This is a genomic window from Candidatus Chloroploca sp. Khr17 (genome assembly GCF_004138165.1).
Classification (GTDB): domain Bacteria; phylum Chloroflexota; class Chloroflexia; order Chloroflexales; family Chloroflexaceae; genus Chloroploca.
In genome coordinates this window covers 57,034-102,584 of record NZ_RYFF01000018.1, presented here as the reverse complement: position 1 = coordinate 102,584, position 45,551 = coordinate 57,034, and the positions used below count along the sequence as shown (strand labels likewise).

At 57.9% G+C, this 45,551-nt stretch carries 34 protein-coding genes and 1 pseudogene (1 of these 35 running past the window's edge); 13 read left to right on the top strand and 22 right to left on the bottom strand.

Going from position 1 to position 45,551, the window contains the following annotated elements; translation table 11 throughout:
• Nucleotides 1-2,876: Calx-beta domain-containing protein (locus tag EKD05_RS12660; RefSeq protein WP_305038303.1), on the bottom strand; the 2,876-nt coding region annotated here is incomplete at its 3' end.
• 49 nt (nucleotides 2,877-2,925) lie between these two features.
• On the bottom strand, nucleotides 2,926-5,202 hold the full coding sequence (locus tag EKD05_RS12655; RefSeq protein WP_129673224.1) for an ATP-binding protein: 2,277 nt from the start codon (nucleotides 5,200-5,202) through the stop codon (nucleotides 2,926-2,928).
• Nucleotides 5,203-5,510: 308 nt separating this feature from the next.
• Here EKD05_RS12655 and EKD05_RS12650 point away from each other — a divergent pair, with 308 nt between their 5' ends.
• Entirely contained in the window at nucleotides 5,511-5,753 is a 243-nt protein-coding gene (locus EKD05_RS12650) for a cyclic-di-AMP receptor (protein ID WP_129673222.1), read from the top strand.
• 12 nt (nucleotides 5,754-5,765) lie between these two features.
• The gene (locus EKD05_RS12645) at nucleotides 5,766-6,938 is read left to right on the top strand and encodes a glycosyltransferase family 4 protein (protein WP_129673220.1); all 1,173 of its coding nucleotides are present in this window, start codon (nucleotides 5,766-5,768) and stop codon (nucleotides 6,936-6,938) included.
• Nucleotides 6,939-6,967: 29 nt separating this feature from the next.
• On the opposite strand, the gene EKD05_RS12640 is transcribed toward EKD05_RS12645, so the two are convergent.
• The 4 genes from EKD05_RS12640 to EKD05_RS12625 form a co-directional block, all read right to left on the bottom strand.
• Nucleotides 6,968-7,672 (bottom strand): DUF1269 domain-containing protein, encoded by a 705-nt coding sequence (locus EKD05_RS12640; RefSeq protein ID WP_129673218.1) that lies wholly within the window; start codon nucleotides 7,670-7,672, stop codon nucleotides 6,968-6,970.
• Nucleotides 7,673-7,825: 153 nt separating this feature from the next.
• Nucleotides 7,826-9,142, bottom strand: a complete 1,317-nt coding sequence (locus EKD05_RS12635; RefSeq protein ID WP_165360718.1) for an NAD(P)/FAD-dependent oxidoreductase — start codon at nucleotides 9,140-9,142, stop codon at nucleotides 7,826-7,828.
• 17 nt (nucleotides 9,143-9,159) lie between these two features.
• Nucleotides 9,160-10,029 (bottom strand): UbiA family prenyltransferase, encoded by an 870-nt coding sequence (locus tag EKD05_RS12630; RefSeq protein ID WP_129673214.1) that lies wholly within the window; start codon nucleotides 10,027-10,029, stop codon nucleotides 9,160-9,162.
• Between the two features lie 38 nt (nucleotides 10,030-10,067).
• Nucleotides 10,068-11,486 carry a cell wall metabolism sensor histidine kinase WalK gene (locus EKD05_RS12625; RefSeq protein WP_165360717.1) on the bottom strand — a complete coding sequence of 473 codons (1,419 nt, stop codon included), beginning with the start codon at nucleotides 11,484-11,486 and terminating at the stop codon, nucleotides 10,068-10,070.
• A gap of 49 nt (nucleotides 11,487-11,535) precedes the next feature.
• Between EKD05_RS12625 and EKD05_RS27180 the strand changes: the two are divergent.
• Nucleotides 11,536-11,628, top strand: a pseudogene (locus EKD05_RS27180) (phosphonate ABC transporter, permease protein PhnE); the annotation flags it as partial.
• 81 nt (nucleotides 11,629-11,709) lie between these two features.
• On the opposite strand, the gene msrB reads toward EKD05_RS27180, so the two are convergent.
• The gene (gene msrB / locus EKD05_RS12615) at nucleotides 11,710-12,153 is read right to left on the bottom strand and encodes a peptide-methionine (R)-S-oxide reductase MsrB (RefSeq protein ID WP_129673210.1); all 444 of its coding nucleotides are present in this window, start codon (nucleotides 12,151-12,153) and stop codon (nucleotides 11,710-11,712) included.
• 128 nt (nucleotides 12,154-12,281) lie between these two features.
• Here msrB and EKD05_RS12610 point away from each other — a divergent pair, with 128 nt between their 5' ends.
• The 3 genes from EKD05_RS12610 to EKD05_RS12600 are packed head-to-tail and all read left to right on the top strand — an operon-like array spanning nucleotide 12,282 to nucleotide 14,986.
• Nucleotides 12,282-13,190 carry an alpha/beta hydrolase gene (locus EKD05_RS12610; RefSeq protein WP_129673208.1) on the top strand — a complete coding sequence of 303 codons (909 nt, stop codon included), beginning with the start codon at nucleotides 12,282-12,284 and terminating at the stop codon, nucleotides 13,188-13,190.
• Nucleotides 13,187-13,924, top strand: a complete 738-nt coding sequence (gene trmD, locus EKD05_RS12605) for a tRNA (guanosine(37)-N1)-methyltransferase TrmD (RefSeq protein WP_129673206.1) — start codon at nucleotides 13,187-13,189, stop codon at nucleotides 13,922-13,924. The genes EKD05_RS12610 and trmD overlap by 4 nt, the downstream gene beginning before the upstream one ends.
• 21 nt (nucleotides 13,925-13,945) lie before the next feature.
• On the top strand, nucleotides 13,946-14,986 hold the full coding sequence (locus tag EKD05_RS12600; protein ID WP_129673204.1) for a methyltransferase domain-containing protein: 1,041 nt from the start codon (nucleotides 13,946-13,948) through the stop codon (nucleotides 14,984-14,986).
• 73 nt (nucleotides 14,987-15,059) lie between these two features.
• Here EKD05_RS12600 and EKD05_RS12595 read toward each other — a convergent pair whose 3' ends face one another.
• The 5 genes from EKD05_RS12595 to EKD05_RS12575 all read right to left on the bottom strand — a co-directional run bounded on the left by EKD05_RS12595 (nucleotide 15,060) and on the right by EKD05_RS12575 (nucleotide 20,923).
• Nucleotides 15,060-16,160 (bottom strand): hypothetical protein, encoded by a 1,101-nt coding sequence (locus tag EKD05_RS12595; protein WP_129673202.1) that lies wholly within the window; start codon nucleotides 16,158-16,160, stop codon nucleotides 15,060-15,062.
• A 14-nt stretch (nucleotides 16,161-16,174) separates the two neighbouring features.
• Nucleotides 16,175-16,888, bottom strand: coding sequence for a 1-(5-phosphoribosyl)-5-[(5-phosphoribosylamino)methylideneamino]imidazole-4-carboxamide isomerase (hisA, locus tag EKD05_RS12590; RefSeq protein ID WP_129673200.1), 714 nt, complete (start codon nucleotides 16,886-16,888; stop codon nucleotides 16,175-16,177).
• Complete coding sequence (gene hisH, locus EKD05_RS12585) at nucleotides 16,888-17,580, bottom strand: imidazole glycerol phosphate synthase subunit HisH (RefSeq protein ID WP_129673198.1); 693 nt, start codon at nucleotides 17,578-17,580, stop codon at nucleotides 16,888-16,890. Before hisH ends, hisA begins: the two co-directional genes overlap by 1 nt.
• A 4-nt stretch (nucleotides 17,581-17,584) precedes the next feature.
• Complete coding sequence (locus EKD05_RS12580; RefSeq protein ID WP_129673196.1) at nucleotides 17,585-18,628, bottom strand: histone deacetylase; 1,044 nt, start codon at nucleotides 18,626-18,628, stop codon at nucleotides 17,585-17,587.
• Nucleotides 18,629-18,811: 183 nt separating this feature from the next.
• A complete protein-coding gene (locus EKD05_RS12575; RefSeq protein WP_129673194.1) occupies nucleotides 18,812-20,923 on the bottom strand; it encodes an alpha-amylase family glycosyl hydrolase in 2,112 nt (703 codons plus the stop codon).
• 349 nt (nucleotides 20,924-21,272) lie between these two features.
• On the opposite strand from EKD05_RS12575, the gene EKD05_RS12570 reads away from it, so the two are divergent.
• The gene (locus tag EKD05_RS12570; RefSeq protein WP_129673192.1) at nucleotides 21,273-23,237 is read left to right on the top strand and encodes an amidohydrolase; all 1,965 of its coding nucleotides are present in this window, start codon (nucleotides 21,273-21,275) and stop codon (nucleotides 23,235-23,237) included.
• Nucleotides 23,238-23,241: 4 nt separating this feature from the next.
• Nucleotides 23,242-23,871: a dephospho-CoA kinase gene (coaE, locus tag EKD05_RS12565; RefSeq protein ID WP_129673190.1), complete on the top strand. Its 630-nt coding sequence runs from the start codon at nucleotides 23,242-23,244 to the stop codon at nucleotides 23,869-23,871.
• Nucleotides 23,872-24,055: 184 nt separating this feature from the next.
• Here coaE and EKD05_RS12560 read toward each other — a convergent pair whose 3' ends face one another.
• The 7 genes from EKD05_RS12560 to EKD05_RS12530 all read right to left on the bottom strand — a co-directional run bounded on the left by EKD05_RS12560 (nucleotide 24,056) and on the right by EKD05_RS12530 (nucleotide 34,971).
• On the bottom strand, nucleotides 24,056-24,832 hold the full coding sequence (locus EKD05_RS12560; RefSeq protein WP_129673188.1) for an enoyl-CoA hydratase-related protein: 777 nt from the start codon (nucleotides 24,830-24,832) through the stop codon (nucleotides 24,056-24,058).
• A 33-nt stretch (nucleotides 24,833-24,865) separates the two neighbouring features.
• Nucleotides 24,866-25,870: an ABC transporter ATP-binding protein gene (locus EKD05_RS12555; RefSeq protein ID WP_129673186.1), complete on the bottom strand. Its 1,005-nt coding sequence runs from the start codon at nucleotides 25,868-25,870 to the stop codon at nucleotides 24,866-24,868.
• A gap of 392 nt (nucleotides 25,871-26,262) precedes the next feature.
• Complete coding sequence (locus EKD05_RS12550; protein WP_129673240.1) at nucleotides 26,263-27,216, bottom strand: ABC transporter ATP-binding protein; 954 nt, start codon at nucleotides 27,214-27,216, stop codon at nucleotides 26,263-26,265.
• Nucleotides 27,217-27,285: 69 nt separating this feature from the next.
• Nucleotides 27,286-28,278 (bottom strand): ABC transporter permease, encoded by a 993-nt coding sequence (locus EKD05_RS12545; protein ID WP_129673184.1) that lies wholly within the window; start codon nucleotides 28,276-28,278, stop codon nucleotides 27,286-27,288.
• Nucleotides 28,279-28,302: 24 nt separating this feature from the next.
• Nucleotides 28,303-29,496, bottom strand: a complete 1,194-nt coding sequence (locus EKD05_RS12540) for an ABC transporter permease (RefSeq protein WP_129673182.1) — start codon at nucleotides 29,494-29,496, stop codon at nucleotides 28,303-28,305.
• A 160-nt stretch (nucleotides 29,497-29,656) separates the two neighbouring features.
• Nucleotides 29,657-31,600 carry an ABC transporter substrate-binding protein gene (locus EKD05_RS12535; RefSeq protein ID WP_129673180.1) on the bottom strand — a complete coding sequence of 648 codons (1,944 nt, stop codon included), beginning with the start codon at nucleotides 31,598-31,600 and terminating at the stop codon, nucleotides 29,657-29,659.
• 305 nt (nucleotides 31,601-31,905) lie between these two features.
• Nucleotides 31,906-34,971, bottom strand: a complete 3,066-nt coding sequence (locus EKD05_RS12530; RefSeq protein ID WP_129673178.1) for a PAS domain S-box protein — start codon at nucleotides 34,969-34,971, stop codon at nucleotides 31,906-31,908.
• Nucleotides 34,972-35,288: 317 nt separating this feature from the next.
• On the opposite strand from EKD05_RS12530, the gene EKD05_RS12525 reads away from it, so the two are divergent.
• Together EKD05_RS12525 and EKD05_RS12520 are read left to right on the top strand one after the other, a co-directional pair.
• Nucleotides 35,289-36,968, top strand: coding sequence for an alpha/beta fold hydrolase (locus EKD05_RS12525; RefSeq protein WP_129673176.1), 1,680 nt, complete (start codon nucleotides 35,289-35,291; stop codon nucleotides 36,966-36,968).
• A gap of 8 nt (nucleotides 36,969-36,976) precedes the next feature.
• The gene (locus EKD05_RS12520; protein ID WP_129673174.1) at nucleotides 36,977-37,180 is read left to right on the top strand and encodes a hypothetical protein; all 204 of its coding nucleotides are present in this window, start codon (nucleotides 36,977-36,979) and stop codon (nucleotides 37,178-37,180) included.
• A gap of 8 nt (nucleotides 37,181-37,188) precedes the next feature.
• On the opposite strand, the gene EKD05_RS12515 is transcribed toward EKD05_RS12520, so the two are convergent.
• On the bottom strand, nucleotides 37,189-37,515 hold the full coding sequence (locus tag EKD05_RS12515; protein WP_129673172.1) for a hypothetical protein: 327 nt from the start codon (nucleotides 37,513-37,515) through the stop codon (nucleotides 37,189-37,191).
• A gap of 89 nt (nucleotides 37,516-37,604) precedes the next feature.
• Complete coding sequence (locus EKD05_RS12510; protein WP_129673170.1) at nucleotides 37,605-38,597, bottom strand: polyprenyl synthetase family protein; 993 nt, start codon at nucleotides 38,595-38,597, stop codon at nucleotides 37,605-37,607.
• Nucleotides 38,598-38,865: 268 nt separating this feature from the next.
• On the opposite strand from EKD05_RS12510, the gene EKD05_RS12505 reads away from it, so the two are divergent.
• Genes EKD05_RS12505 through EKD05_RS12495 form a run of 3 tightly spaced genes read left to right on the top strand, consistent with a single transcriptional unit; the run spans nucleotide 38,866 to nucleotide 44,298 of the window.
• On the top strand, nucleotides 38,866-41,325 hold the full coding sequence (locus EKD05_RS12505; RefSeq protein ID WP_240695765.1) for a penicillin acylase family protein: 2,460 nt from the start codon (nucleotides 38,866-38,868) through the stop codon (nucleotides 41,323-41,325).
• Nucleotides 41,322-42,923 (top strand): alpha-amylase family glycosyl hydrolase, encoded by a 1,602-nt coding sequence (locus EKD05_RS12500; protein WP_129673168.1) that lies wholly within the window; start codon nucleotides 41,322-41,324, stop codon nucleotides 42,921-42,923. Before EKD05_RS12505 ends, EKD05_RS12500 begins: the two co-directional genes overlap by 4 nt.
• A 4-nt stretch (nucleotides 42,924-42,927) precedes the next feature.
• Nucleotides 42,928-44,298, top strand: coding sequence for a metallophosphoesterase (locus tag EKD05_RS12495; RefSeq protein ID WP_165360716.1), 1,371 nt, complete (start codon nucleotides 42,928-42,930; stop codon nucleotides 44,296-44,298).
• Between the two features lie 9 nt (nucleotides 44,299-44,307).
• Here the strand turns inward: EKD05_RS12495 and EKD05_RS12490 are convergent, their stop codons facing one another.
• Nucleotides 44,308-45,551, bottom strand: partial view of an SUMF1/EgtB/PvdO family nonheme iron enzyme gene (locus EKD05_RS12490; protein WP_129673164.1) — the 3' portion only. It continues 646 nt past the right edge of the window; 1,244 of the gene's 1,890 nt are visible here — the last part of the coding sequence; its start codon lies beyond the right edge, outside the window; its stop codon occupies nucleotides 44,308-44,310.

Genomic DNA, 45,551 nt, shown 5'->3' with positions numbered 1-45,551 from the left:
GTCGGTTGGCTCTCCAAGCGCACCGCGTAGCTCGCACTCGCCCCACCCTCGGCCACGTCCACCGTCGTCGGCGTGATGGCGACGCCCGCCGTGTCGTTGTCAAGAATCTCAATTGTTATAATCAGATCCGCAGATTGATTATAATTCGGGTCACTACTTAGTAAAGTATGGCGTATATCAGTTGCATGCAGATCATCTTCATCAATACGATCATCAACAGCCCTGACCGTCACTTCACGTGCATCATTCCAATTATCGGGCGTAAAAATCAACGATGCTGGTGTGACGGTAACCTGGGAAGCATCATAATCAAGGTTGACGACAACCGGTGCCACTGGCTGACTCGCAAGATTGACCAGGTAGGTTGTCTGATGATTCGCAGCATTGGGATTTTCACTCACCCGGAGATTGCCCGTGATGGCAATCAACCCCGAGGAGTCATTATCAGTAATACGCCCAACGACTGTCTGGCGCAGGCCCTCGTACTTCGGGTCACTGCTTGCTGTTGTGTGATGAATGCGCTGGAAATGGGGATCAAGTTCGTCAGCGCGATCATCAATCGTTGTCACCACGATGCTCTGAGGCACATTCCAATTTTCCGCCGTAAAGCGGAGTTCATTGGCACTGAGCGTCACTTCACGCGGCAAACGTGCATCGAGCGGGTTGGCCGGATCAAAACTGAGCCCTACCAAAACCGGGGCAGTTGGCTGACTATTCAAACGCACCGTATAGGTACCCATATGATTCGGATGCCCCGGTGTTTCATGCAGCTCAAGAATCAACGGATCAATCAGCAAGCCTGCCGTATCATTATCAAGAATTGTAAACTCAATTGGAAACAACGGGACAAAAGGCGCTGTCCTCTGATCGTATCTAGAGTCAGTACTTGCCACTAAATGATCAACAAAGGTCGTATACAGATCCGCTTCATCAATCACATCATTGACGGCAGTAACCTTCACGACCTGAGGCACATTCCAATTGCTCGCATCAAACTGGAGCACGACCGGTTCAAGTGAGAGTTGAGCGCGATCAAAGACGACACTGAGCGTGACCGGAGCAAGCGGCTGCGTCTTCAGGCGCAACGAGTAGGTCGTTTGATGATCAGATACCGCAGGATTTTCACTCAACTGCCGCTTACCAGTCACGATCTCAACGCCTGCCGTATCATTATCGCGAATGCTCACGACTACATCAGGCACAGCAAAAACGGCTGTCGCCTGGTTATACCGAGGATCAAGGCTCGCTAGGGTATGGCTCATCCGGCCCGTATGCAGGTCATCCTCATCAATCAGGTCATCAGCCACCGCAAAGGAGACCGTCTGAGGAACATCCCAGGTGTCGGGAGTAAAGAGCAATTCAGGCACGGCAACCGCCAGTTGCACATCCGGATTCAGGCGCACCACCACTGGATGCACAGGCTGGCTCTTCAACACCACCGTATAGGTTGCCGACTGACCCTCGTCCAGCGTAAACGCCGTCTGGTTCAGCGTTACCCCGGCGGTATCATTGTCTTCCACCGTGAGCACATAAATGCTTGGACTGCCAAGGTTCGCGTTGGTTGGTGAACCAAGGGTAATAAGCAGGTTGCGATCGTCTTCATCAATGCGATTATCACTGATCCCGAAACGCAGCCGCACACTCGTTGAACCGGCGGAAATCAGCACCGTCCCATCCCGAAGCGTATGTTCACTCTGGGGCAAAGTACCACCAACAACAAACGGTACCTGGACATCAAAGGCACTCGGCTGAGTCAACTCAATCGTCACCGACGTGCTACCAACATCCTCGCTCACCCGATGACTGCTCCCAAGAAAGCGCACTGTTGGCGGCGCATTGCTATCAAGAATAGTCAGCACAGCGGTTGGCGAGCCAACCAGCGTCGCATTGACGGGATTACTCAACCGCAGCAAGACCGTCTCGGGAGGTTCGTTCAGTTCATCGGGCAAAATCTCGATCCGAATCGTCTGAAAGACCTCACCAGGGCGAAAGACCAGGCTGCCACTGGCTGGGCGATAGTCAAGCCCCGCCGTTGCCGTTCCATCACTGGTCTGATAGGCCAACGAGACCGTACGGAAAAAAGGCTCGCTCAGGCGAACCTCAAAAATCGCAAAACCATCCCCTTCACTTGCCGTCACCGCAGTCGTTGAAAAGCCTACTGCCGGTATTTCTGGTTCAGGCGTTGCCGTTGGGGTCGGCATATTCGTTGGCGTCGCCGTTGGAGGCGCGGACGTCGCCGTTGGAGGCGCAGACGTCGCCGTTGAAGGCGCAGACGTCGCTGTCGCAGTGGGTTGCCCAGGCGTCGTTGGTGTCGCTGAAGGCGAGGTATCGGTAGTTGCAACTGGTGTTGCTGGCAACGGTGTCACCGAACCACCAGGGGCAGTGATTGGCGTTGCTGTCGGTGACGCATCCACAGGCGTCGCCGCCGTCGGCGTTGCGACCAGAGGAGGCCCAGAGAGCGGTGTTGCCGTCGATGGCGGGGCAACGGTCGCCACACTCGTCGCGGTTATCAGGCCAGCAGGTAACACCGTTGGTGACGTTGTTGGTGAAGACGTCGGACTAGCCGTAGCCTCGGTCGCTGTAGGCGAGGGAGTTGGCGTCGGATCAAGCGGATCTGGCAACCCAAACTGGCTCACCGGCGGAGCCGTCGGCAAGATACCGCCTGGCACATTAGCGTCCTGTTGATTGCGATCCAGTTCAGCCGCCTCGATCAGGGGTCCACTGGGCGGCTGACTCCTCCGGAAGGGCAAGGGCCAGAATGAATAATTCGGGCGCTCATCTAGCAAACCAAATTCGCCACTGTAACGCGAAATGCCCGGCATCGCGAACTCCAACGCAATGCGAGCAACACCGAGCAAGCCCACCCCAAGGAGCATAAGGGCTAAGATTATTAACCATGGCAGCGGCTGCTTCCAGATCGTGCGATCAGGCAGCCGTAGCCATTTGGGTCGTCTTTTCAGGGCTTGGAATATCATCAGCGTAGCGCAACGTAAAGAAGAACGTACTGCCTTGGCCGGGGACACTCTGCACCCCAATCGTGCCCCCTTGACGTTCTACCAACTGTTTACAAATCGCAAGGCCCAACCCGATCCCACGTTCCGCAGAATTAATGCCCTCACTGGTACCATCACCACGAATAAACCGCTGAAAGATCTGATCGTGCATATCAACTGACACACCACGGCCTGTATCCTCGACCTCGACCCGAACATGATCGTGGCAATCAATGGCACGCAGGGTAATCGTGCCTTGTACCGTGTACCGACGGGCATTATCAAGCAATTGATACACAACCTGGCGCACATGATCAAAATCGGCCATCACCATACGCAAATGCTCAGGGATCTGGATCTGGAGCGCCAAACCCTTGGCTTTAATCTGGCTCTGTACGCGCCAATGACTCTCATCAATTGGCAAACGCAGATCCACCGGCCCAAGCTCAGTCGTCACCACCCCGGCATCAAGGTTCGCCACCGTAATCACATTCTGGAGCAAACCAGCCATATTATGGGAGTGTTGACGGATCGCATCCACAAAGACGACCTGGTCATCGTCGAGTTTCCCCACCAGACCACGGAGCAACAGATCGGCATTGCCACTGATCACTGTAAGCGGGGTGCGCAATTCGTGCGAAATGGTTCCAATAAAGTTTGTTTTCGCCCGGTCAACGGCAACCTCAGCGGTCATATCCTGCAACAGACAGACAAAACCCGAACGGGTTTGATCCGCCCTCCTCACTGGTGCCAGCGACACCCGAACAATATAGTTACCAAGCATATAGAGTTCCTGATCGCGCTGGGAAGCAAACTCAGGCACTCCCTCCACCATCCGTTTCATCGGAATATCGCTGAGGCGCTGCGGCCCAGGGTCGCTCTCGTCAATGCCAAGCAACTTCCGTGTTGCCCGGTTGATCAACGTCACAATCCCTTGATCATCAATGACCACAATGCCATCGGTGATGCTATCAACAATCGCGGCCCGTTGCGTCGAATCGGCATCGACCCGAGCTAACAACTCGGTTAGGAACTCGGTCATCGTATTGAAACTGAGGGCAAGATCGCCGATCTCATTCACCACATGCACATTGGCCCGCCGCACCAGGTTGCCACTGCTGATGTCATTGGCTGTCTGTACCAACTCTTCCAGCGGGGACGTAAAATACCGCGCAATCCCGATGCCCGCCCCAAAGATCGCAAGCGCAAGAACAAAAACAACCCCCAGAATCGGCCAGAAGACCGAATTGGTCGCCTGGATAATCTCACGCATTGAAAGCCCCGTCGCAACATAGCCGAGATGGGTGCCATGCACAATCAGGGGCACGTACGCAAACTTGAAATCTTCGTCGGCGATCACTTGTTGCACAAGCAATGGTTCAGTAAAGCGATTGAACGAATCAGCATTGTTCAGAAAGCGCTCCAGCGCCTCCGGACTCATCGGCGGTACGGCGACCGGCTGAGCCAGCAATTTCGGATTAAAGGCCGCCTCGATGAATGTGCCATCAGGCGCATAGAGCACCACGCCATCGGATTGCGAGCGCATCAGCAACGTATTGACGAGGTTATCGGCACGCATCGCGACAATGACGCCCCCCACGACCGCGTCTTCATAACGCACCGGGGCGACCGTCGCAAAATAAAAGGTATTGGTATCGGTAAATTCGATCAGGGCAGGAAATTTGTCGACCGAATCGTCAACCCCAAGCCTCAAGATCGCGTCAACAAACCAGACATCCCGAATATCACGCTGCGGATGCTGAAGATATGTTGTCTGCGTAGAATCAGGCGGACGCTCAAAATCAACCAGGGTCTTCCCATCACGATCAAACGCGATTAGCCGATCCAGGCGCACCCCGCTGCGATTTGTTCCCAGCCGAAAGAAGAGATCAAGCACTGATGCAAGCGCTTCAGGGTCTTGAGCATTGAGCGCGTCAGGCACTCCGGGTATGTCCAACGTGTCATCTGGTGCCGCAAAGGTTACATCACGCAGAAAGTCGAGATTCATCTCCTCTTGCAAGGTAAATGAATTGCGCACCAGATTGGTAACAATAATGACCTGATCTTCCAGGCGATCGTTCAATAAACGAGTGTAAAAGAAAAATGTATATAAAGCCCCGACTAGTACTACACAGATGGTCAGAAACAAAAATGGTAGCGTGATCTGGTAACTGAGCCGGGAGTTCAGCTTCTTCCAGATCTTACCCATAAAAGCCACCTTTGGCCTATGTTCATTTGTCAATTGACAAACAGCACAATATCACGGGATTGCGCAAAACCTGAACCCCCAACCATAAGTATAAAAGGTCAAAGAAGGAAGAGCAAGACCTGGATGGGGGGTTTAGATAACAGTTTTGTTACATTTTGCGGGAACAACGCCAGTTTGACCTAGCGTTGTTCCCGCAAAGCATGAAACGCTTGAGGGCGCAGCCTCATACGCAACAGATCATGCTATAATGCTATCGTTCGCGACACAGATTTGCCGAAGAACAGGGCACGCTCGCACCGAGAAAAATCATGAAACTTATCGTCTTTGTCACAAATGATAGCGATGCTGACGCAAGCGTTGATGCCTTGGTAGAGCAGGGCTTTCGCGTGACACGCCTGGCAACAACTGGTGGTTTCCTCAGACGTGGCAATACGACGCTGCTCGTAGGTGTTGAAGATTCACAGGTCGAGCAGACGCATGCGTTGCTCAAGCAAGTTGCCCCAGGCACCCTTGCAATTACGATGGATCTCGACCGCTACGAGCGGCTTTGACATAAATACACTTTGCGTATCCTCTATATTGCTGCTGGCATTCCTGTTCCTGGCACGCTTGGGGGCAGTACCCATGCCTATGAAGTCGCCCGGGGGCTCGCGCAACGCGGGCATACGGTGCATCTGCTTGCCTCTTCCCACGAGGGGTGGGGCGGTCTCGCTCCCTTTGTGCGTCCAGTTTCCCTCGCTGCCGATGGCTTTGTGTTGCATCAGCAGGATGTGCCCAAGACGCTGAGCCTGTTGACGTTGCCAACGGTACTGCGCCTGGCACGTGCGGTGCAGCCCGATCTCATTATCGAGCGCTATTATAATTTTGCAGGCGCAGGGATTCTTGCCGCTCATGCGCTTGGCCTTCCGGCCCTGCTCGAAGTCAATGCGCTGATTGTTGATCCGCCCGAGATTGCCAAACGCCGCCTCGATGATGCCTTTGGTGGCCCGTTGCGCCGCTGGGCCGAGTGGCAGTGTCACCACGCCGCCGCCATTATTACCCCATTGCATACAACCGTCCCGGCAAGTATCCCCCGCTCCAAGGTGATCGAATTGCCCTGGGGAGCCGATGTGGAACGGTTTACCGCTGTGGCCGCACAACGCGCACCGCGCCGCTCAGGCCGCCCGCGCATCGTCTTTATGGGGTCGTTCCGGGCCTGGCACGGTGTCACCGATGTGATCCGCGCCGGTTTGCTGCTGCTCGCCCAGGGGTACGATCTTGAGATCATGTTGCTTGGCGATGGGCCTGAACGCGCTGCCGCCGAGGCGCTCGCCGCACCACGGGCAAGCCATTTTCATTTCACGGGGGCTGTACCCTATGCGCAGATTCCGGCGTTGCTCGCCAGGGCCGACGTAGGCGTCGCTCCTTTTACGACCGCGCCTCACCCCGCCCTCCGTGCCGCCGGTTTCTTCTGGTCGCCCCTCAAAATTTATGAGTATATGGCCGCCGGGTTGCCCGTCGTCACCACGGCGATCCCTCCCCTTACAACCGTGATCCGTGAGGGTGAGGAAGGGGCACTCTTTGCCGAGGGGGATGTCGCTGGGTTTGCCAGCGCTATCAGGCACGTACTGGCTGATCCAGTGGCCGCCCATGCCATGGGCCAGCGCGCACGGGCACGCGTGGTTGAACACTACTCGTGGCAGCACCATTGCGCCGCGTTAGAAAAGATTAGCGCTGGAATCTCAGGCTTTGCCTGAGATTCCAGCGCTTCAACGAAGCACCCTCGCTACTGCTTGGGCTCGTCCGCTTTGTTTGGCTCAACTTCGCTCGCTTCGCCTTCGATGATCTGCTCACCAGCAGTTTCGATGCTGATCTGCGCATTCGCCGCAACGACGCCCTCTTCAGTGACGAGAATGCCAGCAATCTCGATCTCGTCTTCGCCCGCGGCCAGCCGTGAGGCCAGCAGGCCTTCGGTCGTCTCAAGCATCGTGTAGGCGACCTCATTGCCTGTCTCAAGCTGCGCCGCAATATCGGCGGTGATCGCCTCGGTGATCAACTGCGCCCCAGCCTCGGCCAGCATCTGCTCGATCTCAGCGACCCAGCGATGCTCGATCACCGCAATGATCGCCGAGGTGCCAGGCTGGAGGGCCTCGCCCATCTCGCGTAGCCGCCGATCCGAAAAGCCAGTGTCACGCAGTTTGGTCGCCAGGCCACCGAGCAATGCACCGACAGCCGTGGGCAAGAGAATTGGCCCAGCCATGACACCAACCACCGCCCCTACGACACCGCCACCAAGCATGCCACGCTTGCCGCTGATGTCGGTGGCCTCTTTAATATGCAGCTTGCCCTTGCTGTCGCGTCGCAAAACTGCCGCACGTTGAATGCCAATCAGCTTCTCGCGTCGCGCCTGCTTCAGCATCTTCAAGGTATCGCCAGCCGCACGCTCATCCTGAAAAGCTGCAACAATGAATTCAATAGGTGTATCGGTCATCTACATCCTCCATTTAAACATATCTTACCTATTATATGGTACCACAATCAAACCAGGGCCGGGATCATCCCCAAGGATAGGCGAGGAGCGAGCGGGCCCCACATCGTGCTGCTATCAAGCGACCAGTGTCACTGGTCGCTTGATAGCAGTACCTCACGCCATGCGCTGCAATAAACGCTGGGCGGCTTGCTCGCCGCTGACCAGCGCCCCTTCAATAAATGGCCCCCCCAGGTAGTCACCCGCAAAGACGATCTGCCCCTGTTCGATGGTACCATTGGCAAAGGCATTGAGTCGCCGGAAACGGCCAACATTGAATTCGGGAAGCGCTTCGGGGCACCGGTAGAGACGTTGCACCTCGAGGCCAGGCGTCGGATCGTACGTTGGCAAGAGTCGCCGGAGATCGGCGAGCATCAAACGTGCCAGGGTCTCATCATCTTGCTGGCGCAACGCTGCGGTGGCTGGCCCGCTCAAGTGCAGGCAAAGTGTAGCACGACCCGCCGGGGCCGTGGTCGGATCTTTGACCGTTTGCAACGTCGCCGAGGCAAGGAAGGGTGTTTCTCGGCGGGGAAAGAGCAGGCCGTAGATCGCCTGAGGCAAAGGTGTACGCGTGCCAAGCGCAAGGTTGACGGTTTGTGAATAGACAATTGCCTCGAAAAAACGCCGCCGCTCGTGATCAAGCCAGGGCAAGAGATGTGGCACCACCGTTGCCGTGGTTGCAATCACAATCCCATCAGCCTCAAGAGTCGCTCCTCCATCCTCATCCTGAACGTGAAGCGCGTAGCCACCATCTGCATGTGGTGTAATGGTACGCACTTCGACACCCAGGCGTACCTGAAGATTACCGGCAAGTGCGCGGGCCAGCCCCCCCAGACCGCCACGCAGCGTAAAGAGTTGCAAGCCTGTCGGTCGACTGAACCCCGCCTTGAGCACCATCAACAGGAGCGCCCGCGAGGTTCGCTCGGGTGTCCAGTAGAAAATCCCTGCGATCGGTGGTTGCAACACATATTCAAGCAACTCACGCGAGAAGTGGGCCAGTGCATAACTGCTGACATCCTGGTCATCAATTGGATAGGCTTTGTGAAAGCCATAGAGATCGAGCCGAGCGCGGTGACGTACCAGCGAAGCGAGGAGGTACGTCAACGGCAGTTTCTGCTGTGACCTGATCAGGTGGGTGAAAGCCAAACGTAGATTAGGCCAGAGCGGATAGAGTTGTCCGTCACGCAAAATCGCCGAACTACGGGGAATACGCTGCAGCTGTTGGTGCAAGCCAAGTTCACTAATTAACGCCAGGGTACGCGTATAAAAGCTGGCAAGAAACTCGGCCCCAAGCTCAAAGGCGTAGCCATCAACCAGTGCGGTACGCGCACGCCCACCAACCTCTCGCTCACGTTCGAGCAGCGTTACCGTAGAACCAGCCGTTTGCAGATACCGCGCTGCCGCCAGACCCGCTAGTCCTCCTCCAATGACCAAAATGTGTCGTTGTTGCTTCAAGATCGTGAGCTAAGCAAAAGAATAGGAAAAAGATTTGTGATCCACATATAGCGCATTATTTTGAGGCTCAAGGTGATCGTTTCATCACTCGTTGAACGTAGCAAAAGCACGATCACAAAGAGCGTGGGCAGCAGGCCACAGGGCAACAGGGCGAGCGCATAGGCCCACGAAGCTAGGCCAAGCGGCCAGGGCAGCAAAGCCACCAGGCAAAAGAGCAACGCGAGCAGTTGAAAGATGCGCACCGCCCCTGGCACACCGGCATAGGTCGCCACCGTCGTTAAGCCAGCGGCCCGGTCGCCCTCGTGGTCAGCCGTCGTCTTCAAGACTTCATGGCTCACATCAAAGAGCAACATCAACCCTGCCACAACCCAGACCGCCAGGGTCATGCCGCCACCGGCAAGGGCACCGAAAAGCGGAATCAGCGCAATTAAGACGCCCATGCATGCATTGCCGAGCAGCACTGTTCCTTTGAGCACAAAAGAATAGAAGGTTGCTAGGGCAAGGGTCGTCGCAACCAGGGCCATGGGGAGCCATCCGAGCACGAGGGCCAGGCCGAGGGCCAGGCTCGCCAGCACAAGGGCAAAGCTCCGGGCATCCGCCTGACTCAAGCGACCGGCCGCAAGCGGGCGATGGGGTTTGGCAAGACGATCAACTTCGACATCAACCATATCATTGATGACAAAGCCAAAGGCCACCACCAGGCCAACAATCACCGCCGACAACCAGGCCGCCCCCGACCAGAGCGCCCCAGCGCCACCAGACAGATAGGCCCCAACCAGCGTATACATGCCTGCATAGAGGCTATTGGTAAACCGGGTAACTTCAAAGAACCCGATCAGTTGCTGCCGCACCCCACTTGCAACCACACCCGTTCCTTACGTTGCAACGCACCTCGCACCAACATCTATTTTGTTGCAGTATACACGAACTTCACCGCACCTTCATAAGGAACCTCAAGCCCAAAACATGCCCCGGGCACTTCTGTCACCTCAAGCCACGCCCGCCCACCATGCGCCTCGGCAATCTCACGCACCAGCGCAAGCCCCAGGCCAGCACTGCCATCGGTAGCCGGGTCGCCGCCACGGATCCCCCGCTGCCAGATGCGCTCACGCAACCCTTCTGGGACACCGGGGCCAGTATCCTCCACCAGCACCTGCGCCCCATGCTCCCCAGGCTGGCTTCGTACGATCACCCTACCGCCCGGTGGCGTCACCCGGATGGCATTATCAATCAGGTTCAGCAGCGCTTGCTTGAGGCGGTCACGATCACCGGCAATGTTCAGTGGCGCAGCGGAAGGTACCGCCGTCAGCGTCACGCCGGCACGCCGTGCCCGCCCCATCAGCATGGCTACAACCTCAGCCGCGAGTTCACCAAGCTCAACCGGGGTACGCGCCAGTAAACGAAGGCGCCCATCATCAGGAGGACGGAGCAAGTCATCAACCAGACGCCCCAAGCGTGCCGTTTCGCTCTCAAGCAATGCAAGGTTCGGGCGTTGAGCGTCGGGAAGGGCGTCGGCCAGATTCTCGAGCGTCGTCGCCATCACCGTGAGTGGTGTGCGCAACTCGTGGGAAATGCTGCGATAAAAATGCGCCCGCACTTGCTCAAGCTCTTGAATACGGGCATGATACGCCTGCACCCCAGCCTCAAGGCGATCGAGACTCTGGGTGAGCGCCACAAGTTCATCACGGCTACGCGAAGGATCAGGCGAACCAGATGGACCATAGCGTGCGGCGAGGGCCTCGGCGCGCCCGGTCAGACGTGCAATCAGGCGCACCAGGCCCCGTGCAACCATCACACTAACCAGACTCATCACCAGCGCTGCGACAAGGGTAGCCTGCACTACTAGGCGCCTCAAGGCCGCGAGCAACTGCGTCTCAGCCGTCGTCGCACGCGAAAGCTCAACCACCCCTATCAATCCGTCGGCCCCTGTAATCGGACTGGCCGCATAGTAACGGCCCTGAACCTGTGAAGCGGGGAGCGGAAAGGGCGGGGCAATCAGGGAAAGTACCGGGCGACTCGGAAATGGCCCCAACGCCGCATCGCCATACAAGCGCACCCCGGTCGTCGAAAAGAGACGAGCCTGGGTATCAACGGGCAGCAAATCAGCCCCGGGACGAGGCGAGGCAAGGGCTTGCAGTTGGGCGGGCGTCGCGGCAAGTTCACCAAGCAGCGCCGCATAGATCGCCGTCTGCGCTTGCAACTGTTGCATCCGCTGCGTTTCGAGATAACGCCCGGTCAACGCGAGCAACCCCCCGCCAACCAGCAAAAGTCCCACCAGCGTCACAAAAAGATAGGTTAGCACCAGACGAAGCGTGAGTGACATACGATTGCACAAACTAGCCCAGGTTGCCCCTGTATCGTACCACAACAACCTCTTTGGCTTTGGGCCACTGGCCGGTGTCTTGACCCTGAGCTTCGCGACCATCGGCTTTCTGGCGAAACTGCTCGCCGAAGCTATCGAAACCCGTGCGCAAGGCGCTTATGTAAACGGCATACCAAAACCAACCAGCTTCGCTGGTTGGTTTTGGTAGTATCTATAACCGCAACTAGCGGAAGAGGGCGGCGTATTCGCCGTAACCCTCTTCCTCAAGCTTTGAGGCCGGGATGAAGCGGAGTGAGGCCGAGTTCATGCAATAACGCATGCCCGTCGGGGTGGGGCCGTCATCAAAGACATGGCCCAGGTGTGAATCGCCGTGCCGCGAACGAACTTCTGTACGTGCCATCCAGAGCTTGCGATCAGTACGGGTGACCACATGATCGGGTTCGAGTGGTTTGGTAAAACTCGGCCACCCCGTACCCGAATCAAACTTGTCGAGCGAACTAAAGAGCGGCTCACCCGAGACGACATCCACGTAAATTCCTGGTTCTTTGTTGTCCCAGTACTCATTATGAAAGGCTGGCTCGGTTCCTTCGTGCTGGGTCACTTTATACTGCGTTGGGGTCAAACGCTCGCGCAATTCACTCTCTGCCGGTTTGGTGTATGTTTTCATGCAAAATGCTCCTTTTGAATAGTCTTTACCTATCTATTGTACCTCAAAATGTACAGGGCTGCCGCCCTGTACATTTTGAGGTACAATAGCGAAGATACAAGCAAAGATAGCCCCTTACGGTAAACCCTATGCAAACAGGTTCTTCGTTGCGCTCCCTTTTGCTCACGACGGCGCTCGGTCTTGCGGGCGGGGCCGTCGGGGCAACGTGGTATGTGACCAACCGCGTCAGTCCCGAGCCGAGCCGCTCGTTTATGGATAGCTATACGTTTACCCCCTGGGAACTAGGGATCCCTTTTGAGACCGTCAGTTTTGTCGCCCGCGATGGGTTGCGCCTCCGTGGCTGGTGGCTGGTTCACGAGGCTGCTCGCGGTGTGGTGATCGGGTGCCACGGGCACGGTGGCAGCAAAGATGACCTGCTCGGCATTGGCTCGCAGCTCTGGCAGGCCGGATATAGTGTGCTGGTTTTTGATTTTCGCGGGCGCGGTGACTCAGACCCTTGGCCGCAGACGTTGGTGAGCCGCGAGGTTGACGATCTCCACGCTGCCGTTGCGTTTGCCGCCGAGCGTGCGCCAGCGTTGCCCATTGGGGTCGTCGGGTTTTCGATGGGCGCTGCGGTCGCACTGCTCGCAGCGGCGAGTGAGCCACGCATTGCAGCAGTTGTCGCCGATAGCGCCTTTACCTCAGGCAGCGATGTGGTCGCGCACGGCATTCGTGCGACCCTGCGCATTCCTGCCGCTATGCTGGTGGTTGCCGCCGACGAACTCGTCCATCGCCGCCACGGGTATCGCTTTAGCCATGTGCGCCCGCTCGATGCGATCAGTCAGCTTGCCCCCCGCCCGGTGATGATCATCCACGGCCAGGATGATAGCCTCGTGCCGGTTGCCCACGCCCACCGCCTCTATGCGGCTGCCAGTGAGCCGCGTACCCTCTGGGTTGTGCCAGGGGTCGAACACTGCGGCGGCTATTTTCTTGACCGGCCTGAGTATTGCCACCGTGTCCGCAGTTTCTTCGCTCAATATCTGGGTAGTCTCAGTTGAAATTCGATCTTTTGACCCTCTTCCCGGCGATGTTTACCGGGCCATTGACCGAAAGCATCCTCAAACGGGCACAGCAGGCCGGGCACATTACGGTGCAGATGCACAATATCCGTGACTGGGCCACCGACCGCCATCGCACCGCTGACGATGCCCCCTATGGCGGTGGCGCAGGTATGGTGATGAAGGCCGAACCCCTGGCCGCCGCGATTCGCGCCGTGCGTGGCGCTGACGATGCTCCCGTAATTCTGCTCAGTCCTGATGGCGAAACCTTTACCCAGGCCCTCGCCCACGAGTTGGCGACCTACCCGCGCCTGCTGCTCGTCTGTGGGCACTATGAGGGCGTTGACGAACGGGTACGCGAGCACCTGATCACCCGCGAACTCAGCATTGGCGATTATGTCCTGACGGGCGGCGAACTGGCCGCGATGGTCATCGTTGATGCCATTGCCCGCCTGGTACCGGGTGTCATTGATGCTGCGTCGATCACCGAAGAGAGTCACAGCGACTATCTGCTCGAATATCCACACTACACGCGCCCTGCCGTCTGGGACGGGCACGCCGTGCCACCGGTCTTGGTCTCGGGGCACCATGGCGAAGTCGCCCGCTGGCGTCGGCAAGAACGCCTACGTCGTACCTGGCTGCGTCGGCCCGACTTGCTTGAACGTGCCAATGCGGCCGGCTTGCTCACCGACACCGACCGCGCCTTTCTCGCATCATTGCAAGCGCCGGATTAGAACCCATGCAGAAACATTGTCATGCCATATCACCTTGAAGTTGTCATCGCCGCCGGTTTAGAAAGCCTTGCCCGTGAAGAGATCCAGCGTCTTGGGCGTGGCGCACGTCTCGCACCCGGTCAAGCTCCGGGTGTTCTGACTGTCCACTACGATGGCCCCTTGCAACGGCTCTTTACGTTGCGCCTGGCAACCTCAGTCTACCTGGTCAAACACTTCGCCATTCCCCGCCCGCGCGCCCTGCTTGGCGATCAACATCTGCGCACCGCCGTGGGGCTTGCCGAAACAGCGCTGAACCTCCATCATCGCGGCAGCTTTCAAACGCTCTATCTCAGTGCCGCCGGTGCAGAATCTTCCGTCCTGGCACGGCTCAAAGATGAACTGAGCGGGAGCCTCGGGCTACAACTGGGGCAAGACGATGGCGACCTGCTGCTGCGCTTGCGGCGCGGCCCAGGCGGGCAAGGCTGGGATCTGCTTGTACGCCTGACACCACGCCCACTGGCAACCCGAGCGTGGCGCATCTGCAATCGTGAGGGGGCGTTGAATGGCCCGGTCGCCCATGCGATGGCCCTGCTGACCCGCCCCGAGCCCGATGACATCTATCTCAACCTGGGATGCGGTTCAGGCACGCTGCTGATCGAACGACTGCAACTCGGTCGAGCACAACGCACCATTGGCTGCGATACCAACAGTGAAGCCCTGGCATGCACCCGCACCAACCTTGAGGCCGCCGGGCTGATCAATCGCTGCGAAATCACGCCCTGGGACGCCCGCAAGTTACCGTTGCCGGATGGCAGTGTTGATGTCATCACCGCCGATCTGCCCTTTGGTCATCTGGTCGGCAGCCACAACGAAAACCTTGACCTCTACCCGGCCCTCTTGCAAGAAGCCGCTCGGGTTGCCCGCCCCCACGCCCGCTGCGCCCTGCTCTCGCACGAAGTACGCCTCATGGAACGCCTGCTCGCAACGATGACCACCTGGCGCCTCATCGAGAACCTGCGCGTCGATCTCGGTGGACTCTATCCACGGATCTTTCTGCTACGCCGCACCAACCAGCGTGTCTGAGACGTGCAAACCGGCTGTGTGACGCACAAAAACAGCCAACTGAGTTGGCTGTTTTTGTGCGTCACACAGCCGGTTACCGGTCAGCCTCCCCACCCTTCGCCTCGATGAGGGCAGTCTGGTTGCGTTCAACAACCCCGCGCAACGACAACAGCAGCGCATTGAGACGTTCCATCTCGCGACGCTCGATCTCGATGATACGCGCAATATGCACCTGATCAGCGACCTCCAACCTCGCGACCGCTGCCGTCAGGCGCTGCTCGATCTCGCGGATATAACTATCAATCCGTTCCAGCCAATTGGTCAACTGACGCAAATGCTGCTCATCGGCCTCTTGCAAATCACTAATCTTCTCATCGGCCTGCTGCCGCACATCCTCTAGCCGCTCCTGATTCATCAAAAACCGCTCAGTCGAAATACGCTCGATGCGCTTGATGTCGGCATTGATATCAGGAAACTTGCTAGCAATTTCGGTAATCTGTCCGGGAAGGGTTTTAGCAAAGAGATTGACATGCTGGCGAATCTCATCAATGCGGTCAATGCGCGAGGCATGCTCTTGCAACACGGGGAAAACATCCGCCACTAGTTGCTGCGCCTCAACTGCCTGACGGCGCAGGCTCTGCTTCTCTATTTGCAACTCGTCATTGACGCGCCGAATTTCTTGCACCGTCGCGGTATCAGCCTCACGCAGGCGGTCGAGTTGCAGCAAAATTTGGCGCTGGCGATCATCAAACTCCTTCAGCTGCGCCTGAAACGACGGGATTTGCTGCTCGATATACTCAACCCGCCCGAGCCATGAGGCAATATAATCACGATCAGTCTTGCGGGCTTCGGCAACCTGCTGGATCTGCGTCTGAAGATCGCGAATGGGGCGCACCCCTTCGTCAATCTTGACCAGTGCCCCGGCAACCTCTTTGCGCAAATTCGTCACATCGCGACGCACTGCCTCGGTTGCCTGAGCAATCTCGTTCGTATGGCGCTCAAAAAGGGTCTGAACCTGAGCGACCATTCCCTCAGTCTTCCGCACCTGCTCAACCACCAGATTATATTTATTCGTCTGCTCTTTGATCAAGCGACGGAGTTCATCAATCTGGCCCTGGAGGTAAACAACCTGCGATTGCGCATGCGAACGCAACCGTTCTTCTTCATATTTGACCGTCAAATCAGGATTGGTCATGGAAATACCCTTCGCTAGCGTAACGCCGCAAGAGCCTGCGGCAGATCAATATTGCCATCATAGAGCGCTTTACCCACGATAGCCCCTTCGACCCCAAGCCGGGCAAGGCGCTGCAAATGGGCAATCTCGGCGATGCCCCCACTCGCAATCAAGGCCGGCCCATTGGGATCGAGCAACGCAGCCATCGCTTCAAAATTCGGCTCGGTCAGGGTACCATCACGGCTAATATCAGTATAGATAATGCGTTGCACCCCGAGATCAGCCATTCGGCGCACCAAATCAGTCGCCCAGATGTCCGCCGTCTCGAGCCAACCAGCGGTTGCCACCTTGCCATTGCGGGCATCCACGCCAACAATGACCCGTTCAGCAAAACGCTCAAGCAGGCGCACCACAAGCGCAACATCTTCAACCGCCGCCGTTCCAAGAATGACCCGCGCAACCCCAAGGTTCAGCACGGTATCAATATCGTGCTCGTGGCGCAAGCCACCCCCCAGTTGCACCGGGATCGTCACAGCTCGCACAATCGCACGCACGGCCTCAAGATTGGCCGATTGGCCCTGGCGCGCCCCATCAAGATCAACGACATGCAACCGGGTCGCCCCTTGAGCCGCCCACTGCTGCGCCATTGCCGCCGGATCATCGCTATAGACCGTCGTCTGGCTAAAATCACCCTGAAAGAGCCGCACGCAGCGCCCATCTTTCAGATCAATCGCAGGTATGATTTCCATTAACTGTTTGAGGTAGTGGTAGGAACATTGGATCGTCCGATGCCAATCTCCATACCAGATGTTCCACGACTACGAGAAGCGAAGTCCACAAAATTACGCAGCAACTGGAGCCCATAGCGTCCAGATTTTTCAGGATGAAACTGCACCGCAACCAAATTGTTGCGGATAAGCACCGACGGAAAGCTCAGGCCATAATCGGTCTGACCGGCGACCACCGCAGGATCATCAACTGCGCAATAGTACGAATGGACAAAATAGAAATCTGTGCCATCGGGAATCCCCGCAAAGAGGGGATGGGCGGCGAAAGCCGGGCGATAGTGAACTTGATTCCAGCCGATCTGCGGAATCTTGCCCGCCTCGTCAGGCAACCGTTGCACGGCCCCGCCAACAACCCCAAGGCAGGCGTGATCACCAAATTCCGTGCTGGTGCCAAGCAAAACCTGCATCCCAACACAGATCCCCAGGAAGGGGCAACCGCTTGCGACCAGATCGGGCAAGACTGCGGCCATCCCGATCTGTTGCAGGCTCTGCATTGTATCCGCCGTTGCACCAACACCGGGCAACACCACTGCATCTGCTTGTGACAGATCCTCGGGGCGCTCGGTCACAAAGAGATCCGCCCCAACCGCCTGCAAGGCCCGCACTGCATTGGGCAGATTGCCTGCCCCATAATTAATGACGGCAATTTTCATACACTTAGCCTAACAGCGGGTGACGTGCCCGCAAGGTCGTAATGATCTGCTCGATCTCCTCCATCGGTTCCGGCGAGGACATCGCGCCAATCGGATCAGGCCCTGGTGCCATACCGAGCAATTGACGGAGGGAGGCAACCACGCAGGCACTCAACGCTTCCAGATTATAACCGCCCTCGAGCACCATCACCATACGACCATCGCACAACTCGTCAGCCAGATCAAGCATGTGCTGATTCAAGGCCGCAAAACCATCAACCGACAGCATCATCGGCCCGAGCGGATCAGACCAGTGCCCATCGTACCCAGCCGAAACCATGATCAACTCAGGCTGGAAACGCTGCAACGCAGGGGTAATGACCTCGCGGAAGACCGTCGCATACCCGCGATCGCCAGTCCCAAAGGGCAACGGTACGTTGAGTGTCTGACCCAGCGCATCAACCCGATCACCCATCTCGGCCAGACTACCAGTGCCAGGGTAAAAAGGGGCCGCATGGGTCGAGCAAAAGAGCACATGCGGATCGTCGTAGAAGATATCCTGGGTACCATTGCCATGATGCACATCATAATCAACAATGGCAACCCGTTGTACCCCGAGTTGGCGCTGCGCATACCGTGCCGCAACCGCAATATTATTGATCAGGCAAAACCCCATCGCCTGCCCGGGCGTCGCATGATGCCCTGGTGGACGCACCAGCGCAAAAGCATGGCGTACACTTGAACCAGCCACCGCTTCGACCGCCCCAACCGCTGCCCCGGCAGCAAGGCACGCAATGTCCCACGAGTCCGCAGTTACATAGGTATCCGAGTCAAACTGGCCCCCACCATAGCTTGCCATCTGGCGCACCAACCGCAACAGACGTGGCGTGTGCACCGCTTCGAGCAATGCCTCAGCGGCAGGTTGAGGGAAACGATGTTGCAATTGCTGATGCAAACCCGACCGCGTGATCGCCTGCCGAATCGCCACAAGACGCGATGCTATCTCCACATGACCATGCCAAGTATGGGCATCAAAAGACGGATCAGTGAGAATGACACTACTGCTCATCGGCACTCCCTATCACCACTGTAGTGATCTCTATCATACTTGTATTGTACCGCACATCAGCCCAGGCCGAGACATCCTCACTTGCGCCTACGACAAGGATTTAGAAGATAGCAAAGAGGAAATAGCCGAGCGCATCAGAATGCGCTCCATCCCTCCGAACTGGAACGGAGCCAGAAGCCTTGCCTACAGCTCAAAACAATACACCCCGAACGGCGCCAGTTCAAGCTGGCGGATACTCGCTGCCTCGCTACTCGGGGCACTAAATGGTGCAAGCCCAAGTCGATCCACGAGTTTGCCCCGCTTCCAGCGCCCTGGCAGCTCAATGGTAGCGGTGATCGGTAGCGCTCCTGTGTGCATCACCCCCAGCAACCGCCGTCCCGCATATTCACGGATCACGAGCATCACCTGCGCTTGATCACAACGCACGTCGCGAAACAAAGCACGCCCATACCGTAACGCTGGCTCGGCCTGCCAGAGTTTTAGCAAAGCCCGTACAAACGCTTCGTCGTGGTGCTCCTGGCCCATCCAGAGTGAAGGGATAAAGCCGCAGAGGGCCATCCCTGCCAACATCATCCGACTCAAGCGCGAACCGCGCAAACCATCGGCCAGCGGGTTGAGCAGCGCTGTGTCGTGACTCTCGGTAAAACCGATCCGGGCCGCACCCCATGGGCGTGTCTGGAACAGATCATCCAGATAGACCCCGAGCTCGGCTGCGTCCATGCGTTGCAGCGCGGTATGCACAAACATATGATGCGCTGCATAATCATAAACACCATCACACACGGCGCTCGAGGCCGCTCCCGCATGGGTCGAAAAGAGGGTAAATGCCCAACCCTGTTCGGCAAACGTGCGACGGACATGGCTCAACCAGGTGAGTGGAACCAGCGCGTGGTCGCTGGCGTGCCCTGGCATCGAACGTTTCCAGTTGACAAACGGACTGTATGGCCCCAGGGCACGAAACCCATCAAGCTGAAAGGTCTCGGTCAGGTGACAGACATGATCGAGCAACAATGCTTGCACTTCGCTGTTGTGCCAATCAAGATAATAGCCACCAGGATACGCCACAGCCCCGGGGTGGCGACTCACCGCCGGTATCTGCTTAGGCTCAGACCATGCGAGACGGCCCATTTCGTCACGCACAAACCAGTCAGGATGCTCATGGACATACCGCGACGAGGGGGTACACCCTTGCAAGGGGAGGTCAAGGATAACCTTCATCGCTCGTTCATGCGCCCGGGCCACCAGGTAACGCAGATCGGCATCGGTTCCCTGAGCAGGCGCAAGCGTCGCGAGATCGGCAAAGGCATCAGCCTGACTATCGTCAGTGTGGATCGGACGCAAAACGAGCGTCCCAATCCCCAGTTCAGCAAGACGATCCACTTCATGGGCCAAGGCCGCTAAGCCACCATGCAATACCGCACTGGTCGTATAGATCGCCGTTCGCTCAAACCGATCAACCTGTGGCCCATAAACGTCGGGGCGGGTCACCTGGGCAAAACGCTCACGCGCTTTCGGCCACGCTTCATCAAGCAAGAGGAGATACTGCGCTCCAACCTCAAGTCGTTCGTTCGCTTCAAGCGTTCCCACAACGCCAACCTCGTGAGCAAACGAGACGGCATCAACCCAACCCGGCGTCCCTTCGACAAAGGGCAAGGCGGCATCGGTCAAGCTGTCGTACCAACAAAGCAACGTCTGATCTGGAAGGCCCCCATGCATCGCGAGTAGGCCTATGCCCTGCGTTGGCGCAGGCTCAAACGCCCCACCACCACGCAGGCCCGGCGCAAAAATGCGTCGCGGCAAGATATCCCGCCGCTGGGTGCTTGCGAGATCCAGCGGTACCCGTGGGCGCACACTATTGCCAGGTGCCTCGACGCGACACTGCTGCGGGTTGCCCACCCGCACGTTCGGCAACCAGAACCGCAGGCCATAGATCCGTACACCATCGAGCCCCACATTCTCGATCTGCACCGAGCGCTCCACCAGATCGCCACGCAAGGTGTAATACTCGCGCACCTTCAGTGGCCCCAACCCAATCGCGATCATCATCGCGAGCGCATCATCACGTTCAACCAGCGTGTGCCAGAGAAACCGCGCAAAGGAACGCGCTGCTGTCCATCCTGTGACATGGCCCAGCGCAAGATCCAAGCCCGTGTGAAGCGGCCCATGCCCCAACACATTCAAGCCACCAGGACGTGCCAGCACAACCAGAGCGCCATTCTCACGCGACCAGCCAAGTTCAAGGAAGGCGGTGCGCAAACGCACTTCACTGCCTGTCTCGATCAGATCGCCTTGCACAATGCTATACCCTGGTTCTAGATCTTCCGCTTCATACCAATGCTGTTTGAAGCTGTGAAGTACGTTTTCTGGTCTTCTGGAGTGCCGACTTTAGCCGGCTGAAGCCGGCCTTCCCTTTGACCGTATGTTAGAAAACTTACGTTACACACCTCTCAGACCTTATTATAGCATCCCGACCCTTATACAGTCCTACATCATTTCATAGAGCAGCCCTATTTGGTTTGTGTTTCAAGAGGGTCGGCTAAAGCCGACGAAAGCCGACCCTCCTGAAACACAAACCGTTACCCTCAGACCGCCCCTGGAAAGTGAGGTAGAATATCAATAATGATATGAAAGGAGATTGCTGACCATGCAAGAAAAGATAGATGTGCTGCTCGTTGGCGGTACTGTGGTGACAATGGATGCCACCTGGACAATCATTGCCGATGGTGCCGTGGCGGTGAAAGATAAACGCATCCTCGCCGTTGGCCCAACCCCGATGCTCGTCGACCAGTATAGCGCAGACACGATCATTGATTGCGCCGGGTGTGCGATTATGCCCGGTCTGATCAATGCCCACGCTCACGTCCCAATGAGTCTGCTGCGCGGGATGGTTGCCGATCAGCAACTGGACGTCTGGCTCTTTGGGTATATGTTCCCCGTCGAGAGCCAGTTTGTTGATGCCGAGTTTTCCTATGTCGGTACCTTGCTCTCGTGTGCCGAGATGCTCCGTGGCGGCACGACGACCTTTGTTGATATGTACTATTTTGAAGAGGAGGTCGCCCGCGCCGCCGACGAGTCTGGGATGCGCGCGATCTGTGGGCAGACCGTGATGCGCTTGCCTACGCCCGATGCCGCCTCGTTTGACGAGGGGATCGAGCGCTCACGTCGCTTTATGGAAGCCTGGCATGCCCACGAGCGCATTGTGCCGACCATTGCTCCGCACGCTCCTTATACCTGCACCGACCAGATCTACCATGAAGCCTCGGCGCTCTGCAAGGCCTTTGGCGTGCCGCTGATTACCCATCTCTCGGAAACGGCCCGCGAGGTCGAAGAGAGCATCCGTGATCGCGAGGTGACCCCGATTCGCTATGCCAAACGTGTCGGGGCTTTTGATGTGCACTGCATCGCCGCCCATTGCGTCCACGCTACCGAAGATGATATGCGCCTCCTCCGCGAGGCTCAGGTCGGCGCGGTGCCATGCCCAACCAGTAACCTCAAACTTGCCAGTGGCATCGCACCTATTCGCCGCCTGATCGAAGTCGGTGTACGCACAGGGCTCGGTACCGATGGGCCAGCTTCCAATGATGACCAGGATATGTTTACCGAGATTCAGCTCGCTGCGCTGCTCCCCAAAGGCGTCAGTGGCGACCCGACCGCCGTGCCCGCCCGCGATGCGCTCGCCATGGCAACCTGCTGGGGTGCCCGTGCGATCCATCTCGACCATTTGACTGGCTCGCTTGAGCCTGGCAAGCAGGCTGATATCGCGGTCGTGGGCCTCGGACGCTTGCATAGCGCCCCTCGCTACACCTATAGCAACGATGCGATCTATTCGCACCTTGTCTATGGTGCCCGTGCCGCCGATGTGCGCGATGTTTTTGTTGATGGTCGTGCGCTCTTGCTCAATGGTGCGCTGCAAACGCTTGATGAAGAGGCAATCCTGCGCCAGTCACAGGTGATCGCCGAACGCATCAATGCCTTCCTCGCCAGCCGTGAACGCGACCTGCTCGCCAAGATTATCGCCCTCGGTGGGGTCGAACAGGCCGAAATCTTCGAGATCCAGGTCAAGGCGCACCTCGATAGCGAGGCCGCAGTTGAAGCGCTGCTCAAGAGCCCCGAAATTACGATTAGCAAGCAGAGTGTGCGTACCCAGTATGATACCTACTTTCTTTTCCAGAATGAGGAGCGCATCCGCATTCGTGAAGATCATCGCACTGATCCCGGCGCACGGCCCGAACCCAAGTATACCATCACGCTGATGGCCGAAGCCGTTCGTGGCGAATATCCAGACGCGATCGTGCTCTCACGGGCACGCTACACGGCCCCCGCCGATCACAGTGCCCGTTTTTATCGCGAGTATTTTCAGCCCGACCGGGTTCACGAGCTCGAGAAGCAGCGCCGACGCTGGCGGATTCTCTACAAGGGCTACGATTTTGCCCTCAACCTCGATACGCTCGCCGACAGCGCCGACCCTGGCCCCTACCTCGAAATTAAAGCCCGTACCTGGAGTAGCCGTGATGCCACTCACCGTGCCACGCTGATTGGTGAACTCCTGACCCTCGCCGGTCTCGGCGAACACCATCTGGTCAAGCAAGAGTATGTAGAGATGGGGTGACCGGGTGAAGAATACCAGTATCTATCTGCTTGGCCTGACTGGAGGCGTCGCCTGTGGCAAGAGTACGGTGCTCAAGCTATTGGAGGAACGTGGTGCCCAGACGCTCGACGCTGACCAGGTAACCCATCGTGTCCAGGTACCCGGCACACCTGTCTACGAACAGATCCTGGCTGCCTTTGGCCCAGGGATTGTGCCGGCCCCTGGCGCACCAATCGATCGGCGGCAACTGGGAGCGCTTGTCTTCAGCGATCCCGCCCGCCTGCGCGAGCTCGAGCAGATCGTCCATCCGGCAGTACGCACCGAGATCCGTGCGTTTCTCGACGCGGCTGGTGCTGCTACGCCCCCGCCAGGCTTTGCACGCCCGGTTGTCGTGCTCGACGCCATCAAACTCATCGAGTCAGGCTGGATCAACGAATGTGACCAGGTCTGGGTCGTCATCTGCCCTGAAGACCAGCAGATCGCCCGCCTGATGGCAACGCGTGGCTTCAACGAGGCCGAAGCCCGCCAGCGCGTCAGCGCCCAGATACCCCAGGCCAACCGCTTACCCTACGCAACCGTCGTCATCAGCAACAGCGGCACCCTGACAGAGTTGCGCGCCCAGGTGAAAGCAGCCTGGGCTGCCACCCTCCCGTAGGGGCACGGCGGCACCGTGCCCTGCCCCACCGCCGTACGGGCACGGCTTGCCCGTGCCCCGACCGCCGTGCCCCATGGAAGGAAGGGCACGGGCAAGCCGTGCCCCTACAACCGCCATGCCCCGCGTACGGGCACGGCGCCGCCGTGCCCCGCCGCCGTGCCCCCGCCGTGCCCCCGCCGTGCCCCTACGGGATAGTGCGCCACGCAGGGCGTCGCTTCTCAAGAAACGCCCGCAAGCCCTCTTGCCCCTCGGCACTGGTACGAGCAGCCGCAATCGCGCCTACGACATAATCACGCGCTTCGATTGGTGGCAGTATACTGACCGCAGCAACGAGGGCCTTGGCTTCGGCCACCGCCTGGGGGCCACAACTCAAGTACGCCTCAATCGCACGGGCAACCGAAGTCTCAAGTTCACCTTCGGGCACCACTTCATGCACCAATCCGATCGTCAGCGCATGCTGGGCTGAAAACCGCTGCGCACTGGTAAAGAATGCACGGGCATGGCCGGGGCCAATTTTGGGTATTACATAGCGGGCAATGACCGCCGGCAGCAAGCCCAGGCGCGCCTCGGTAAAACCAAAACTGGCCGTCTCAGTGGCGATCACCATGTCGCAACAGGCAACCAGACCGATCCCACCACCAAGCGCCGCCCCATGCACACATCCGATCACCGCCTGGGGCAACTCATTGAGGGTGGCGAACATCGCATCAAGGTGCCCGGCATCTTCCAGATTCTCTTCATGGCTAAACACCATGCTCGCCTGCATCCAGTGCAGATCAGCCCCGGCACAGAACGCCGCACCCTCACCCCGCAACACGAGCACACGCACCGAACGATCACCGGCCAGCTCGGCGCACACCTCGCGTAGCCTGGCAATCAACGCCGCATTGAAAGCATTGCGCACCTCGGGCCGCTGTAGCGTCAGCGTTGCAATGGCACCGTCACGCGTCAATTCAAGCATAGTGACCCTGATAATGCAAAGTGCTTGAACCCCTCAAAACTCCCCGGCAAAATGGCAGGCGGCCCAGTGACCTTTGCGTTTCTCTTCAAACGCCGGATCCTGTTCTTTGCAGATATCACGGGCAATCCAGCAACGGGGATGAAAGCGGCAGCCCTGCGGCGGATTGATCGGACTCGGCACATCGCCCTGCAACACAATGCGATCACGGCGCGTCGTTGGATCAGCGCTCGGAATCGCCGAGATCAACGCTTTGGTGTAAGGATGCAATGGCTCACGGAAGAGATCATCACGGCCTGCCAGTTCGACCATTTTACCGAGATACATCACGCCAACTCGATCACTGATGTGCTCAACCACGGCCAGGTTGTGGGCAATGAAGAGATAGGTGAGACCAAATTCACGCTGCAGATTCTTCAGGAGATTCAGCACCTGCGACTGGATCGACACATCAAGCGCACTGACTGGCTCATCACACACGACCAGCTTGGGTTCCATGATCAATGCCCGCGCAATGCCAATGCGCTGACGCTGCCCACCCGAGAACTCGTGCGGAAAGCGGTTCATCTGATTGGCATGCAAGCCTACCCGCCCGAGCACTTCGCGCACCCGTTCACGGCGCTCAGCCGACGAGCCGATATTATGGATCACCAGACCCTCGGCGATGCTCTCACCAACCGTAATGCGTGGATCGAGCGAAGCGTAGGGATCCTGAAAGACAATCTGCATATCGCGGCGCAACACCTTCATCTGGCGACTGCCAGAGCGCAACACATCTTTGCCCTCAAAGAGCACTTCGCCCGACGTTGCTTTTTCAAGGCGCAGCACGGTACGGCCCGTCGTCGTCTTGCCACAACCGCTCTCGCCCACCAGACCAAGCGTTTCGCCGCGTTTGACGGCAAAACTCACCCCATCAACCGCCTTGACCGTCGCCACCGTCCGGCGCAACACGCCACCCTTGATCGGAAAATGCTTTTTCAGATCATTCACTTCAAGCAACACATTGGGATCTGCTGGCGCAGATGTTGGTACTGTTGTCATACGTCTTCTTCCTCAACCTACCATCATAGATGTTTACCCTTCAGGGCGGGAAACCCACCCGCATCCAGCGGTGGGAGGAACGCCCCTGCTTTCGCCGCTTTCGCGCATTGGGTTGCGTAAAACGGCTCTTTCCGGTACAATCGTGCTACGTGCAAAGGCACAAGTCCGGCTCGGGCCGGTGGACCCGGCTTCTATGCACATTTCCAACTACGCCTTGCCGGTTCCATTGGGGAAACCTCCGATGGGTAAAAGGTGTAAGGTCGGATGTTCGCATCTGCAACCGCTGTCGGGTTCGCCCGGCAGGGCCTCGGTAAGCAGGCCATACTGCTCGGATCCTGGCGTCTCGCCAGAAGTGCCAGGGCAAAGCCCAACCCCCTTGAGGGTTGGGTAGCTTACTCAAACAACCAGCAACGCACCTTGCGTCCATGTTCAAGCGCAATCATGGGCGGAGCCTCATCGCACTTCTCGAACCGATGGCTGCACCGCGAGGCAAAGCGACACCCTTTCGGCGGATTGATCAGGCTCGGCACCGTACCGGGGATAACGGCGAGTTCTTCGCGTACTTCACCAAGCACCGGCATCGAATTGAGCAACCCGACGGTATAGGGGTGTTTCGGTTCAGCAAAGATCGCCCTGACACTGGCATACTCGACCACCTGACCGGCATACATCACGATCACATTGTCAGCCATTTCGGCGACAACACCCATATCATGGGTAATCAGGATAATCGCCGTATCGATCTTTTCGCGCATCTCGCGCATCAAGTCGAGGATCTGGGCCTGGATCGTCACATCAAGCGCCGTCGTAGGCTCATCAGCGATCAGCAGCTCGGGAGTACAGGCAAGCGCCATTGCAATCATCACCCGCTGGCACTGCCCACCCGACAACTCGTGCGGATACTGGCTCATCCGGCGCGCCGGGTCAGGCAAACCCACCATCGTCAACAACTCAATGCACCGGCGATCGGCCTCGTCGCCCGTCAACCCCTGGTGAATATTGAGCGTTTCGGTGATCTGAGCGCCGACGCGAAAGACGGGATTGAGCGCGGTCGTCGGCTGCTGAAAGATCATCGAGATCCGGTCACCCCGAATCTTGCGCATGTCCTCTTCGCTCTTGGCCAACAGATCCTCGCCATCAAAAATCATCCGGCCCTCGACCACCCGACCAGGGCGACTGATCAAACGCAAAATCGAGAGCGACGTCACACTCTTGCCCGAACCACTCTCACCAACAATGCTGAGGGTCTCGCCCCGTTTAACTTCAAAGTCAACACCATCTACGGCCTGCACAACCCCTTCATCGGTAAAAAAATGGGTCTTGAGGCCCTCTACGCGCAACAAAATGCGCTTGTCACTACTATCAACTGCTTGTTGAACCCGTGCAGATGTCTCTGGTGCGGTAGCCACAGACTCTTATCCTCTCTGGCGCGGATCAAGCGCATCACGCAGACCATCACCGATATAGTTAATCGCAATCGAGCAGAAGAGAATGGGCAAACTAGGAATCAACGGCATCCAGGGATGCTGGAACATATAGCTCTGCGCAAACGAGAGCATATTGCCCCAGGTTGGCGTCGGATCCTGGATCCCGAACCCGAGAAAACTGAGTGCCGACTCAGCCACGAGCGTCGCATTGATGCCAAGGGTAAAGTCAACAATCATCGGTGGTAGCGCATTAGGAAAGACGTGACGCCCAAGAATGCGCACATTCGAAGCCCCGAGCGCACGTGACGACTCGATATAGACATTCTCTCGCACCGAAAGCACCATCCCACGCATCAGACGGGCCGTTCCCGTCCACCCAAAGAGCGAGAGCACCAGGATCACGGCAAAAATAATCCGTGCCTCACGTGGACTCACAGCAAAGATCCAGGCCAAAAAGTTCGCAAAGAAATCGGGTATGGGGATACTGTTAATATTCTGCACCAAAATCGAGGACATAATCAACAAAAGGAGCAGGGTTGGAAATGTTGCGACCACCTCGAGGGTACGGCTAATGGCAATATCCACCCAGCCACCAAAATATCCCGCAATCATCCCAAGCAGAATCCCGATGGTCGAGGCAATCAAGGTCGCAAAAAAGGCCGTCCCGAGCGACACCCGCGATGCATAGAGCAACCGGGTATAGAAATCGCGCCCCAGGTGATCGGTGCCAAAGAGCCGGAAATTGCCCTGCGAGTCAACGGTAAACGGGGGTACAAAGCGGGTCTGCAAATTGGGCGCATCACGGGGAAAGGGAGCAATCACAGGGGCAAGCGCAGAAATGATCACCAGCATCAACAGCAAGACCAGGCTAACGACGGCAATTTTATGCTTGCGAAAGCGCCGGATCACAATTTGCCATTGCGTCTCTGATGGTGCGCGTGAGGTCTCGTCACCTGGTACAACTGTGGTTGTTGCAGTCATCCACTCTTTTCCTTATATACACCTTTAACCCAAACGGATCCGGGGATCAACGATCGTGTACAAAATATCGGTGATCAGAATGCCGATCAATAGCAACACCACATTGATAAAGAGCAGGGCCATGACCACATTGTAATCATTACGCCCAAGCGCATCAATAAAGAGCCGTCCGAGGCCCGGCCAGTTAAAGACCGACTCGGTGATCAACGCACCCCCAAAAAGCGCTGCGAGCACACCAGCTAGCAGAGTCACAAACGGGATCAGCGAGTTCCGCAAGGCATGTTTGGTAATCACTACCTGTTCACGAACACCCTTCGCACGTGCGGTACGGACATAATCCTGCTGCAATACTTCAAGCATACTGCCGCGGACAAAGCGGCTCCAGCCAGCAATGTTGATAAACGTGAGCACGCTGACCGGCATCAAGAAGCGCAGGAACCGATCAAGGAACGAACCGGCCTCCACGGTGCCAATCCAGGGGATCGTATAGTCACGCACCCCGACAGCATCGCCAGGAGGCAAAAAGGGCAAACCGGCCCGTTGGGCTAGAATCGAAAAGATCAGAATCGCAAAAATACCAAAAACAAAACTGGGCAACGAAGAGCCAATGAAAGCGATCGTCGTCATCGTATAGTCAAAGCGTGAATACTGCTTGACCGCCGAGTAGATCCCGATTGGCACCCCGATCAGAATCGCGAGCAGAATCGAAGCCCCCATCAGCGAGAGCGTATAGGGCAAACGGGTTGCGATCAGGTCACTTACGGGGCGATCACGCAAAATCACCTGACTCACGCCAAAATCCCCAAAGAACACCCCACGACTCACGCGGCGCCCCTCAAGTTCGGCCAGCGTCAGATAATCGGCACAGCCCTCTTCGACCAGTTCAAACGTGCCATCGGGGTAAACCAGACGCACCTGTCCAGGCGTCTGACAGCCAATCTGCCAATCCGCCCCGACCGAACCGAAAAGCGGGCCTGAGGGCCAGCCAATCAACCAGCGTGTAAAGCGAAAGGGCAGATAGACATCAAGATCAAAGCGCTGTTGCACGCGCTGAATATCAGTCTGATTGATCCGATTTTGCCCCGAATTCTGGCGTTCCGCCAGCAATGCATCAACAGGACCACCGGGGACGAGATAGAGCAACCCGTACGACAGCAGAGCCGCAACAATCGTCACCACAAACATCTGCAAGAGGCGCCGAATAAGAAATGCAGCCATTACCAACCCATTCGCCCTGGCCCCATGCAGTCATAGACCAACATCGTCCAGGCTTAAAGACAAACCCTACGTCTATCTACAGGCACGGCTGCCAGGGGTATGACCCCTGGCAGCCGCGCTACTCTCCCCCACTCCCCCAGCTATGCTCGCGGCACCCATGCTACCTGATATTCAGATTGAAGTCGATGTGCTCCCAGGTTGCACTGGGGATTGTAAAGGCCTGCACATCGCCGTCAGTGCCAGCCTGCAGCACGGTCTCAACCTCAGCACCAGCCCCGAGGGTCTCGGTACCAAGCACGTCAACTTCACCCGTCAACAACTGGGCCACAGCCTGGTTGGTATCGGCGATGAACTTGACGACAACCGTCTTGACCTCAGGCTCACCCAGGAAGAAGTTCGGGTTCGCCTGGAAGGTCATGCTCTGACCCTTCTCCCAGCTCTCCAGGATGAAGGGACCGCGGCTCAACGGCTGCTCAACGATCTCGACCAGTGAGCTCCACTCGCTGGCAGGCACATCAGCCAGCACCCGGCCATCGCTCAGTTCCTGATGCGAGGGGTACGGACTAAACGGCGCGACAAAGTAGGTCGGCCACTGGACGCCAGGATGGTAGGTTACGATGTAGCTAGTATCACTGGCGAAATCAATGCTCGCAATCGACTGACAGGTCGCAAACGAGACCGCACCCGAATCGGGATCACAGTCAATGGCATACGCCAGTTCATAGTCAGCCTGCTTCACAGGCTCGCCATCTTCCCAGACCTGACCCTCAACAAAATTGTGGGTCACGACCAGTTGCTTGAGCGTAACCGTGCCACTCTCATAGACAACCGTCTCACCGTTGACATCAATCACGGTCACACCAGGAGCAAGCTCAACTGCCTCGCCATCAACGTTCCAGACGGTGTCGCCAGCTGTGACTTCAACATCTTCATTGGTCGCAAGCCCAGCCTCAATGGTCGACAACTCGGTCTGAGCTTTGGCCTGATAGTCGTAGCTATAGGTCGTCGCAGCCGGAACACCAAGCAAGAACGAAACGGTGCGCTGCACAGCCGCACTCTCGATCAAGCTCCAGAGCGTGGCCGGCTCTTGCGTAAAGCCAAGCACCACCGTATCGCCATCAGTCAGCGTCCACTCTTCGATGTTGGCGGTGTAGTACTCGGTCGGATCAGGAATGAAGCCCTCAATGCGGTTGCTGGCGGCAGCAGCCTCAAGGCGGTTGAAGACCGGCAAGCTCACCATATCATTGGCAAACTCTTCCTGAACGATCGCGTACTGGCGAATGCGCTCGTCACGATCAAGCGTATTGTTGGCGGCAATGATCGCCTGGCTGGCGCGCTCGTTGCACCAACCCATGTAGTTCTGACCTTCCCAGTTGTTCTCGGGGGTCGGAATCTGGTTACACGCATAGAGTGTGCGGCCAGCGGGGTCAGTCTGACCAACCCAGGCAAAGGCACCAAGCTCGAAGTCGCGGCGCGACAGGCCGGTGCTGCTACCAAACCACCACGAGCCAGGAGCATAGGTCGGGATGACCTGGATGCCACAGGCAGCCATCTGCTGAATAAAGACCGCCGACCAGGTCTGGCGGAACTGGGCATTGGTGGTGGTGAAGCTCAGAGCAAGCGGATCACCATCGGCATTGGCACGAATCGGTGTTCCCGTCCAGCCAGCTTCCTCAAGCAACGCCTGGCCCTGCTCAGGATCAAACGGATAAGTGGTCACATCATTGTTGACGGCCCAGTGGCTCTTGGGAATGAAGGTATCCATCAACAAGCCGGCCTGCTGCTCCTCATCAAGGAACGGATAGACCGAGGCGATCAACTCGGGGCGATTGGTGCAGTAGGCAATCGCCTGACGCACATTAATGTCACTCAAAACTGGGTGCGGGGTTGTAAATGCCCCACCAGCCTCTGGCTCACTGGGCTCCGGCTCAGGAACCACGGTCTGCTCGACGACAACCGTCTCGCGTACCGGCTCAGCAGTCTGTACTACCACGACCGTCTCACGCACGACCTGGGGCTGCGCTGCGCCACCACAGGCTGCGAGGATGGGAACCAATACTGCCAGTAGGGTCACTATGACAGCACGTCTGAAAGCAATACTCATCTTGGATTTTCCCTCCGTTAACGAAACCGCTCTTCGAAACACACGGCGAACGGGGTGCTGCATTACCGCGTATCTGGGGGAGATCTGGGTTCGCAGCCAGAACACTCGTTACTTTCAACAAGCGACCTCAGGAGAACGCTGTTTCATGAGTACGCCACCAGATCCTCACAGTTGCCTGTCTGCAAGAGAAAGCATCATCTTCTGTGGGGAGTATCGTACGTGGAAACAACGGCCTTTGTGGTCTTATGTAGCGAGTTTCAAGTGTTTGGCACTAATTATACGTTGCAAGTAGGGCACTGTCAAAATTATTGGTACAGTTGTAAGAAGATTGTCACCACCTGCGGATCAAAATGAGCGCCGGCTTCTTCGCGAATCATGGCAATCGCCTTTTCGTGACTCCACGCCCGTTGATACGGTCGATCTGACGTCACGGCATCATAGACATCGGCGACCGCAAAGATGCGTGCTGCAAGCGGAATTTCAATGTCACGGAGACCCCTTGGATAGCCCGTGCCATCCCATTTTTCGTGGTGGCAGTAGGGAATATCGATCGCCTGTCGCAAGAAGGGGATCGGGCGCAAGAGTTCATAGGCATACCCTGGGTGCAACTTGATCACCTCACGTTCGGCTGCCGTTAATGGCCCCGGCTTGAGCAGAATCGCGTCAGGAATGCCCATCTTGCCAATGTCATGCAACAGGGAACCTCGTCTAATATGAACAATCTCTTCTTCACGGATCCCCATCGCCCGTGCGAGTTGCACCGTCATCTCGGTGACCCGCTGTGAATGGCCTTCCGTCTCTTTGTCGCGCAATTCAAGCGCTCGCGACCAACCTTCTAACGTGGTGTCATAGGCCAACGTCATATCCAGGTTGGCCCGTTGCATCCGTTCAAAGAGTTCGGCGTTGTCAACCGCCACCGCTGCTTGCCCAGCCAGCGTTTCAAGGAAATCGAGCCATTCCGATTCGACCGCACGGGGGGTGCGCTGAAAAACCTCGAGTACCCCCCGCACCTGACCCTTTGCGATCAGGGGAACCGCAATATAGACTTCAAAGCCTTCCCCTGTAATCAGGCTTTTGCGGACAAAGGTACTCTCATGACTACTCAGGCGTAGCTCAACAATGGTACGACGCTCCAGCGCGGCCCGACCTGCCAACCCCTCGCCGATCCGTACCCGTGAGGTCAAGATTACCCCGGTACGAAAGCCGCGTCCAGTATGATATTCGAGCGTGAGAGTGTGAGGATGTAGCAGCAACACGGCGGCAGCATCGACACCAAGCTGCTGGATCGTTTGCTCGACCAGGAAATCAAGTGTGAGCCGCACATCAAAGCTGCTGGTAATCGCCCGGTCAATGGAACGCAAGGACGTCAGGCGCCGCAACCGTCGTTCAGTCTGTTCAATTAAGGTTACCCGGTAGAGCGTGCTCGCCGCCAGGTCGGCAATCGCCCCAACCAGACGCGCCTCGGCTTCACTGATAGGGGCCGTCCGCCCAACCCAGAGCAGACCAATGATCGTATCGTCGGTACGTAACGGGGCGCACACGCCCGCCTGCACGCCATCGAGATCGGCGACTGGCTGAATGGAGGGGTCATTGGCAAGGTCATTGCAGTGATACAACGCACCGGTCTCCATCACATGTCCGCTTACACCGACCCCTGCTGGAAAGCGTAGGCCTTGCAGATGAGTCCACGATCCCAAGCCAAGTTCAAAGACAGTCTCGCCACTCTGCGGGTCGCGCATCGCCAGCGCGGCAGCCTCGACCCCGACGAGAATGCAGGTCTGCGCCAGCAGGGTCGGCAGCAGTTCCACGCGACTGGAGGTATTGCGCATGGCGTCAACTAACGTCAGCAGCGCCTGACGCTCGCGATCACGTTCAACCCGACTCGTGATCTCCTGTTTGATCGCCACAAAATGGCTCAATTGATCATCCACCAGCACCGGGGTGATCGTCATCTCTTCGCTATAGAGGCTGCCATCTTTGCGCTTGTTGATCAGTTCACCACGCCAGACCTTCCTGCTCAAGACCGTCTGCCACATCTCAGCATAAAAGGCCGTATCATGATGACCTGAACGCAACACCGACGTCTTACGACCTATGATTTCACCAATGTCATAGCCACTCAACGCCGTAAACGCAGGATTGGCCCACTCGATCATGCCGTTGAGATCGGTAATCACCATCGCATTCGCCGCGACATTCAAGGCCGTGTGCAGCAATTCAAGGTCGTGCATCGCTTGATGCCGCAGACTCATGTCGCGGATAACACTGAGGATGATCGTTTCACCATCAATACTTGCCGAGCTTGCACTCACCTCAACCGGAAAGTAGGTGCCATCTTTGCGTTGATGGCATGTCTCAAAGATAATCCCCCTCTTCAGTGCCTCGGTCATCTGCTCTGGCACCAGATCCAGTGTTACAGGAGCACACAGCTGAAGCATCGTGAGTTGCAACAACTCTTCATGGGTGTACCCATATGCCTCACTCGCCGCCCGGTTGGCCTCGATGATCTGTCCATCTGTGGGATGCACAAAGAGCACAACATCGCGGGTATGTTCCGCCAGCAAGCGGTAACGCTCGAGGTTCCGCTGGGCAGTGATCCGCATCGTGACATCGCGCGCCACGCCTTCAAGCGCAAGCACCTTGTTGTCGGCATTGGTAATCAGGCTACTGCTCTGCTCGACCCATTTGAGCGAGCCATCCCTGGTCAAGATACGGACAACCAGGGTGGTATGCGCTTGCTTGCTTTCAATCGCACCTTTGAACTGGGCTTGATCGTCAGGATGTACCAGTTGATGCACCAGTTCAGGATGCGCATAAAAGTCATCGGCATGATACCCGGTCAACTGTACAATAGACGGACTGATATACGCAAGCCCGGGTTCAGGCCACAAACGATACCGATAAATAACATCAAAGGCATGTTCCGCCATGGTGCGAAAACGTACCTCAGAGGCGCGTACCGCTTCATCGGCGAGCTTCTGCTCGGTGATGTCCATCGCCATCGTGAGAATCGCTTGGATGCCGGTCACTTCATCATAGACCATCGAGGCTGAAATCAGCAGAAAGGTACGTTGCCCATCACGACGCTGACGGATAACTTCCTCGCCAATAATCGAGCCATCACGTATGACACGGTGGCGCAATTCAGCAAACTCTTCGCGTTGCGTTTCATGCACAATAGGCAACGGTCGCCCAATCACTTCGGCGGCTGACCAACCAAAGATCCGCTCTGAAGCTGCGTTCCAGGTGAGGACAAGCCCATCGAGGGTGATGGTGTAGATAGGCTGGGGGGCAGCCTCGATCATTGCAGTGACATAACTCTGAACTTGCAGCAAGTTGTGATGCGCCGGATGGTCATGGCTCGTATTCATGGTTAAAGATCCTGGGCGAGAGCAACTGCGTTCTCAGGTCAGGATGAGGTACGCATCACAATAATCCAGTACGGCAGGATGACAGGGCTGATGCAAAGTCCCAGGAGGGTTCGATAAAGTCCACAGATTACGCAGATGCGGACGCTCTCATCTGCATAATCTGCGGACGATCAGAATGACCTTGCATCAGCCCTAGGCAGTATGATGAAAAAGGGTTTGGAGGCCCTTTCCTAGTGTACCATGTAGGGTGTACAATTTGAATAGCTGATGCACAAGATCGCCATCCCGTAGGGGCATCCCAGAAGAGGAGAAACTCTATGACCCGTGTACCGGTGCTCTTTATCCCTGGCATCACTGGTTCGTTCAATCTGGGGGTGCTGCTCAACTGGCAAGGACCAACGTTAAAGGATTGGAATTTTCCGCCTTTTACCGATTATGGCAAGCCGTTGACGGCAGCGTTCACAGCGGCTGGCTATCGTCGTGACCATGATTTTTTTGTCGCCTTTTATGACTGGCGGATGTCGGTCAAGGATAGTGCGATAACCTATCTCAAGCCCTGGATCGACCGGGCCAAGCAGCGCTCGGGGGCGTCAACCGTGATTCTGATCGGCCATAGCATGGGCGGCCTGGTGGCACGTAGCTACCTGCAAAGCCCTGCGTATGAAGATGATGTTGCCCATCTGATCACGCTCGGGACACCTCATCGTGGTGCCGCCGATTCCTACTATGCCTGGGGGGCCGGTGAGCCAAAGTCGGATGGGCAGATCAAGGTTGTCTTTGATGTCTATCTCTGGTACCTCCGCCATGCCCATCCTTTCCAGACTGAACTGGATCGCCTGCGCGCTATGCGTACGCTTGTCCCAGGGGTGCGCGATCTCTTGCCCATTGATGGCTTTTTGCTCAACGAGGGTGGCCCTGCGCTACCAAAACGCCCCGCGACCTTGGTTGAACGCAATCTTGTGGGCGATATGCTCAATCAGAGCACAAGCATCGAGACTCTGGTTGCCCGTGTTCCTGTCACGACTATCAGCGGTATTGGTCGAGCCACCATCGCGACCATTACCGTGACGTCGCCCCCCATCCCGCCTGGCGATCCGCCCCGCTTTCCCGATGGGGCACCAGTCAGCGATCAGAGTAGCAGCGATGGCGATGGTACGGTGTTACGCTCGAATGCCCAGGTCAATCATCCCCAGGTCAAGAATAGTCCACCCTTGCACGATGTCGGCCACGGGACAATGCCCGATCATCCTGCTACCATCGAGCGCATCTTTGCCTCACTACAAGCCGATCCGCCCCCAGTGCTCGGCGGTCTTCCTGTTACCGAGCCGCGTCTGGTGATTATGACCGCCTCGCCGGTGACGATGCAGGTCGAAGTCCCCGCCGGCAGCGCAATGCAGGCCCCAACTGTCCTTGGTGGTACACCCGAGCAGGCACCAACGCGCCGCAAACGGGTGATCAAAGGGCGCGACCACGGCCATCAGGGCAAGCATCTCAATATGGTGGTGATTCCGCAGCCCGTTGCTGGTTCCTATAGCGTGCATGTGACCGGCACCGCCACCGGCGTGTTTGCCGTTGGGGCGATGCTGATCGGCGCTGAAGCGACGACCCTGCTTGGGGGGGGCGAAACGAGCGAGGGCACCCTCAATCGCTCAGAGAACACGTCCATCACAACCCGTCATGGGCAGGTTGCGGCTGGAACCGAGCTCTTCTTTGCCGTTGATTGTCAGCATCTCGATGTAGCCCCCGAGATGTGGCTCGATAAGACAAAAACCATGAACCATGCCGTAGAACGCTTGCGCACGGCAATGCAAACAACCGAGCCGACGGTGCTCGGTGGGGGCAGTGAGGGCGACGAGATCGTCAATGCCGCCCTGCGGAGTGCCACCGAACCCTCGGATCAGGTTGACACCCTCTGCAAGCTCGCCGAGCAGATGCTGGGGCCTCATAATGAAGATCTGGCCGAGGCGGTGATTATGCAGCTACGCGCCGTCAAGTGAAACGGGTTATGCTCTTTCTGCGCGGTGCCATCCCGCTGCTGTTTGTGGCCGCGCTGCTGATTGCACTGCCGACCTTGCTGGCGTGGTGGCTGATCGGCGGAACATTTGGCTGGCACCACCTGGCCTTGGGGCTGGGTGGTGCCGTGTTGCTACTCGCCATCGGGGGCGCATGGTTGGGCTGGGCTATGGGGCGTTTCAAACAGAAGATGTAGGTTTTTCGCTAGCCAAAGGCACGCTCGGCGGCAATAATGCGCGGCGTAACAGCGCGACGCAACGCATAGTAACGCACCGAAATCCACCGCCCCGCCTGGCGCAATGAGGGTATCGGGTGACGGCGCAACCAGCGCAACGAACGCCGCCAGGAGAGATGGGCCAGGCGCAGCGTCCGATCACGTCGGCCAAGCAGGACAATCGCCAGAATCAAGGCAGGCCAGCCAGGAATGATCGGCAAGACCATGCCAAGCACCCAGACGCCGAGCAAACTTAGCCCGAGCGTACGCCGAAGCAGCGGATTCAGCTTATATCTCGCATCACGACGCAGCCGCATCGATACTTCTCCTTCGCACCTACTTCGTTGCTGTTGACAAAAGCCAGCGACGCTGGCTTTTGCTAACAGCAGAAAACCTTCTGTTCAAATTATAGCGAATCGTGATGATGAACGGATCGCTGCTGAATGAGATCTGGATGAGAAGATTGTCCAATTGCCTGCGCAATGGTGAGCAGATCGTCACGCGCCTGACGGTGAGGCAGATCGCTCAACGCCTTCTGGGCATAGTCGGTGAGGCGAAGGATCTCGTGGCAGGTCGGTGCGATCCCGTGACGCCGCACTTCATTGATGGCCCACGTCTGCTCGGCGGGATCGCTGGTATCCAGTGCCGCAGCGAGGCGCTCGCTGTCGCTCTGCGCCGCAGCGAAGATCATAGGGAGCGTCACTGATGCCATGCCCAGACGCACCGCAGCAGGGGCCTCCACTGCCATATCAGCAAAGAGGCTCACCTCATCCAGAAGGCGCAAGGCACACCCGAGCGCGACCCCAAAGCGGCCAAGATCATCAATATGTTTCTCGCCAAACCCGCCACAAATTGCCCCGGCGCGACAGGAAGCCTTGAAGAGCGCAGCATGAGCGTCAGTCATATGATCGTAGTGCGCCCGGCGCGCTTCGTCGAAGGGCACCAGGTTGCTTACCGGGGCAAGCGCACTTGCGCTGATCTGCATCACCGCCTCGGCATAGACATCAATGACGCGCCGATCAGGGCTCAAGGCCATTTCGCCCGACGCCAAGGCAAAAAGATAGTCACCCACCATCAAAGGAATGCCGTGCGCCCAGGGCTCGTCCGACAAGGCACCGCGCCGACGGGCAGCAGCGTCAACAAGCACATCATGCGCCCGGGTGGCCGCATGGATCAATTCAACGGCGGCAGCAACATGCGCGACCGACTCAGGATGGTAGGTTCCCGTCTGTGCCGCAAGAATGACTAGTGCAGCACGCACATAGGCATCCTCGGTCGCAAAGAGATGCGTCTCAACAACCTGGATAATCGCCGTACGTTGCGCAGTGCGTTGCCGTACAATATCCTGGACGTAGCCAAGTTCGGTTGCAAGCTTTGATAAAATGGATGACGGTATCATACAATTTATTATACGTTGTTTCGGCCTCGCTGTGGGTTGACATTATAGCCGAGCACACTCACAATTGGGTTAGGTTGCTTGGTCGGTAATGTAAGTTTCCTGGGTTGTGTCACCCTGAGCGCAGCGAAGGGTCTCAGGCGTCCCAATGGCAGAGATGCTTCGCTGCGCTCAGCACGACAAGGCTGCGAGCATCTCAGGAAATTTCCGTTACCCACTACTGAGGTGCAGAATCTGATGGAGCAAGCGCCACAGGCCACGAGGAGAAGCTATGTCAATGTTTGACTTTTCTCGCCTTGCCCGAGCGTTCGGGCTCACGATGGGCCTCGCCGCCGGTGCCGCTGGTGTGGGTGCCCTTGCCGCCCTGCGCCGCCCGTTGCCACGCACAACGGGGCGCGTGGCGCTGCCGGGTCTGACGGCTCGTGCGACGGTTCACCGCGACCGCTGGGGTATTCCCCATCTCTATGCCAGCACGAATCAGGATCTCTTCGCCGCCCTCGGTTTTATCCATAGCCAGGATCGGCTCTGGCAAATGGAATTGCATCGCCGTACCGCCCGCGGCCAACTGGCCGAGATCTTCGGGCCAATTGCCCTCAGTTCCGACCAGTTTATCCGTACCCTCGGTTTTTCACGCGTGGCTGAACGTGAAGCTGAACTGATTGATGCTGAGACCGCAGCGCTGATTGAAGCCTATACCACCGGCATCAATCAAGGCGTCGAGGCGCTGCGTGGTCGCCTCCCGCTTGAATATACGATCCTTGGGTTTCAACCACGGCCCTGGGAACTTGTCGATATTCTCGCCTGGCCCAAGATGATGGCGCTGAATCTTTCGACCAACTGGATGAGCGAGCTCTTCAATGCCCAGATGGTTGCGCTCGTTGGTGAAGACCGGGCCGCCGCACTTGCGGCGCGGTCTTCTCAGCCCGAGCTGCTGACCTTGCCCAGGGGAACCCGTTATCCAGACGATCTCGGGGCAACCATCCTACGCATCGCCGGCGATGCAACACGCTTTACCGGCGATACAAGTGGGCCTCAAGGCTCGAATGCGTGGGCCGTCAGCGGCGACCGCACCGTCCATGGGCGGCCTCTGCTGGCCAATGATCCCCACCTTGGCCTTGGGTTGCCGGGCCTCTGGTATCTGGCCCACCTCGAAGGTGGCGATTTCCACGTCGCCGGCGTGACGATGCCCGGTACTTGTGGCGTCGTCATCGGCCATAATCGCGATCTTGCCTGGGGCATGACTAATGCGCCGCTTGATATCCAGGATCTCTATCTTGAGCGTTTGCATCCAGAAGATCCGACCCGGTATGCCTGGCAGGGCGAGTGGCGTACGATGGAGACGCTGCGCGAAGAGATTGTGGTCAAGGGGCAAAAAGAGGTTGTGCTGGTTGATGTGCAGCTGACCCACCACGGGCCGATCATTGATCAGGTGCGCGGGCGGATTGGCGACGCGATCGTTGATCCCGCGCCCAATACGGCGCTTGCCCTGCGCTGGACTGCGCTCGATCCTTCGCCAGCCCTTAGTCGGGCGGTGCTCAAACTCAACCGGGCGCGGAATTGGGACGAGTTTCGGGCGGCACTCGCCGACTGGCATGTGCCACCTCAGAATTTTGTCTATGCCGACACCCGCGGTCAGATTGGGTACGCGCTCGCCGGCAAGATCCCGCTCCGCCCCCACGGCCATCCGCATCTGCCTGTGCCAGGCTGGGACGGGGCGTATGAGTGGCAGGGCTTTCTCCCGTCCGAATACGTACCAGCCAGCCTGAACCCACCCGATGGGATCGTCGTGACGGCCAATAACCGCATCGTTGGCCCCGACCATCCACTTGCGGCTTTGCTCCAGGGCGAGTATGCCAACCCGTATCGTGCCGAGCGCATCACCACGTTGCTTGAGGCAACCGAACGCCACGATACCCGGAGTTTTGCCCAGATCCAGCAGGATACGCTCTCGGTTCCAGGGCTGAAGCTGGCCCGTTTGATCGCAACCCTTGAACTGTCCGATCCGCTTGAACAGGCCGTCTGCGAGTTGCTGGTTGCCTGGGATGGCGTGTTGAGCGTCGAGAGCAGTGCGGCGACTGTTTATGATAGCCTGCGTTACCACCTCACCCGGGTGACCTACCGCGAACTCGACGGGCTGCTTGGGGTGGCCGCAGCTGTTGGGGCGTTCAGCGCGATTCCCTCGAATATCTATCTCGAACATGCGCTGCCGACCATGCTGGAACGCATCGAAGCAGCCCCCCTCCCTGATCGACCCGATCCCTGGCTCGGCAACGAGCGCACCTGGAACGAGGTACTCGCGCAGGCTTTCAGTCGCGCTGTCGCCGAGTTGCGCACCCGCCTCGGCCCCGATCCAAAACGCTGGGTCTATAAACGTGTCCATACGCTGACCCTGCGCCATCCCCTGGGGAGCGTCCCGGCCCTTGCCTCGCTCTTCAACCGTGGCCCCTGGCCGATGGCCGGTGACGTTGATACGGTCAATCACCAGTACGTGCCACGCGAAACAGCGGCAGGACCAGCTTATAATGGGCCCTCATATCGTCAGATCCTCGATCCAGGCGACTGGGATAACGCACGGATCATCATTCCAACTGGTCAAAGCGGCCATCCCGCCAGCAAACACTACGCCAGTCTGACCAGTACGTGGCGTACCGGCGGCTATCTTCCGCTCTTCTGGACCCGTGAAGCCGTCGAGCGGCACACGGTCGAGACATTGATTCTGGAGTCAGCATGAAAGCATCTCGTCACTGGTGGCAAACCGACGTTGTTTACCAGATCTATCCGCGTAGTTTTCAAGACAGCAATGGCGATGGCATCGGCGATCTTCCTGGCATTCGGCAACGGCTTGACTATCTGCAATGGCTCGGCGTTGACGCGATCTGGCTCTCGCCGATCTTCCCCTCACCAATGGCCGATTTTGGCTATGACGTCGCCAATTATGTTGATGTTGATCCAATGTTTGGTACCCTCGCCGAGCTTGATCAACTCGTGAGCGAAACCCACCAACGCGGGATGCGGGTGCTGCTCGATCTTGTGCCCAACCACTCCTCTGATGAACATCCCTGGTTTGTCGCGGCGCGGAGTTCACGCGACAACCCGTATCGCGATTGGTATATCTGGCGCGATCCGGCCCCCGATGGAGGCCCACCCAACAACTGGCTCAGCTATTTTGGCGGCCCTGCCTGGAGCCTTGACTCTACCACGGGGCAGTATTATTTGCATCTCTTTGACCCAAAGCAGGCCGATCTCAATTGGCGCAATCCAGAGGTGCGCCATGCGATCTATGATGCGATGCGTTTCTGGTTTGCCCGCGGCATTGATGGGTTTCGCATTGATGTGATCTGGATGCTGATCAAACATCCCGATCTGCCCGATAACCCGCCTGATCCTCAGTGGAAAGCAGGCCAACCAGACCAGCACCGGCTCTTGCGGCGATACGATCAGCACCAACCCGAGGTGCATACGGTCATTCGCGAGATGCGCATGGTCGCCGACGAGTATCAAGACAAGGTCTTGATTGGCGAGATTTACCTGCCCATTGATGATCTGGTCGCCTATTACGGCGAAAACCTTGATGGCGTGCATCTTCCCTTCAATTTCAATCTCGTGACGCTTGGGGAGTGGAACGCCCAGGCGATCCGCGCATTGGTCGAACACTACGAACGAGCCTTGCCGCCCGGTGGCTGGCCCAATTGGGTGCTTGGCAACCACGATCAACCCCGCATCGCCTCCCGTCTGGGCCAGCCTATGGCGCGCCTCGCCCAGATGTTGCTCTTGACCCTACGCGGCACCCCGACGCTCTATTACGGCGATGAACTCGGCATGGAAGATGTCCCCATTCCCGCCGAACTTGTGGTTGACCCACAAGGCATCCGCACACCGGGGCACGGGCGCGACCCCGAGCGTACGCCGATGCAATGGGACGCCACAGCATGGGCCGGCTTTACCACGGGCACGCCGTGGCTACCGCTTGCCACCAACTACGCCACCCACAACGTCACACACCAACAAGACGACCCGCAGAGCATGCTAGCCCTGACCCACCACCTGCTTGAACTACGACGCGCTTCGGCAGCGCTCAACCGTGGCAGTTATGCCACCGTCGCCACCAGCGAGCCGGATCTCTTTGCCTATCTGCGCCGGGCCGGCGGTGAAAAGATTCTGGTCATCCTCAACATGGGGGCAACGCCGGTGACCCTCGACCTCAGCAGCGTTGGGCCAACCGGAACGCTTGCCGCAAGTACGGGGATGCAGCGGACAGGCCACGTCACCCTCGACGCGGTCATGCTCGATGCCGTGGAAGGACTGGTCATCGCCATTGATGAGGATTGAACCTATGGAACACGTCGTCTATGTCATCAGCGACCTGCATCTGGGGCCGGGATGGTTGCCTGATGGCCGCACTGATCCGCTCGAAGATTTCACCTCAGATGAGGCGCTGATCCATTTTATTGACCATATTGGAACCAGGGGGCACCTGGTCGAACTCGTCATCGCGGGCGATTTCCTCGAATTCTGTCAAACGCTGCCCGAGATTGGCCTTGCTTCGCCTGAAGATAGCCTGGGAAGCACCGAGAGCGAATCGCTGCGCCGGGCACGCGTGATCCTCGGGTACGAGCCCCAGATTTCCAGCGGCCACCCCAAGGTTTTCGCAGCGCTGCGCCGTTTTATGATGGAGGGCCACTCGATCACGATCATTGCCGGCAACCACGACATTGATCTGCTCTGGAAGAAGGTCTGGGCCCTGGTCTTTGATACAATCTACCCGCCGGGTGCGTGGGGCGATCTGCGGCTCGTCAACTATAGCCATACCGTCGGCACTGGAACCCAAGGCCGCGTCTTTATCGAGCACGGGCACGAATACGACCGCGCCAACCGTTTTGGCGATATGATGAGCCGACCCTTTGGGGTGGATAACCTGGGGATACAACGGCTCAAGCGCTGTTGGGGCACCCTGTTTGTCGACAAGGTCTTCAATCAGCTCGAGCGCGAACGCTGGTTTATCGACAATGTCAAACCAATCATGCGGGTCATCCAGCTCGGGTTACGCAACGACTTCATCTTTACCGCAACCGCGATCGGCCTTGTCGTACGCTTCTTGATGGTCAGTGGGCTGCCACCGCTCATTCTTGGGGGCATCGAAGAGAGCGCGGCAACGCCACCAGACCTTGATGCGCTGGCTGATAGCATCGCCGATCCGGCGCTTCAGGCAGCGGTACGCGCTCACCTCGCCGATCCAGCAGCCCGCGCCGAATTCGAACGCGTGATGGAAGAAGCTGATCCAACGCAACTGGCCATGGTCGCCTATAGCGAACTGGCCTCGATGAGCCTCGAAGAAGTGACCACCGACCCCGACGATGAGATCGTCGTGCTTGGCGGCGGAAGCAGCGAGGATGCCTATCGCCGGGCAGCCCGAGCCATTGTGATGGCTGATTCCACCCTCGCGACGGTGCTAATGGGCCATACCCATACCGTGATTGACGGCAACGCGCATCCAATCAGCCTGCCCGACGGTCGCCAGTGCGCCTACTTCAACAGTGGCACCTGGACGCGCCACCTGATTGACGATGGCGCACAGAGTTATAGCTGGCAAGAGATCGGCGACGAAAACAATTACATCACGCTCTTTAGTTATATCAAACTCGACCCGGATGGCAAAGGCGGCTATGTGCCGTCACTCCATAGCTGGTTCCACGAAGACCAGTGAAACGCGGCGTCAAGCAGGCCCGAGACAGAGGCGGAAGCCACGGGTGCCAAAACGATAGTTGAAGTCGGGCAAGAGCCGATAGCGGGTTCCGCAGTGCAGCAAAGCGCCATGATCGTGCCACGAACCGCCCCGCTGGGCAACCGTGGCACGTTCGGGCAGGAAGCCCTGCGTGTACGGCACATCAACAAGCGACGTGCCACTCTGCGCAGGGTAGATGCGTGCATCGCTGCACGTCCATTCCCAAACATTGCCAAGCAGATCAAGCGCCCCACAAGGCGCTGCTCCTGCCGGGAAACAGCCCACCGGTGCAGCATGGCCGTCTCGCTCCAGGGCAAAGCGGGCGTGCTCGCTGGTGATTGGCGTTGCGCCCCAGGGGTAGTAACGCCGAACACCAGTCTGGTCATAGGCCGCAGCGCTTTCCCATTCAGCCTCGGTGGGCAAGCGCAACCGATAGCCCAGAGGCAGCTGCAGACCAGGCTGCGCATTGAGCCAGTTGCAAAACGCAGTTGCTTCGTACCAGTTGAGATTGGTGACCGGCTGATTTGCGCCCGCATAGCGCATCTCAGCCCAACCAGCAGGTTCGTAACTGCCCTGCTCAAGCTTCCACCGCCAACCCTCCGGCGTCCACCACTGCTCGGCCTCATCCCCATAGCCCTCGGCCACAAAAGGGGCATACTGCGCAACCGTGAGCGGGTAGCGCGCCAGCCAAAAGGAGGCCAGGTTGACGTCAACCGGTGCTTCACCCGCGACCCATCCGCCAATCTGATAAGTGCCGGCAGGCATCGCACACCAGTAGCCCGCTCTGTCCAGTTGAGCCAGCGCAGAACGCCACGCCTCCAGTTGCACAGGTAGCCGTGGATCACCGGTGCGCCCAAGCCGCTCGGCCAGGCGCAACCGGTCGGCGAACGGCAGCGCGGGCATTTCAATCCGCTGCGCCACGTAGCGCACAAGGTCAGGCTCAACAAAGGCCTGCTCGCCATACATGGCGACCATCGCGTCAGTTAATTCCTGAGGGAGGGTCGAACGGAGCCCCGGCGCACCGTGGGGATGATAGGTACGCACGAACAGCGCGGCGAGCAACCGGGGCGAGCCGGCCAGACGGCGCACCTGTTGCCCATCGGGGTGGTGCAACCACTGAGCGAGCACCTCACCCTGATCGGCAGAACCGGTCATTGCCAGATACCAACGTTTCAGCGCCTGCCGCACCTGCGCATCATCAAAGGGCATCAGGTGCCGCACCCGCCACCCCTCCT

What these genes read in the sequence shown, in the direction of transcription:
- EKD05_RS12500 (WP_129673168.1), top strand. Translation starts at nt 41,322, where the DNA reads ATGAAAGCATCTCGTCACTGGTGGCAAACCGACGTTGTTTACCAGATC.
- EKD05_RS12610 (WP_129673208.1), top strand. Translation starts at nt 12,282, where the DNA reads ATGCAAACAGGTTCTTCGTTGCGCTCCCTTTTGCTCACGACGGCGCTC.
- EKD05_RS12510 (WP_129673170.1), bottom strand. Translation starts at nt 38,597, where the DNA reads ATGATACCGTCATCCATTTTATCAAAGCTTGCAACCGAACTTGGCTAC.
- EKD05_RS12560 (WP_129673188.1), bottom strand. Translation starts at nt 24,832, where the DNA reads ATGCTTGAATTGACGCGTGACGGTGCCATTGCAACGCTGACGCTACAG.
- EKD05_RS12580 (WP_129673196.1), bottom strand. Translation starts at nt 18,628, where the DNA reads ATGAGCAGTAGTGTCATTCTCACTGATCCGTCTTTTGATGCCCATACT.
- EKD05_RS12505 (WP_240695765.1), top strand. Translation starts at nt 38,866, where the DNA reads ATGTCAATGTTTGACTTTTCTCGCCTTGCCCGAGCGTTCGGGCTCACG.
- EKD05_RS12555 (WP_129673186.1), bottom strand. Translation starts at nt 25,870, where the DNA reads ATGACAACAGTACCAACATCTGCGCCAGCAGATCCCAATGTGTTGCTT.
- EKD05_RS12640 (WP_129673218.1), bottom strand. Translation starts at nt 7,672, where the DNA reads ATGACCGATACACCTATTGAATTCATTGTTGCAGCTTTTCAGGATGAG.
- EKD05_RS12650 (WP_129673222.1), top strand. Translation starts at nt 5,511, where the DNA reads ATGAAACTTATCGTCTTTGTCACAAATGATAGCGATGCTGACGCAAGC.
- EKD05_RS12600 (WP_129673204.1), top strand. Translation starts at nt 13,946, where the DNA reads ATGCCATATCACCTTGAAGTTGTCATCGCCGCCGGTTTAGAAAGCCTT.
- EKD05_RS12535 (WP_129673180.1), bottom strand. Translation starts at nt 31,600, where the DNA reads ATGAGTATTGCTTTCAGACGTGCTGTCATAGTGACCCTACTGGCAGTA.
- EKD05_RS12520 (WP_129673174.1), top strand. Translation starts at nt 36,977, where the DNA reads ATGCTCTTTCTGCGCGGTGCCATCCCGCTGCTGTTTGTGGCCGCGCTG.
- EKD05_RS12655 (WP_129673224.1), bottom strand. Translation starts at nt 5,202, where the DNA reads ATGGGTAAGATCTGGAAGAAGCTGAACTCCCGGCTCAGTTACCAGATC.
- hisH (WP_129673198.1), bottom strand. Translation starts at nt 17,580, where the DNA reads ATGAAAATTGCCGTCATTAATTATGGGGCAGGCAATCTGCCCAATGCA.
- EKD05_RS12595 (WP_129673202.1), bottom strand. Translation starts at nt 16,160, where the DNA reads ATGACCAATCCTGATTTGACGGTCAAATATGAAGAAGAACGGTTGCGT.
- hisA (WP_129673200.1), bottom strand. Translation starts at nt 16,888, where the DNA reads ATGGAAATCATACCTGCGATTGATCTGAAAGATGGGCGCTGCGTGCGG.
- EKD05_RS12545 (WP_129673184.1), bottom strand. Translation starts at nt 28,278, where the DNA reads ATGACTGCAACAACCACAGTTGTACCAGGTGACGAGACCTCACGCGCA.
- EKD05_RS12570 (WP_129673192.1), top strand. Translation starts at nt 21,273, where the DNA reads ATGCAAGAAAAGATAGATGTGCTGCTCGTTGGCGGTACTGTGGTGACA.
- EKD05_RS12525 (WP_129673176.1), top strand. Translation starts at nt 35,289, where the DNA reads ATGACCCGTGTACCGGTGCTCTTTATCCCTGGCATCACTGGTTCGTTC.
- EKD05_RS12515 (WP_129673172.1), bottom strand. Translation starts at nt 37,515, where the DNA reads ATGCGGCTGCGTCGTGATGCGAGATATAAGCTGAATCCGCTGCTTCGG.
- EKD05_RS12625 (WP_165360717.1), bottom strand. Translation starts at nt 11,486, where the DNA reads ATGTCACTCACGCTTCGTCTGGTGCTAACCTATCTTTTTGTGACGCTG.
- EKD05_RS12530 (WP_129673178.1), bottom strand. Translation starts at nt 34,971, where the DNA reads ATGAATACGAGCCATGACCATCCGGCGCATCACAACTTGCTGCAAGTT.
- msrB (WP_129673210.1), bottom strand. Translation starts at nt 12,153, where the DNA reads ATGAAAACATACACCAAACCGGCAGAGAGTGAATTGCGCGAGCGTTTG.
- EKD05_RS12495 (WP_165360716.1), top strand. Translation starts at nt 42,928, where the DNA reads ATGGAACACGTCGTCTATGTCATCAGCGACCTGCATCTGGGGCCGGGA.
- EKD05_RS12540 (WP_129673182.1), bottom strand. Translation starts at nt 29,496, where the DNA reads ATGGCTGCATTTCTTATTCGGCGCCTCTTGCAGATGTTTGTGGTGACG.